This window comes from Streptomyces sp. NPDC021020 (genome assembly GCF_044333285.1).
Classification (GTDB): domain Bacteria; phylum Actinomycetota; class Actinomycetes; order Streptomycetales; family Streptomycetaceae; genus Actinacidiphila.
The window spans coordinates 285,991-341,317 of sequence record NZ_JBIRQQ010000002.1 but is presented as its reverse complement, the minus strand read 5'-3'; the positions used below and the strand labels follow the sequence as shown (position 1 = coordinate 341,317).

Annotated in this window: 48 protein-coding genes (1 of these 48 cut by a window edge); 19 read left to right on the top strand and 29 right to left on the bottom strand. The window is 74.7% G+C overall.

Annotated elements, in window-relative coordinates; translation table 11 throughout:
* Window positions 1-474: 474 nt before the first annotated feature.
* On the bottom strand, window positions 475-1,776 hold the full coding sequence (locus ACH4SL_RS05880) for a hypothetical protein (protein WP_398442172.1): 1,302 nt from the start codon (window positions 1,774-1,776) through the stop codon (window positions 475-477).
* A gap of 745 nt (window positions 1,777-2,521) precedes the next feature.
* On the opposite strand from ACH4SL_RS05880, the gene ACH4SL_RS05875 reads away from it, so the two are divergent.
* The 3 genes from ACH4SL_RS05875 (at window position 2,522) to ACH4SL_RS05865 (ending at window position 4,403) form a co-directional block, all read left to right on the top strand.
* The gene (locus tag ACH4SL_RS05875; protein ID WP_398442171.1) at window positions 2,522-2,986 is read left to right on the top strand and encodes a MarR family winged helix-turn-helix transcriptional regulator; all 465 of its coding nucleotides are present in this window, start codon (window positions 2,522-2,524) and stop codon (window positions 2,984-2,986) included.
* Complete coding sequence (locus ACH4SL_RS05870) at window positions 2,983-3,540, top strand: isochorismatase family protein (protein WP_398442170.1); 558 nt, start codon at window positions 2,983-2,985, stop codon at window positions 3,538-3,540. The genes ACH4SL_RS05875 and ACH4SL_RS05870 overlap by 4 nt, the downstream gene beginning before the upstream one ends.
* Window positions 3,541-3,617: 77 nt before the next feature.
* On the top strand, window positions 3,618-4,403 hold the full coding sequence (locus ACH4SL_RS05865; RefSeq protein ID WP_398442169.1) for a hypothetical protein: 786 nt from the start codon (window positions 3,618-3,620) through the stop codon (window positions 4,401-4,403).
* On the opposite strand, the gene ACH4SL_RS05860 is transcribed toward ACH4SL_RS05865, so the two are convergent.
* The 18 genes from ACH4SL_RS05860 to ACH4SL_RS05775 all read right to left on the bottom strand — a co-directional run bounded on the left by ACH4SL_RS05860 (window position 4,372) and on the right by ACH4SL_RS05775 (window position 21,428).
* A complete protein-coding gene (locus ACH4SL_RS05860; protein ID WP_398442168.1) occupies window positions 4,372-5,124 on the bottom strand; it encodes a ZIP family metal transporter in 753 nt (250 codons plus the stop codon). The two genes, ACH4SL_RS05865 and ACH4SL_RS05860, sit on opposite strands and share 32 nt — an antisense overlap.
* Window positions 5,125-5,187: 63 nt before the next feature.
* Window positions 5,188-6,177 (bottom strand): SGNH/GDSL hydrolase family protein, encoded by a 990-nt coding sequence (locus tag ACH4SL_RS05855; RefSeq protein ID WP_398442167.1) that lies wholly within the window; start codon window positions 6,175-6,177, stop codon window positions 5,188-5,190.
* Between the two features lie 135 nt (window positions 6,178-6,312).
* On the bottom strand, window positions 6,313-8,181 hold the full coding sequence (locus tag ACH4SL_RS05850) for a transketolase (RefSeq protein ID WP_398442166.1): 1,869 nt from the start codon (window positions 8,179-8,181) through the stop codon (window positions 6,313-6,315).
* A 129-nt stretch (window positions 8,182-8,310) separates the two neighbouring features.
* A complete protein-coding gene (locus ACH4SL_RS05845; protein WP_398442165.1) occupies window positions 8,311-9,162 on the bottom strand; it encodes an amino acid ABC transporter permease in 852 nt (283 codons plus the stop codon).
* A complete protein-coding gene (locus ACH4SL_RS05840; protein WP_398442164.1) occupies window positions 9,159-9,803 on the bottom strand; it encodes an amino acid ABC transporter permease in 645 nt (214 codons plus the stop codon). The genes ACH4SL_RS05845 and ACH4SL_RS05840 overlap by 4 nt, the downstream gene beginning before the upstream one ends.
* A complete protein-coding gene (locus ACH4SL_RS05835; RefSeq protein ID WP_398442163.1) occupies window positions 9,803-10,750 on the bottom strand; it encodes a glutamate ABC transporter substrate-binding protein in 948 nt (315 codons plus the stop codon). The genes ACH4SL_RS05840 and ACH4SL_RS05835 overlap by 1 nt, the downstream gene beginning before the upstream one ends.
* 51 nt (window positions 10,751-10,801) lie before the next feature.
* Complete coding sequence (locus ACH4SL_RS05830; RefSeq protein WP_398442162.1) at window positions 10,802-11,545, bottom strand: amino acid ABC transporter ATP-binding protein; 744 nt, start codon at window positions 11,543-11,545, stop codon at window positions 10,802-10,804.
* A gap of 9 nt (window positions 11,546-11,554) precedes the next feature.
* Window positions 11,555-11,806 (bottom strand): TfoX/Sxy family DNA transformation protein, encoded by a 252-nt coding sequence (locus ACH4SL_RS05825; RefSeq protein ID WP_031515493.1) that lies wholly within the window; start codon window positions 11,804-11,806, stop codon window positions 11,555-11,557.
* Between the two features lie 204 nt (window positions 11,807-12,010).
* Window positions 12,011-12,706: an MBL fold metallo-hydrolase gene (locus ACH4SL_RS05820; protein WP_398442161.1), complete on the bottom strand. Its 696-nt coding sequence runs from the start codon at window positions 12,704-12,706 to the stop codon at window positions 12,011-12,013.
* Window positions 12,707-12,790: 84 nt separating this feature from the next.
* Window positions 12,791-13,573, bottom strand: a complete 783-nt coding sequence (locus ACH4SL_RS05815) for an exodeoxyribonuclease III (RefSeq protein WP_398442160.1) — start codon at window positions 13,571-13,573, stop codon at window positions 12,791-12,793.
* A gap of 35 nt (window positions 13,574-13,608) precedes the next feature.
* Window positions 13,609-14,250: an MBL fold metallo-hydrolase gene (locus tag ACH4SL_RS05810; protein ID WP_398442159.1), complete on the bottom strand. Its 642-nt coding sequence runs from the start codon at window positions 14,248-14,250 to the stop codon at window positions 13,609-13,611.
* 125 nt (window positions 14,251-14,375) lie between these two features.
* Complete coding sequence (locus tag ACH4SL_RS05805; RefSeq protein ID WP_398442689.1) at window positions 14,376-15,620, bottom strand: alpha/beta fold hydrolase; 1,245 nt, start codon at window positions 15,618-15,620, stop codon at window positions 14,376-14,378.
* A 124-nt stretch (window positions 15,621-15,744) separates the two neighbouring features.
* Window positions 15,745-16,452 (bottom strand): hypothetical protein, encoded by a 708-nt coding sequence (locus ACH4SL_RS05800; RefSeq protein ID WP_398442158.1) that lies wholly within the window; start codon window positions 16,450-16,452, stop codon window positions 15,745-15,747.
* Window positions 16,449-17,597, bottom strand: coding sequence for an ROK family glucokinase (locus tag ACH4SL_RS05795; protein WP_398442157.1), 1,149 nt, complete (start codon window positions 17,595-17,597; stop codon window positions 16,449-16,451). The genes ACH4SL_RS05800 and ACH4SL_RS05795 overlap by 4 nt, the downstream gene beginning before the upstream one ends.
* Window positions 17,594-18,445 (bottom strand): ATP-binding cassette domain-containing protein, encoded by an 852-nt coding sequence (locus tag ACH4SL_RS05790; RefSeq protein ID WP_398442156.1) that lies wholly within the window; start codon window positions 18,443-18,445, stop codon window positions 17,594-17,596. The genes ACH4SL_RS05795 and ACH4SL_RS05790 overlap by 4 nt, the downstream gene beginning before the upstream one ends.
* The gene (locus ACH4SL_RS05785) at window positions 18,442-19,479 is read right to left on the bottom strand and encodes an ABC transporter permease (protein ID WP_398442155.1); all 1,038 of its coding nucleotides are present in this window, start codon (window positions 19,477-19,479) and stop codon (window positions 18,442-18,444) included. Before ACH4SL_RS05785 ends, ACH4SL_RS05790 begins: the two co-directional genes overlap by 4 nt.
* Entirely contained in the window at window positions 19,476-20,459 is a 984-nt protein-coding gene (locus ACH4SL_RS05780) for a substrate-binding domain-containing protein (RefSeq protein WP_398442688.1), read from the bottom strand. Before ACH4SL_RS05780 ends, ACH4SL_RS05785 begins: the two co-directional genes overlap by 4 nt.
* Window positions 20,460-20,648: 189 nt before the next feature.
* Window positions 20,649-21,428 (bottom strand): GntR family transcriptional regulator, encoded by a 780-nt coding sequence (locus ACH4SL_RS05775; RefSeq protein ID WP_398442687.1) that lies wholly within the window; start codon window positions 21,426-21,428, stop codon window positions 20,649-20,651.
* Window positions 21,429-21,544: 116 nt separating this feature from the next.
* On the opposite strand from ACH4SL_RS05775, the gene ACH4SL_RS05770 reads away from it, so the two are divergent.
* The 5 genes from ACH4SL_RS05770 to iolD all read left to right on the top strand — a co-directional run bounded on the left by ACH4SL_RS05770 (window position 21,545) and on the right by iolD (window position 27,291).
* Window positions 21,545-22,606, top strand: coding sequence for a Gfo/Idh/MocA family oxidoreductase (locus ACH4SL_RS05770; protein WP_398442154.1), 1,062 nt, complete (start codon window positions 21,545-21,547; stop codon window positions 22,604-22,606).
* Window positions 22,603-23,463: a TIM barrel protein gene (locus ACH4SL_RS05765; RefSeq protein ID WP_398442153.1), complete on the top strand. Its 861-nt coding sequence runs from the start codon at window positions 22,603-22,605 to the stop codon at window positions 23,461-23,463. Before ACH4SL_RS05770 ends, ACH4SL_RS05765 begins: the two co-directional genes overlap by 4 nt.
* 143 nt (window positions 23,464-23,606) lie before the next feature.
* Window positions 23,607-24,587, top strand: a complete 981-nt coding sequence (gene iolC, locus ACH4SL_RS05760) for a 5-dehydro-2-deoxygluconokinase (protein ID WP_398442152.1) — start codon at window positions 23,607-23,609, stop codon at window positions 24,585-24,587.
* A complete protein-coding gene (gene iolB, locus ACH4SL_RS05755; RefSeq protein WP_398442151.1) occupies window positions 24,584-25,447 on the top strand; it encodes a 5-deoxy-glucuronate isomerase in 864 nt (287 codons plus the stop codon). The genes iolC and iolB overlap by 4 nt, the downstream gene beginning before the upstream one ends.
* Complete coding sequence (gene iolD, locus ACH4SL_RS05750) at window positions 25,444-27,291, top strand: 3D-(3,5/4)-trihydroxycyclohexane-1,2-dione acylhydrolase (decyclizing) (protein ID WP_398442150.1); 1,848 nt, start codon at window positions 25,444-25,446, stop codon at window positions 27,289-27,291. Before iolB ends, iolD begins: the two co-directional genes overlap by 4 nt.
* A gap of 420 nt (window positions 27,292-27,711) precedes the next feature.
* Here iolD and ACH4SL_RS05745 read toward each other — a convergent pair whose 3' ends face one another.
* The 3 genes from ACH4SL_RS05745 to ACH4SL_RS05735 all read right to left on the bottom strand — a co-directional run bounded on the left by ACH4SL_RS05745 (window position 27,712) and on the right by ACH4SL_RS05735 (window position 30,650).
* Window positions 27,712-29,154: a hypothetical protein gene (locus ACH4SL_RS05745; protein ID WP_398442149.1), complete on the bottom strand. Its 1,443-nt coding sequence runs from the start codon at window positions 29,152-29,154 to the stop codon at window positions 27,712-27,714.
* Window positions 29,155-29,291: 137 nt separating this feature from the next.
* Complete coding sequence (locus ACH4SL_RS05740) at window positions 29,292-29,855, bottom strand: isochorismatase family protein (protein WP_398442148.1); 564 nt, start codon at window positions 29,853-29,855, stop codon at window positions 29,292-29,294.
* 162 nt (window positions 29,856-30,017) lie between these two features.
* Window positions 30,018-30,650 carry an LUD domain-containing protein gene (locus ACH4SL_RS05735; RefSeq protein ID WP_398442147.1) on the bottom strand — a complete coding sequence of 211 codons (633 nt, stop codon included), beginning with the start codon at window positions 30,648-30,650 and terminating at the stop codon, window positions 30,018-30,020.
* 210 nt (window positions 30,651-30,860) lie between these two features.
* Here ACH4SL_RS05735 and sigJ point away from each other — a divergent pair, with 210 nt between their 5' ends.
* From sigJ to ACH4SL_RS05700, 7 genes are all read left to right on the top strand, one after another.
* A complete protein-coding gene (gene sigJ, locus ACH4SL_RS05730) occupies window positions 30,861-31,805 on the top strand; it encodes an RNA polymerase sigma factor SigJ (RefSeq protein ID WP_398442146.1) in 945 nt (314 codons plus the stop codon).
* 87 nt (window positions 31,806-31,892) lie between these two features.
* Complete coding sequence (gene pip, locus ACH4SL_RS05725; RefSeq protein WP_398442145.1) at window positions 31,893-32,867, top strand: prolyl aminopeptidase; 975 nt, start codon at window positions 31,893-31,895, stop codon at window positions 32,865-32,867.
* 162 nt (window positions 32,868-33,029) lie between these two features.
* Window positions 33,030-34,868: a protein kinase family protein gene (locus tag ACH4SL_RS05720; protein ID WP_398442144.1), complete on the top strand. Its 1,839-nt coding sequence runs from the start codon at window positions 33,030-33,032 to the stop codon at window positions 34,866-34,868.
* 67 nt (window positions 34,869-34,935) lie between these two features.
* Window positions 34,936-35,817 carry an alpha/beta fold hydrolase gene (locus ACH4SL_RS05715; RefSeq protein ID WP_398442143.1) on the top strand — a complete coding sequence of 294 codons (882 nt, stop codon included), beginning with the start codon at window positions 34,936-34,938 and terminating at the stop codon, window positions 35,815-35,817.
* A gap of 100 nt (window positions 35,818-35,917) precedes the next feature.
* Window positions 35,918-36,913 (top strand): hypothetical protein, encoded by a 996-nt coding sequence (locus tag ACH4SL_RS05710; RefSeq protein WP_398442142.1) that lies wholly within the window; start codon window positions 35,918-35,920, stop codon window positions 36,911-36,913.
* Between the two features lie 103 nt (window positions 36,914-37,016).
* Window positions 37,017-38,855 carry an HSP90 family protein gene (locus ACH4SL_RS05705; RefSeq protein ID WP_398442141.1) on the top strand — a complete coding sequence of 613 codons (1,839 nt, stop codon included), beginning with the start codon at window positions 37,017-37,019 and terminating at the stop codon, window positions 38,853-38,855.
* 2 nt (window positions 38,856-38,857) lie between these two features.
* Window positions 38,858-41,821, top strand: coding sequence for a hypothetical protein (locus tag ACH4SL_RS05700; RefSeq protein ID WP_398442140.1), 2,964 nt, complete (start codon window positions 38,858-38,860; stop codon window positions 41,819-41,821).
* Window positions 41,822-41,869: 48 nt separating this feature from the next.
* On the opposite strand, the gene ACH4SL_RS05695 is transcribed toward ACH4SL_RS05700, so the two are convergent.
* The 7 genes from ACH4SL_RS05695 to ACH4SL_RS05665 all read right to left on the bottom strand — a co-directional run bounded on the left by ACH4SL_RS05695 (window position 41,870) and on the right by ACH4SL_RS05665 (window position 50,043).
* Window positions 41,870-42,442: a hypothetical protein gene (locus ACH4SL_RS05695; protein WP_398442139.1), complete on the bottom strand. Its 573-nt coding sequence runs from the start codon at window positions 42,440-42,442 to the stop codon at window positions 41,870-41,872.
* Window positions 42,443-42,496: 54 nt separating this feature from the next.
* Entirely contained in the window at window positions 42,497-43,471 is a 975-nt protein-coding gene (locus tag ACH4SL_RS05690) for a GNAT family N-acetyltransferase (RefSeq protein WP_398442138.1), read from the bottom strand.
* Between the two features lie 78 nt (window positions 43,472-43,549).
* Complete coding sequence (locus ACH4SL_RS05685; protein ID WP_398442137.1) at window positions 43,550-45,799, bottom strand: peptidase C14; 2,250 nt, start codon at window positions 45,797-45,799, stop codon at window positions 43,550-43,552.
* Window positions 45,796-46,662: an SDR family NAD(P)-dependent oxidoreductase gene (locus ACH4SL_RS05680; protein WP_398442136.1), complete on the bottom strand. Its 867-nt coding sequence runs from the start codon at window positions 46,660-46,662 to the stop codon at window positions 45,796-45,798. Before ACH4SL_RS05680 ends, ACH4SL_RS05685 begins: the two co-directional genes overlap by 4 nt.
* The gene (locus tag ACH4SL_RS05675; RefSeq protein ID WP_398442135.1) at window positions 46,659-47,507 is read right to left on the bottom strand and encodes an amidohydrolase family protein; all 849 of its coding nucleotides are present in this window, start codon (window positions 47,505-47,507) and stop codon (window positions 46,659-46,661) included. The genes ACH4SL_RS05680 and ACH4SL_RS05675 overlap by 4 nt, the downstream gene beginning before the upstream one ends.
* On the bottom strand, window positions 47,504-48,691 hold the full coding sequence (locus ACH4SL_RS05670) for a mandelate racemase/muconate lactonizing enzyme family protein (protein WP_398442134.1): 1,188 nt from the start codon (window positions 48,689-48,691) through the stop codon (window positions 47,504-47,506). Before ACH4SL_RS05670 ends, ACH4SL_RS05675 begins: the two co-directional genes overlap by 4 nt.
* Window positions 48,691-50,043 carry an aspartate aminotransferase family protein gene (locus ACH4SL_RS05665; protein WP_398442133.1) on the bottom strand — a complete coding sequence of 451 codons (1,353 nt, stop codon included), beginning with the start codon at window positions 50,041-50,043 and terminating at the stop codon, window positions 48,691-48,693. Before ACH4SL_RS05665 ends, ACH4SL_RS05670 begins: the two co-directional genes overlap by 1 nt.
* 223 nt (window positions 50,044-50,266) lie before the next feature.
* On the opposite strand from ACH4SL_RS05665, the gene ACH4SL_RS05660 reads away from it, so the two are divergent.
* The 4 genes from ACH4SL_RS05660 to ACH4SL_RS05645 all read left to right on the top strand — a co-directional run.
* Window positions 50,267-51,136: an IclR family transcriptional regulator gene (locus tag ACH4SL_RS05660; RefSeq protein ID WP_398442132.1), complete on the top strand. Its 870-nt coding sequence runs from the start codon at window positions 50,267-50,269 to the stop codon at window positions 51,134-51,136.
* A gap of 497 nt (window positions 51,137-51,633) precedes the next feature.
* Window positions 51,634-53,571: a peptidase C14 gene (locus ACH4SL_RS05655; protein WP_398442686.1), complete on the top strand. Its 1,938-nt coding sequence runs from the start codon at window positions 51,634-51,636 to the stop codon at window positions 53,569-53,571.
* Window positions 53,572-53,666: 95 nt separating this feature from the next.
* A complete protein-coding gene (locus ACH4SL_RS05650) occupies window positions 53,667-54,962 on the top strand; it encodes a Gfo/Idh/MocA family protein (RefSeq protein ID WP_398442131.1) in 1,296 nt (431 codons plus the stop codon).
* Between the two features lie 55 nt (window positions 54,963-55,017).
* On the top strand, window positions 55,018-55,327 hold the start of the coding sequence (locus tag ACH4SL_RS05645) for an extracellular solute-binding protein (protein ID WP_398442130.1). 944 nt of this gene lie beyond the right edge of the window; only the first 310 of its 1,254 coding nucleotides appear in the window; the start codon lies at window positions 55,018-55,020; its stop codon lies off the right edge, out of view.

The window sequence follows — 55,327 nt, the reverse complement described above, 5'->3', positions numbered from 1 at the left end:
GTTCCCCGCGCCCCTTACACCCCGGGGTGCCACTTACGGCGATCCGCGCGACCAACGCCGAGTGGGCGGCTGAGCGCGCAGTTCCCCGCGCCCCTTGCACCCCGGGGTGCCACTTACGGCGATCCGCGTGACCAACGCCGGGTGGTGGGCCGGTCGCGCAGTTCCCCGCGCCCCTTGCACCCCGGGGTGCCACTTGCGGTGATCCGCGTGACCAACGCCGGGTGGTGGGCCGGTCGCGCAGTTCCCCGCGCCCCTGGGGGGCACCGCCCTGCGCTCGCACGGGCCGGGGGTTGCGTGCGGAGGGTGGGCGTTTTTGGGGGCGCGGGGAACTGCGCGCTCAGCCCCCACGCGCGGAAGATCGCGTAAAGCACCTCACGGGGCACCCCGGGGTGCAACAAGGCGCGGGGTAGTGCGCGCGTGACCCACCGCCGGCAGCAAGCTCCCGCCGGCGGGGAAAGCTCGGGCCCCGAGGGGTCAGCCGCGGAGGAGGGCCGCGGCGAGGTCGCGGCGGCAGGGTGGGGCCACGCGGGCGGCGGCGGCGAGGAGGAGGGACGTCAGGGCGGGGCGGGCCCGGGCGACGTCCGCGGCGGCGTCCGCGGGACGGGCGCGGGCGACCGTTTCGAGGAGCTCCGCCGCCTCGCCGGTGTGCCCGGCGGAGTGCAGGAGGTCGGCGACCACCGCGACCTCGGCGGCGGGCCGGGCGGCCGTCTGGTGCAGCAGCGTACGGGCGTGCTCGTCCCGCCCGTCGGCGGCGAGAGCCGCCACCGCGTCGGCGACCGCGGCGGGCGGCAGGGCCGCGACCTCCCACAGGAGGGTCCCGGCGTCGGCGGCGAGCCCCGTGCGCTCCAGGGCCCGTACGACGTACGGGAGGCGTTCGGCTGGCCCCTGCGCGGCAGCGCTGAGGGCGAGGTAGGCGGCCCCGCTGTCACCGGCGGCCCGCAGCCGCAGGAGCCGGGCGGCTTCCGCGCGGGCCTCCGCCGTCCAGCGGGGGTCGGGCGCGGGCGGCCCGGAGCGTACGGCCTCCTTCGGCGCCCCCGCGAACCGCGCGCCCCGCGGCGCGGGTGCGGGCTCCGCCGTGGGGCGGGCCGCACCCCCGTCAGCGGTGGCTCCCGCGAACCGGGCGCCCCGAGGCACGGCCTCCTGCGCGGGTGCCCCCGCGAAGCGGGCCCCGCGCGGCGTGGCGTCACGCGCCGGTGCGGCTTCCTCCACCGGCGCGGCGGCCGCCGCCTCGTACGCCCCGGCGAACCGGGCGCCCCGCGGCCGCCCCGTCGGGCCGGGCTCGGCCGGGCCCTTCTCTCCCGCGGCCGGGAGCACTGCGCCCAGCCTGCTCTGGAGGGCGGCCCGGCGGGCGGCGGCCCGCTCCAGGTCGTCCTGGCTCCAGGCCAGGAATCCCGCGCGGGAGGCGCTCGGCCTGCGCGCGTGCGCACGGGCCGCGTCCCGCGCGCGGGAGGCGGCCGCCTCGTGCGCGCGCTCGGCGGCGGCGAGCCGGGCGTACAGCCGCGCACCGGCGCCGGGACGGGCGTCCTCGGCGGCGACGGCGGCGGCGTGCAGGCCGTGGACCCTCCCGACGTCCGCGGGACCGGCGTCGGAGGCCCCGGCGTTGCGGGCGAGGTCGCGCAGGACCGTGCGGACGACGTCCCAGGGCGGCACCTCGTGCCCGGTCACATGCGCGCGGGCCGCGTCGGCGTCGCGCCGGGCGTACTCCGCGTACCACCCGGGCCGGTCGCCCAGCGCGGTGAGCAGGGAGCGGAAGCAGTGCAGGAATTCCGGTGTCAACAGCTCCTCCGTCGGCCGCCGCCGGGCAATCGGACGCGGCCGGATGCCATGGGGCGTGTTCGGCCCCGGCACCCGGCGCGCACGTCGGACACGGCATTGGACACCCGCCGCGTTACGGCGCTGCTACGTACCGTTTTCGAGCGCCGACCGATCCCCCACTCACCCGTCCGGCGGCCCCGCCCGGCCCACCCCACCCGCACCACCCGTGCCCGGCCGACCCACCCCCCGCGCACCACCCGTGCCCGATCACCCCGCCGCTCCCCTGCCAACCGGCAACCCGACCGCCTCGGCAACCCGGCAACCCCGGCCACCTCCAACCACCCGGCCGCCCCGGCAAGCTCCGGCCGCCCAACCGTCCGACCACTCGGCCGCCTCCGGCCACTCGACCACCCCGGTCAGCTCCAACCGCCCTGACCACCCTGACCACCCCGGCCGCCCCGGCCGCCCCGACCAGTTCCGGCCACCTCCAGCCACTCGACCGCTCTGGGCCGCCCCCGGTCACCCGACCAGCCCCGGCCACTCGACCACCTCGGCCAGCTCCGGCCGGACCACCCGGCCACCCCGGCCGCCTCCAACCGCCCTGACCACCCCAGCCGCCTCCCCCGCCCGGGCCGGGCCCCAGCCACAGCCCCCCTGCCCCCCGGCGGCCGGGCCGGGCCAAGCCGCCCTCCCGCGACCGCACACACCCACCCCCTTTCGACAGCCAAACTTGCAAGTTTCCCTGCCCCGCTCCTACCGTGGCGGCGTGAGCAGCCAAGGCGCCGGGACGGCGGACGAGCTGGCCACCGTCATCGCGCGGCTGTCGCGGCGGATGCGGGCGGCCTCCGCGGAGGCCGAGCTGACGCCGTCGCAGCAGTCGGTGATGGCGTGGCTGGCCCGCGAGGGGCCGACGGCCACCGCCGCGCTGGCGCGCGGCGAGTTGGTGCGGCCGCAGTCGATGCGGATGACGCTCGCCGCGCTGGAGGAGCGCGGGCTCGTCGCCCGCGCCCCGCATCCCACCGACGGGCGGCAGGTCGTCTTCTCGCTGACGGCGAGCGGCAGCGCCCTGCTCGGGTCGGGCCGCGCGGCCCGGCGCGGGTGGCTGGCCGACGCGATCGACGGCCGGCTCACCCCGCAGGAGCACCGCACGCTCGCCGCGGCGCTCCCCCTGCTCCGCCGTCTGGCGGAGTCCCCGCACGACAGCAACCCCTCAGGAGATGTCCCGCAATGACCGCGACCACCCTCGACCCGCGTACCGCCCTGGTCGTCATCGACCTGCAGAGCGGCATCGTCGGGCTGCCGACCGCCCACCCGGCGGACGGCGTCGTCGCCCGCAGTGCCCGGCTCGCGGCCGGCTTCCGGAAGGCCGGGCTGCCGGTCGTCCTGGTGAACGTCACGGGCGTCGCGCCCGGCCGTACCGACGGCGGCCCGGCGACCGTCACGTCCTTCCCCGCGGAGTGGACGGAGCTGGTGCCCGAGCTGGACCGGCAGCCGGAGGACATCACCGTCTCCAAGCGCCAGTGGGGCGCCTTCTACGGCACCGGCCTGGACATGGAGCTGCGCCGCCGCGGCGTGACGCAGATCGTGCTGTGCGGCATATCGACCAGCATCGGCGTGGAGTCCACCGCGCGGGACGCGTACGAGCACGGCTACCACGTCACGGTGGCGACCGACTCGGTCACCGACACCGACCTCGCCGCGCACGAGCGCTCGGTCGGGACGATCTTCCCGCGGCTGGGCGAGACCGGCACCGCCGACGAGATCCTGGCGCTGCTGCCCGCCTGACCCGCGCCACCGCAGCCGGCTACGGCCCGGTCCGGGCCGTAGTCGGTACCGCTCGAACAACGCTACGATGCCGCGCCATGAGCGACGACCTCCGGAATCTGGTCCTGGGCCTGCTCGCCGCCGCCGTGTGCGTGGCGGCCGGCTGGTACGCCCGCAGCTATCTGTGGCAGCGCAGGCTGCGGCGCAAGCAGCGCTTCTTCGGGCTGCCGACGGATTCCGAGTGCCTGCTCGTGGTGCCGCGCGACCCGGGCTCGCGCAGCTGGAGCCTGGCGCGGCACGACGCCTTCGCGCTGCTGGAGCTGGCCGCCGTGATCAAGGAGTGCGGGGCGCACACGGAGGTGCTGGCGCACGACACGTCCTGGCAGGGCTTCGGCGCGCGCACCGAGTTCTGCGTCGGCGGCCCGGTGGAGAATTCCCGGCTGGCCGCGCACGTGCGCTCGATGCTGCCCGGTGTGGAGGTCAACACCGACCCCGCCCCCGGCCCCCTGCAGGGCGCGATCACCATCGGCGGCAGCGCGTACGAGATGGAGAAGGGCGCGGTCGAGTACGTGCTCCTGGCGCGGCTCGCGGCGGCCGGCGACACCGGCAACGACCGCCCGGTCTTCCTCTTCTCGGGCCAGCGCGGCATCGCCACCCAGGCGGCGGCGCGCTACCTGGCCCGGCACCATGTGCGGCTGGCCCGCAAACACGGGGTGGACGGCACGTTCTGCCTGCTGCTCAAGGTGGTGAATTCCCAGTCCTACGGCTCGGACGTCGTGGAGCTGGTGGCGGACGTGACCAAGCAGGCCGCGGTGACCTCCCGGTCCGCCGCCCGCGCGGCGGCCAAGAAGCTCAGTCAGCGAGACCAATCACCAACCACATGATGCCGGTCCCGGCGACCGTGCACAGCAGCGTGGAGCTGGAGGGGTGCGGGCTGTGGGCCTCGGGCAGGATGTCCGAGGTCGCCAGGTAGAGCAGGAAGCCGGCGAAGAAGCCCAGGTAGAGGCCGAGCGCCCCGGACGGGATGGTGAAGGCCAGCGTGACCGCGGCGCCCGCCACGGGGGCGAGCGCGTCCGCGCCGAGCAGCATCTGCGCACGGCGCTGCCCGTTCCCGTACATGCGGGTGATGGTGTACGTGTTGAAGCCGTCCGCGAAGTCGTGCGCGACGACGGCGATGGCCACGACGATGCCGACGGTGCTGCCCGCCTGGAAGGCGGCGCCGATCGCGAAGCCGTCCATGACGCTGTGGCCGACCAGGGCCGCGGCGGCGGTGATGCCGATGCCCTTGACGGGGTCGTGGGCGTGCCCGTGGCCGTGCGCGTGCGGGGCGTACTCGCCCTCGTGGGCGCGGTGGATGGCGACCGAGCGCTCGATGATGTGGAGCGCGAGGAAGCCCGCGACGAACATCAGCAGCGCCGCGGGCACCCCGAAGACCACCCTCGGCTGGGTCTCCAGCGCCTCGGGCAGCAGATCGAAACCGACGACACCGAGCATCAGCCCGGCGGCGAGTCCGAGGACGAGGTGGCGGCGGTCTCCGATGCGGTGGGCGACGATTCCGCCGATGAGTGTCATGGCGAAGGCGCACGCGGCTATCAGGACCGGCATGGATCGATGATCCATGACGCCGCGCGCGCCCGCGACTCAGGGTCGCCTAACCCGCGGTCCAGCTCAGCGGCGGTGCCCGCGGCCCTCCAGGGTGTCCGTCAGCGCGGCGGCCATCGCCCGCTCGCCGGCCGCGTTCGGGTGCGCGGCAGCGGCGGGCGGGGCGGGGGTGAGCTGCTCGATCCAGCGGTCGGCGGGCGCCTGGCACATGTCGTGGCCGACGGTCGGGCCGTAGGTGTCGGTGTACGACGCGCCGCCGAGCAGCGCCTCGACCCGGAGCATGGCGTTGAGCTTCTTCTCGGTGGAGCGCAGGTAGGGGACGTCGCCCGCGGCGAAGGGCACGGCGGGGAAGCAGCCGGGGCCCTGGTCGGGCAGCAGGTCGGGGTAGCCGACCACGACGACCTTCGCGTGCGGGGCCTGCCGGTGGACGGCACGCAAGACCTTGGCGATCTTGGGGGCGGTCTGCAGGACGTTGACGGTGAGCTGGTCGGTGCCGCTCGCGCCGTAGTGGTCCTTGCAGGGGCTGCCGGTGGGGGCGGTGACGCTCAGGCCCGCGCAGGTGGCGATGATCGAGCCGAAGCCGACGTCGTTGCCGCCGATCTGCAGGGTGACCAGGTCGGTGTCGCGGGTGACGGCGGTGAGCTGGGCGGGGTTGGTGCCCTGGGCCTGCCACATCTGGACGGTCGTGGCGCCGCCGCAGCTGACGTCGGTGAAGCCGCGGTAGTGCTGGGCGGCGGCGACGAGCGAGGGGTAGTTGTGGTCGGACCGCACGCAGTTCGCGTCGACCTGGGCGGGCACACCGGGGGCCGAAGTGTAGGAGTCGCCGAGCGCGACGTAGTCGACCGCGGGCCTGGTGTGGGCGGGCGGCCTGCCGTGGTGGCCGCCGCTGTGCGGGCCGGTGTGCGCGGCCGCGGGGCTGACGGCCGCGGCGGTGAGGGCGAGCGCCCCGCCGATCGCCGCGGCCCCGAGGGCCGCCGCCCGCCGCCCGGCGCGCCCGGGGGGCTGCTCCGCCACCGTGCCCGCGCTGCCCCTGCCCGTACCGGATATCGCCGCCATGCGGCCCCTCCCCTGCATCGACTGACGTCGAGCAAGGCTTCAGCCGCGCGCGGTGCGCTGTCAATGGGCAGGACGCACTTGCGCCACGCGGGCGTCACCCGGCGTTGGTGTACGCCCCCGGACCGGGGTACGCGCTCAGGTCGCGACGAGCTTGCGGGCCGCGGCGGCGATGGAGGCGGCGTGGATGCCCGCGGCGTCGAGCTGCTCGGCGGGGGTCGCCGAGCCCGGCATGGTGAAGACGCCGAGCCGGGTGTGCCGGGGAGTGGGGAAGCCGTTGCCGAAGGACTCCATGACGGCGTCGGCGAGGCCGCCCTCGGGGTGGTGGTCCTCGGCGATGACGAAGCGCCCGGTGGCCTCGGCGGCGGTGCGCAGCGCCTGGGTGTCGACGGGCTTGACCGAGTAGAGGTCCAGCACCCGGGCCCGGATGCCGTCGGCGACGAGCTGGTCGGCGGCGGCCAGCGCCTCGTGCACGGTGACGCCCGCGCCGATCAGGGTGACCTGGTCGTCGGGGTGGGAGCGCAGCACCTTGCTGCCGCCGACCGGGAAGGCGTCGTCGGGGCCGTAGATGACAGGAGTGTCGCCGCGGGTGGCGCGCAGGTAGCTGATGCCGGGGCGGTCGGCCATCGCGGTCATGAGCTGCACGGTCTGGTTGGCGTCGCAGGGGTAGAGCACGGTGCTGCCGTGCAGCGACCGCATCATGGCCAGGTCCTCCAGCGCCATCTGGGAGGGGCCGTCCTCGCCGATCGCGACGCCCGCGTGGGTGCCGACGACGTTGATCCTCGACCGGCTGACCGCGGCCATCCGCAGGAAGTCGTGGGCGCGGGTGAGGAAGGCGGCGAAGGTGGAGGCGAAGGGCGTCCAGCCGCACACCCCGAAGCCGACGGCGGCGCCGATGAGCTGCTGCTCCGCGATGTAGCACTCGATGTACCGCTCGGGGTGGTCGGCGGCGAAGAGCTGGGCCTTGGTCGAGTCGCCGACCTCGCCGTCCAGCACCACGATGTCGTCGTGCAGCGAGCCCAGCGCGGCCAGCGTCTCGCCGAAGGCGGTGCGGGTGGCGACGGGCGAGCCGCCGGTGGGGTAGCGCGGCAGCGCGGTGTGCGGGTCCCCGCCGCCGCGCTCGGGCGCCGCGGCGTCCGGCGGGGACTGGACCTCGACCCGCAGGTCGCGGCGGCCGCCGAGTTCGGCTATGGCCTCGTCGGCGTCGGGCACCGGCTTGCCGTGCTTGCCCTCCTGGTTCTCGACCGCGGCCACGCCGCGGCCCTTGCGGGTGCGGGCGATGATCGCGGTGGGGGCGCCGCGGGTCTCGCGGGCCTTCGTCATGGCCTGGTCGATGGCGCCGATGTCGTGGCCGTCGATCTCGACGGTGTGCCAGCCAAAGGCGCGGATCCGCCGGGCGTACGCGTCGAGGTCCCAGCCGTGCCGGGTGGGGCCGCGCTGGCCGAGCCGGTTGACGTCGACGATCAGGGTCAGGTTGTCCAGACCCTCCATGCCGGCGGCCTCCATCGCCTCCCACACCGAGCCCTCGGCCATCTCGCTGTCCCCGCACAGCACCCAGGTGCGGTACGGCAGCTTGTCCAGGCGCGCGCCGGCGAGCGCGACGCCGACGCCGATGGGCAGGCCCTGGCCGAGCGAGCCGGTGGCCACGTCGACCCAGGGCAGCCGGGGGGTGGGGTGGCCCTCCATGCGGCTGCCGCGCTTGCGGAAGGTCAGCAGCTCGTCGTCGGTGATGGCGCCGACCGCCTTGTAGGCGGAGTAGAGCAGTGGAGAGGCGTGGCCCTTGGAGAGGATCAGATGGTCGTTGCCGGGGCGGTCCGGCTCGGCGAAGTCGTAGTGCAGGTGCCGGGCGAGCAGTACGGCCATGAGGTCGGCGGCCGACATCGACGAGGTGGGGTGCCCGGACCCGGCGGCCGCGGCGGCCCTGACCGAGTCGACGCGCAGCTGCTGCCCCAGCTCGGCGAGGTCGGTGTCGCTGGTGACCGGGGTGTGGGTGATGGTGTCGTTCATGGCGCCGTCGTCCTCCTCGCGGGGTCGGTCCGTCCCTGGGGTGCGGCTGCCCGGGACAGGCCAGGGCAAACCGGGAACGCGTACCGTGCGGGGGCGGCGACCGCGGGTGACCGTGCCGGGTCCCCGGCGTCAGATCTCCGGCGGCAGGTCGGTCCGCACGGGCACGGCCTCGGCCTTGGGGCTGCGCCGCTCGTGCCGGGCGAGCCGGTTGGCGCACCACGACAGCAGCATGCACATGCCGATGTAGATGGGCGCGATCACCATCACCACCGGGATGAAGGGCAGGTCGTAGTCGAGGTTGGTGGCGATGAGCTTCCCGGAGTAGAGGAACTCCTGGTAGGTGATCAGATAGCCGAGCGAGGTGTCCTTGAGGGCCACCACCAGCTGGCTGACGATCGCCGGCAGCATCGCCCGGGCCGCCTGCGGCACGAGCACGTACGCCATGACCTGCGTCTTGCGCATGCCCAGCGCGTAGGCCGCCTCGCGCTGGCCGCGCGGCACCGCGTTGACGCCGGAGCGGAAGACCTCGGCGAGCACCGAGCCGTTGTAGAGGGTCAGGCCGATGATCAGCGCGATCATCGGGTCGAACTTCAGGGCGATGAAGATGAAGAAGATCATCACCAGCAGCGGCATGGCCCGGAAGAACTCCACGACCAGCGCGCTCACCCAGCGCACCACCCGGTGGTCGGACAGCCGCCCGGCGGCGAAGACCACCCCGAAGACGAGCGAGGCCAGCGCCGCCCAGCCGAAGGCCTTGAGGGTGTTCTTCAGCCCCGTGAGCAGCAGCCGCTGGATGCCCGCGTAGGTGAAAGGCCGCCACTTCACCGCCGAGAACTGCCCGGTGTCGACCAGCTTGTACACGACGAAGCCGACGAGCGCGGCCAGCAGCGCCGTGGTGATCCAGGCGTAGAGCCGGTGCCGGGCCAGGGCGCGCGGGCCGGGGATGTCGTAGAGTGCGCTGCTCTCGGACGCGGCGGTCACCTGGCCACCCCGAACTTCCGCTCCAGCAGGGCGAACAGGCCCGCCAGCGCGAGCGTGACGACGAGGTAGCCGACCGCGATCCACACGAAGGTCCACACGATGCTGTAGCCCAGTTCGTTGAGCGGTTTGTAGGTGCCGAGCAGCTCCGTGACGGAGAAGGACCCGGCGATCGCGGAGTTCTTGGCCAGCGCGATCAGGGTGGAGCCGATCGGCGAGATCACCGAGCGGGCCGCCTGCGGCAGCACGACCACCGCGAGCGTCTGCGTGAAGGTCATGCCGAGGCTGCGGGCCGCCTCGCCCTGGCCGAGCGGGACGGTGTTGATCCCGGACCGCACCGCCTCGCAGATGAAGGCCGAGGTGTACGCGCCGAGCGCCAGGATCGCGAAGACCTGGAAGGGCAGCACCACCCCGAACCGCGGGAGCCCCAGCAGCACCGCGAAGAACAGCAGCGTGAGCGGGGTGTTGCGCAGCACCGTCACCCACACCGTGCCGAACACCCGCAGCGCCTTGACCGGCGAGACCCGGCAGCCCGCGACGATCACCCCCACCACGAGTGACAGCGCCCCGGCGAGCAGCGTGAGCTGCACGGTGCCCCACAGGCCCTTGCCGTAGAGCGAGAAGTTGTCGGTCAGGACGTCCATCAGCCGCTCCCCGGGTAGCGGTCCACCGGCGGCGGTTCCGGCGCGGGCACGCCGGACAGGCCGAGCGTGGCGTCGTAGGCCCGCTTCCAGTCGCCGTTGCGCTCGTGCGCCACGATCGCGTCGTCCAGCGCGAGGCGCAGCGCGGTGTCGGACCTGCTCACGCCGATCCCGTAGGGCTCCTTGGAGAAGGGCCTGCCGACGACCTTCATCTCCTTGGGCGCCTTGGCCGCGTAGCCCACCAGGATCGCGTCGTCGGTGGTCACGGCGTCGACCTGGAAGGTGAGCAGGTTGTCCACGCACACCGAGTAGGTGTCGTACGTGACGGCGGTCGCGTCCGGGTAGTCGGACTGGATGCGCTGGATGGAGCTGGAACCGGCCGCGGAGCAGACCTTCTTGCCCTTGAGGTCCTGCGGCCCGTGGATGTCGTTCTCGTCCGCGCGCACCAGCAGGCTCTGCCCGGCCATGTAGTAGGGCCCGGCGAAGCCCACCTGCCGCTTGCGCAGGGGGTTGATGGTGTAGGTGCCGACGTACATGTCGATCTGGCCGTTGCTCAGGGAGGTCTCCCGGTTCGCGGACGCGATGGCCTTGTAGGTGATGCGGCTGGCCGGGAAGCCCAGGGAGGCGGCCGTCATCCGGGCGATCTCGATGTCGAAGCCCGAGTAGACGCCGGTGGCGGGGTCCTTCTCGCCCAGGTAGGGCTGGTCGTCCTTGACGCCGACGACGAGCCGGCCGCGGCTGTGGGCCCGCCTCCAGGTGGGCGAGGCGGGCAGCGAGAAGGAGCTGTCGACGCGGTAGGTGGGCAGGTCGCCGGGCTTGGGGCCCTTGACGGGCGGGCTGCCGGAGCGTCCGCAGCCGGCCGCCGGCGCGAGGGCGGCGAGCGCGATCAGGACCAGCAGCAGCGGGACGGCGGCCCGGGGGGTACGGGTACGGCGTGGCGTGGCGGTCACGTGAGAGGGGTCCCGGCGGGTCGGCGGCACAGGGGTGTCGGCAGGTGGGGGTCAGTGGTGGAGGATCTTGGACAGGAAGTCGCGGGCCCGGTCGCTGCGCGGGTCGGTGAAGAACTCCTCCGGCACCCGGTCCTCGACGATCCGCCCGTCGGCCATGAAGACCACCCGGTCCGCCGCCGACCGCGCGAAGCCCATCTCGTGGGTGACGACGACCATCGTCATGCCCTCCTCGGCGAGCTGCTGCATGACCTCCAGCACCTCGTTGATCATCTCCGGGTCGAGGGCGGAGGTCGGCTCGTCGAAGAGCATCGCCTTGGGCTCCATCGCGAGCGCCCGGGCGATCGCGACGCGCTGCTGCTGCCCGCCGGAGAGCTGCGCGGGCAGCTTGTCCGCGTGGGCCAGCAGGCCGACGCGGTCGAGGAGTTCGCGGCCGCGGCGCACCGCGTCAGCCTTGGCGCGGCGGCGCACCTTGAGCGGTGCGAGCGTCACGTTGTCCAGGACGGTGCGGTGCGCGAAGAGGTTGAAGGACTGGAAGACCATGCCGACGTCGGCCCGCAGCCGGGCGAGCGCGCGGCCCTCGGCGGGCAGCGGGCTGCCGTCGACGGTGATGGTGCCGGACTGCACCGGCTCCAGCCGGTTGATCGCGCGGCACAGCGTGGACTTGCCCGAGCCGGAAGGGCCGACGACCACCACGACCTCGCCGCGCGCCACGGTCAGGTCGATGTCCTTGAGCACATGGAGCTGCCCGAAGTGCTTGTTGACGCCGTCGAGGACGATCAGCGGCTCTGCCGGCATACCGCGGGATCAGCCGAGCACGCGGTGGACGAGCGTGTCGCGCTCGGTCTGCGGGATCGCGGTCCACCGCATCCCGCGCAATGCGCCTTCGAGGGCCAGCAGGGTGTGGGTGCAGGCGTCTTCGGGCAGTTCCGGGCGGATCTTCTCGAAGGCCCGCCCGGAGCCCAGCCGGCGCAGTTCGCCCGCGTCGTCGACGCCCGCGCGGCGCAGGCGTTCGGCGAGCACCGCCCCGATGTTCGGCAGCTGCTGTAGGGAGTCCACGTGGTGCCTCCGGTTGCACGGCTGTGAGGTGGGTGTGGAGGAGGGTCGGATCAGGGAACGTGTGCCGCCATCATGCACATATGCCGTGCCGCAGCCGGTCGATCACGCCCTTGACACGCCCTGCCCGTCCCCCGCCACGCCGTGCACGCCACCGTTTCGAGTGACACCGCGCTCACCGGGTGGACGCCGGGCGGCCGCGTGCGGTCAGCCGTCCGCGCCGGGTGCGGCGGCCGCGCGCAGCGCCTCGCAGCCGCCGTGGAGGAGCGGCTCGCCGTGGCCGAAGCAGACCACTCCGGCGTCGAGCGCGGCGAGCCGCCGGTAGGAGGCGAGGGCGCGGTCGGGGTCGGTGTGGAAGACGCCGGGCATGACCTGGCCGACGTTGGCGGCGGTGTCGCCGGTGAACAGCACACCGGGGCCGGGCAGGTGGACGGCGATGCTGCCGTCGGTGTGGCCCGGTGTCCACAGCACCTCGGCGCCGCCGCCGAAGTCCAGCGTGTCGCCCTCCTCCAGCTCGCGGTCCACGGTGACGGGCGGGGCGGGCGGCAGCGCGGGGATTCCCGCGCGGATCGGCACCTCCCACTCCCGCAGGACCGGGGGCGGGCCGGGAGCGGCGCCGGTGACCACCGGCGCCTCCAGCCGGTGGGCGAGGACGGCGGCGCCGGTCGCCGCGCGCAGTTCCGCGGCGCCGCCGGTGTGGTCCTCGTGGAAGTGGGTGAGCACGATGTGCCGGATGTCGGCGGGGTCGCGGCCCATGTCCCGGACGGCCGCGGCGATGTCGCCCGCGGAGCCCGCGGTACCGCTGTCGATGAGTGTCAACGCGTCGTCGTCGGACCACAGATAGGCGGAACCCACCGGGAACCGCAGCATGTGCAGGGTGGGGAGCAGCTCGATCGTCTCCATGGCCGGGACCGTAGCCGCGCCGCCGCACCGGTTGGGGGCCGTTTCGCCCAGGGCGCACGGCCGGTACGGGCCCGGCCCGGCGGCTCAGACGTCGAGGTCGACCACGACCGGGGCGTGGTCGGAGGCGCCCTTGCCCTTGCGCTCCTCGCGGTCGACGTACGCGTCCGAGACGGCCTTGGCGAAGGGCGCGTTGCCGTAGACCAGGTCGATGCGCATGCCGCGGTTCTTCGGGAAGGCCAGCTGGCGGTAGTCCCAGTACGTGTACGGGTGGTCGTACTTGAGCGGGCGCGGCATCACGTCGGTCAGGCCGGTGCCGCGCAGGGCGGCGAGCGCCTCGCGCTCGGGGGCCGTGACGTGCGTCTGGCCCTCGAAGGGGGCGGTGTCCCAGACGTCCTCGTCGGTGGGCGCCACGTTGTAGTCGCCGAGCACCGCGAAGGGCAGGTCGCCCGTGGCGCTGTCGGCCACGGCCGCGCGGAGCGCCTCGAACCACTCCAGCTTGTACGCGTAGTGCGCGTGGCCGATCTCGCGGCCGTTGGGCACGTAGACCGACCACACGCGGACCGAGCCGCCGCACGTCGCCGACACCGCGCGGGGCTCCTGCACCCCGTCGTAACCCGGGCCGCCGGGCAGGCCCTTGACCACGTCGGCCAGGCCCACCCGGGAGATGACCGCCACTCCGTTCCACCGCCCGTCGGCGTTGACGGCCGCCTCGTACCCCAGCTCGCGCAGCTCGTCGTAGGGGAACTGCGCGTCCGAGCACTTGGTCTCCTGGACGCACAGGACGTCCGTGCCGCTGCTCTCCAGCCAGCCGAGCAGGCGCGGCAGGCGGGCGGTGATCGAGTTGATGTTCCAGGTCGCGATGCGCATGTCCCCAACCTAGCGGCTGGGTGTGACAGCCGGTCTCAGGCGCCGGTGTCCTCGCCGGACGCCAGGCGCAGGTGGTCGGCGCCGCTCAGGTTGCCGAGCTGCATGTCGTACATCGGCCGGGCCAGGTCGGCGAGCAGCGCGTCGTGCACGTCGACCGTGCGGCGCGGCTTGACCTCGCGGACGTAGTCCACGATTTCGGAGAGCTTGTTCCAGGGCGCCATGACCGGCAGCAGCAGCGTGTCCACCGGGTGCCCGGGGACGGTGAGCGCGTCGCCGGGGTGGAAGACCGCGCCGTCCACGAGGTAGCCGACGTTGGTGATGCGCGGGATGTCCGGGTGGATCACGGCGTGCAGCTCGCCGTGCACCTGGACGTCGAACCCGGCGGCGGTGAAGGTGTCGCCGTGGCCGACGGTGTGCACGCGCCCCGGGAAGGCCGCGGAGAGCTGGTCGGCGACGCTCGCGAGCGTCCACAGCTCGGCCGCCGGGTTGGCCTCCAGGGCGGCGCGCAGCTTCGCGGGGTCGAAGTGGTCGGGGTGCTCGTGGGTGACGAGGATGACGTCGGCGGCCGCCGCTGAGTCGTCCTCGCTGAAGACGCCGGGGTCGACGACGAGCGTCTGCCCGTCCTTGACCAGCCGGACGCAGGCATGCCGCTTCTTGGTCAGCTTCACGAATTCCATCCTTGCCAGGACGTCGGCGGGACCTGCCGGTCCCTCGGATTCCCCCGCCCGGTGCGGGCCGGGGTCGAACCGGCGGGGCCGCGCACGGCGGCGCCCGCTCTCCCTGCGGCGTACGGGTCCGCGGCCTACGGATGCCCGCCGGTCTCCTCCTCGACGACCGTGCGGGCGGCACTGATCGCGGCGCGCGCGGCGGGCAGCCCGCAGTAGACCGAGGCGTGCACGAGCACCTCCTCGATCTCGGCGGGGCTCAGCCCGATCCGCAGCGCGCCCCGTACGTGGTCGGCCAGCTCGCCGAGCTGGCCGGTCGCGGTCAGCGCGGTGAGCGTGACGCACGCCCGGGTACGGCGGTCCAGGCCCGGCCTGGCCCATATCTCGCCCCACGCGTAACGGGTGGCGAAGGCGTCGAAGCCGCTGCCGAAGCCGTCGGGGGCGGCGGGCGGCCGGTCGGTGGCCGCGCTGCCGCCGATGATCTCGCCGCGCATCCGCATCCCCGCCGCGAGCTGGTCGGGGGCGGGGGCCGCCACCCGGGGCGCGGGCAGCGGCGGGACGGGCGGCGGGGGCTGCGGCACCGCGGCGGCCGGGTCCTGCCAGGCGGTGGCGAAGTGCGTCGCGAGCAGCTCGCCGACCGCGCCGGGCTCCTCGACGGGCGCGAGGTGGCCGGTGGCGGGCACGACGGCGAGCCGCGCGTCGGGGATGCCGGCGACGAGCGCGCGGGCGTCGGCGGGCGGCGTCTCGGTGTCGTCGGCGCCCGCCACGACCAGGGTCGGCACGCTGATGCTGCCGAGCGCGTCGCGGATGTCGAAGGCGGCGAGCGCCTCGCACGCGGCGACGTAGCAGGCCTGGTCGGTGGTGGCGACCATCCGCACCGCCCACTCGGTGATCGCCGGCTGGGTGGCGAGGAAGGCCTCGGTGAACCAGCGCTGGAGGTTGGCCTGCGCGGTGCGCTCCAGGCCGTTGGCGCGCACCACGACACCGCGCTGCCGCCACATGTCGGCGGTGTTGAAGCGCGGCGACGCCGACACCAGGGCGAGGGCCGCGACCCGGTCGGGGCGCAGCAGGGCCAGCCGGGCGCCGATGGCGGCGCCGAGCGCGCAGCCCGCGTAGCCGAAGGTGTCGATGCCCTCGTCGTCCAGGACGGCGAGCAGCCGCCGGGCCAGGTCGTCGACGGACGACGCGGGCTCGGCGGGCGCGCCGCCGTGACCGGGCAGCTCGTAGCGCAGCACCCGCCAGGTGGTGCTGAGCGCCGGCAGCTGCCGGTCCCACATGTGCCAGGTGGCGCCCAGGGCCGGCCCGAGGACGAGCACGGGTCCGGTCTCGGGGCCGTCGAAGCGGTACTGCAACGGCGGGGCGTCCTCGTACAGGTCGTCCATCTCGTCGTCCGCGGGCACCACCTCGGCCGGCAGGCCGCCCGCGTAGTCGGCTGCCGCGCCCACGGGCGCCTCGGTCGTCAGCTCGCTCATCGCTTCACGCTACCTACTCCGCCGCGCGCCGGAATCACCCGCCCCCGAAGCCGTGCTGGAAGTTGACGGTGGACACCACGTAGACCTTGGGCGCGTCGGCGTCCGTGAGGTCCACGGTGATGTCGTGGTCGGGCTTGTCGCCGACCTGGTGGGTGGACATCCCGGCCCAGTAGTGGCCCGGCACGTGGAAATTCCAGCCGACCCGGGCGGCGTCCTTGTCGGAGACGGACACCTTGCCGTCGTGCAGGGCGGCCCGGCTGGTGCCCAGCTGGGCGAGAAAGGTGTCCAGGCCGCCCGCGGTGGTGGTGAACTGGCAGAAGAACTGGCTGGTGTCCCAGGAGTTGGTCTCCAGGTAGCCGTCGTGCACGGTGCCGTCGGGGATCGGCACCTGGTAGATGCGGCGCTGGAGCTCGCTGGGGACGACCCAGGTCAGATGGCGGGCGGCGGCCTGCGTCTGGGAGTCGACGCCCGCACCGCGGCTCTGCGCGGCGGAGATCAGGACGTAGCCGAGCGGCAGCAGGATCAGCAGCGGGACGACCGTCCAGCGCATCCAGCGCGGGATCTCGCGCAGCGGCAGCGCGCTGCTGCCGCTGCCGGAGGCGCCCGCGCCACCCCGGCCACCGGAACCGCGGTCGCCGGAGCCGCCCGGGCCGCGGTCGCCGTGGCCCGCTCCGGGGCCGTCGCCGGGGAGCCCTTCCGGGGCGCTGTCGGGGCCGGCCGCGCGCTCGGGGGTCGTGGTCACTGGTCGGCCTCCTGGCGGCCGTAGATCCGCCCGTAGCGCTCGTAGCGCTCCACGCGGCGGCGGTTGGTGCGGCGGAAGCGGCGGGCGACCAGCCGGGCGAGGTCGGCGGCGCCGACCATGCCGGCCTCCGGGCCCAGCTCGGCCTTGGCGATGCGCGCCTCGGGACGGTAGCCGCGGCCGGTGAGGGTGCGCCGGAAGGCGTCCCTCGCGGGGGTGATGAGCAGGTCGTCCGCGGCGCTGACGCCGCCGCCGATGACGAAGCAGGACGGGTCGAGCGCGGCGGCGAGGTTGGCGATGCCGACGCCCAGCCACTGGCCGATGTCCTGGAAGAGCTCGACGCACATCGGGTCGCCGGCCCGGGCCAGCTCGGTGATCAGCGGGCCGGTGATGTCGGCGACGGAGCCGCCGACCCGGTCGATGATCCCGTACGCCACGGGCGAGTCCGCGGCGGCCAGCTCGCGGGCCTCGCGCACCAGCGCGTTGCCGGAGCTGTACTGCTCCCAGCAGCCGCGGTTGCCGCACGGGCAGCGGTGCCCGCCGGGCACCACCTGCATGTGCCCGAACTCCCCCGCGACGCCGAAGCGGCCCCGCTTGACCTGGCCGTTCTCCAGGATCGCGCCGCCGATGCCGGTGCCCAGCGTGATCATGACGAGGTCGGCCTCGCCGCGGCCGGCACCGAAGCGCCACTCGGCCCAGGCGGCGGCGTTGGCGTCGTTGTCGACCATGACCGGGACCAGCAGCCGGTCGGCGAGCCGCTCGCGCAGCGGCTCGTCGCGCCAGGACAGGTGCGGCGCGAAGAGGATGCGCGAGCGGTCGGCGTCGACCCAGCCGGCGGCGCCGATGCCGACGGCGTGCACGTCGTGCCGCTCGGACAGGTCCAGCACCAGTTCGACGATGGTGTCCTCGACGACCTTGGGGCTCTTGGACTTGTCGGGGGTCTCGGTGCGCACCTGCTCCAGGATCGTGCCGTCGGCGTCGACGACACCGGCCATCACCTTGGTGCCGCCGATGTCGATGCCGACGGTCGGCACCCGCGGCGCGCTCAGGTGGCTGCGGCGCTCGCGGCGCTCCGCGCCGCTGACATTGCGCCACACGGTCGCTCTGGCGGCGCTGCCGCGGTACACACGTTCACGGTTGGCACTCAAGCGTCGGTCTCCGGGTCGGTGGCGTCCACCGGCCCCGGGGCCGCCGGTGCACGGCTCAGCTCATGCGTCAGCTCGTCCAGCTCGCTGCCCCCGGCCATCTCGCGGGTCAGCGCGTCCAGGGTAATCGCCCGCTTGAGGTGGCTGCCGGACATCGCCCCGCGCTTGAGCAGGACGAAACGGTCTCCGACCAGGTAGGCGTGGTGCGGATTGTGTGTGATGAGCACCACCCCGAGGCCCGCGTCGCGCGCGGCGGCGACGTAGCGCAGCACCATCCCGGACTGCTTGACACCGAGCGCCGCGGTCGGTTCGTCCAGGACGAGCACCTTCGCCCCGAAATGCACCGCGCGGGCGATGGCCACGCACTGCCGTTCGCCACCCGACAGGGTGCCGATGGACTGGTCCACGTCGCGCAGGTCGATGCCGAAGCGCAGCAGGGCCGCCCGGGTGGTGGTGCGCATCGCGGCGGCGTCGAGGCGGCGCAGCGGGCCGCGGCCCCTGGTGGGCTCGGAGCCGAGGAAGAAATTCCGCCACACGGGCATCAGCGGCACCACGGCGAGGTCCTGGTAGACGGTCGCGATGCCGCGGTCCAGCGCCTGCCGCGGCGAGGTGTGCCGGACCGGCTCGCCCTCGATCGCGTACGTCCCCGAGTCGTGCGGGTGCAGCCCGGCGATGATCTTGATGAGGGTGGACTTGCCGGCTCCGTTGTCGCCCAGGACACAGGTGATCTCGCCGGCGTGCACCTCCAGCGAGACGTCCCGCAGCGCGCGCACGTTGCCGTAGGACTTGGACACGCCGGAGAGCGAGACCAGCGGCGCGGCGCCGCCCTCCTTCGTCGGGGTGGTGGTCATGCGGTGGCCTCCGCCCGCCTGCGGACCCAGGCGTTGAGCAGGGTGGCGAGCAGCAGCATCGCCCCGAGGAAGAACTTGAACCAGTCCGGGTTCCACTGGGCGTAGACGATGCCCTTGCTCGTCATGCCGAAGATGAACGCGCCGACCGCGGAGCCCACGGCGCTGCCGTAGCCGCCGGTCATCAGGCAGCCGCCGATCACGGCCGCGATGATGTACAGGAACTCGTTGCCGACGCCCTCGCCGGACTGCACCACGTCGAAAGAGAACAGCAGGTGCTGGCCGGAGATCCAGGCGCAGAAGGCGACGGCCATGTAGAGGCCGATCTTGGTGCGGGCCACCGGCACGCCGACCGCGCGGGCCGCGTCGGCGTTGCCGCCCGCCGCGAAGATCCAGTTCCCGGCGCGGGTGCGCAGCAGGATCCAGGTGGCGACCGCGACCAGCCCGAGCCACCACAGGATCGTCACCTGGAGGTCGACACCGCCGACCGTCCAGTGCGAGGCGAAGACGTCCTGTGCGGCCGGGAAGCCCTCCATGTCGCCGATCGGCTTGGTGGCCACGGTTCCGCTGATCAGCTTGGTCAGGCCCAGGTTCAGGCCGGTGAGCATGAGGAAGGTGCCGAGCGTGATGATGAAGCTGGGCAGCTTGGTGCGCACCAGCATGATCCCGTTGAAGGCCCCGAAGGCGAGTGTGACCAGCAGCGAGACGCCTATGCCGACCCAGGTGTTGGCGGTCATCTGGTAGCTGAACATCGACGAGACCAGCGCGGAGCTGGTGACCATCACACCGGCCGACAGGTCGAACTCGCCGCCGATCATCAGCAGCGCGACCGGCACCGCCATGATGCCGATCGTCGACGAGGCGTAGAGCACGGTGCCCAGGCTCGACCAGCGCAGGAAGGGGTCGGCCGCGAGCGCGAAGAAGACGAAGACGGCGACGGCCCCGACGACCGCGCCCAGCTCCGGCCTCCCCAGCAGCCGCCGGGCCACCGACCGCGGCGCCAGCCGCTCGTCGGAGGCGAGCGCGAGATCACTCATCGCGTCCCCCGCTTGGCATACGTCAGCAGCGCGTCCGCGTCGTCCTTGGTGACGATCTGCGGGCCGGTCAGGACCGGCTGGCCGCCGCCGAGGGTGTCGTTGTTGTAGCGGTAGAGCCACAGCAGGTCGATCGCCTCGTAGCCCTGGAGGTAGGGCTGCTGGTCGACGGCGAAGCCGATGGTGCCGTCCTTGAGGGAGGCCGCGACCTGCGCGTTGAGGTCGAAGGTGTCGATCTCGGCCTTCGAGCCGGACTGCTGCCTGGCCTTGGCGGCGGTGGCGGCGAAGGGGGCGCCGAGCGTCACGACGGAGTCGATGGACGTGTCGGACTCCAGCTTGGCCTGGATCGCGGAGAGCACGTCGGGCATGTTGGTGCCGTTGACGTACAGGTTGTCCATCGTGCCGTGGAAGGTGGACTTCGCGCCCGCGCAGCGCTGCTCCAGGCCGACGTTGCCCTGCTCGTGCAGGACGCACAGCGCGTGCTTCTTGCCGCGGCTGTTGAGGGCGTCGCCGACCGCGTTGCCGGCGATCTCCTCGTCCTGGCCGATGTGCGTGAGCGCGCCGAACTGCTTCGACTCGGTCGCCCCGGAGTTGATGGTGATCACCGGGATGCCGGCCTTGACCGCCTTGGCGACGGCCGCCTTCATCGCGTCGGGCTTGGCGAGGGTGACGACCAGGCCGTCCACGTGGCTGTCGATCGCGGCCTGCACGAGCTGGGCCTGCTGGTCGCCCTGGTCGCTGTTGGAGTAGACGAACTTGATGTTGTCCTTCGCGGCGGCCTGCTTCGCCCCGCTCTGCACGATGTCCCAGAAGGTGTCGCCCGCCCCGGAGTGGGTGACCATGGCGAAGGTCCAGTGCGGGGTGTTCACGGCCGAGCCGTTCGCCGCCAGCTTCTTGGCCCGGTCCTCCGCGCGCTTGCCGCCGGTGCTGCTGCACCCGGCCAGGCCCGCCGCGCCGAGCGCCACCGCGAGGAGTACGCCCAGCGCTTTCGTTCCTGCCCTTGCCATCGCCACGAGGCCCTGCCTTTCCCTGCTGTCCGTGGTGCAGCCGTGATGGAAGTGCTGCCCATCGTCTTGAGCGACGACCATCCCGGCGGCCCCAGTATCCGTCAAGAGGTGCGGTGACCCCGCCTCCGGGAGGCGGCAGCGGGCTCCGGGCCTGCGAGATGGGGCTCAGCCGCGCACCAGCAGGCGGAATTCGAAGGCGTAGCGCGAGGCACGGTAGACATGGGTGCCGTACTCGACGGGGCGCCCGCGGTCGTCGTAGCTGATCCGCCGGACGGTGAGCAGCGCCGCCCCCGGCGGCTCGCCGAGGACCCCGCACTCCTCCGGGGTGCCGGTGCGGGCGCCGACCCGCTGCTGGGCGCTGTGCAGGGTGATGCCGCGGGCCCGCAGCAGGGCGTACAGGCCGCCGCTCTCCAGCTCGCCGGTGGACGGCTCCAGCACGTCGCCGGACAGGTAGTTGCACAGGTACGCGACCGGCTCGCCGCAGCTGAGCCGCAGCCGGCGCAGGACGGCGACCCGCGCGGACTCCGGCAGCCCGAGCGCGGCGGCGACCTCGGGGGGCGGCGGGCCCGCGGTGTTGAGCAGCACCCGGGTCGCGGGCTCCAGGCCCGCGGCGGCCAGGTCGTCGTACAGGCTGCTCAGCTCCAGCGGGCGGTTCACGCCGGTGTGCACGACCTGGGTGCCGACCCCGCGGCGGCGCACCAGCAGGCCCTTGTCGACGAGCGAGCCGATCGCCTGCCGCACGGTGGGCCGGGACAGGCCGAGCCGGGCGGCCAGCTCCACCTCGTTGCCGAGCAGGGTGCCCGGGGTGAGCGCGCCGTCCTCGATGGCCGTCTCCAGCTGGCGGGCCAGCTGGAAGTACAGCGGTACGTGACTCGCCCGGTCCACGGCGAGCCGCAGCTGTGCGGGCTCGTGCTTGGGCACGCTGGGAGCGTAGCGGGACGGCATGGTCACGGGAAGTCCGTATGTCCGGACATAGCGTTGACACAGGCCGCGGTGGCGAGGGAGGTTGGGACGGCGCGCACAGCCGTCACGTCTCCTCTTCGGAAGGGGCAGGAGCAGGTATGCGGATCGGACTCATCGGCGCGGGGCGGATCGGGGCTTTCCACGCCGCGACGCTCGCGGCGCACCCGGGCGTCGGCGAGCTGCTGGTCGCCGACGCCGAAGCGGCCCGCGCCCGGCAGGTCGCGCTCCGCGCGGGCGCCCGCGCGCTGCCGGTGGACGCGCTCTTCGCGGCCCGGCCCGACGCGCTGGTGATCACCTCCGCGACGGCCGCGCACGCCGCGCTGGTCACCCGGGCCGCGCACGCCGGCATCCCGGCCTTCTGCGAGAAGCCGGTCGCGGTGGACCTCGCGGGCACGGTCGCCGCGCTCGCGGAGGTCGCGGCGGCGGGCGCGGTGCTGCAGGTCGGCTTCCAGCGCCGCTTCGACGCCGGTTACGCCGCGGCGCGGGCCGCGGTGGCCGCCGGGCGGCTCGGCCGGCTGCACACCGTCCGCACCGTCAGCTCCGACGCGGCGCCGCCGCCCGCGGGGTACGTGCCGCTGTCCGGCGGGCTCTACCGGGACTGCCTGATCCACGACTTCGACATACTGCGCTGGGTCACCGGCCGGGAGATCACCGAGGTGTACGCCGCGGGCGAGAACGTCGGCGCGGACTTCTTCCGCGCCGCGGGCGACGCGGACACCGCCGCGGTGCTGCTCACCCTGGAGGGCGGGCTGCTCGCCACCGCGACCGCGACCCGCTACCACGCGGCCGGCTACGACGTGCGGATGGAGCTGGCCGGGACGGACGACCAGCTCGCGGTCGGCGTCACCGCCCGCGCCCCGCTGACCTCCGTGGAGCCTGGCGCGGCGGCCGCCCCGCGGGATCCGTGGACCGGCTTCCTGGACCGCTTCGGCTCGGCCTACCGGGCCGAGATGGACGCCTTCCTGCGCGTCGCGCGGGGCGCCGCCGCCAATCCCTGCGAGGGTCGGGAGGCGCTGCGGGCGCTGCTGGTCGCCGAGGCCTGCGAGATCTCCCGGCGGGAGCGGCGCCCGGTGCGGATCGCGGAGGTGGCCGCCGCGGCGCGGGCCGTGGAAGCGGTGGAGGCGGGCAGCGCCGAGGGAGCCAAGGGAGCGGTGGCGTGAGGCGGGAGCAGATCGCGGCGGCGCCGATCTCCTGGGGGGTGTGCGAGGTCCCCGGCTGGGGGCACCAGCTCACCCCCGAGCGGGTGCTCGCCGAGATGGCCGGGCTCGGGATCGGCGCGAGCGAGTTCGGGCCCGACGGATTCCTGCCCGGGCCGCTGCTGGCCGCGCACGGCGTCACCGCGGTCGGCGGCTTCGTCCCCGCGGTGCTGCACGACCCGGACCGCGACCCGCTGCCGGACGTACGGGCCGCCCTCGACCGCTTCACCACCGCCGGGGCCCGCACGCTGGTGCTCGCCGCCGCGACCGGGCGGGACGGCTACGACGACCGCCCGCCGCTGGACGCCGCGGGCTGGCGGACGCTGCTGGCCCGGCTGGACGGGATCGCGGCGCTCGCGGAGTCGCTGGGCGTGACGGCGGCGCTGCACCCGCACGTCGGCACGCTCGTGGAGGGGCCGGACGAGATCGGCCGGGTGCTGGAGGGCAGCGGCGTCGGGCTGTGCCTCGACACCGGCCACGTCCTGGTCGGCGGCGGCGACCCGGTCGAGCTGGCCCGGCGCGCCGCGGACCGCGTCACGCACGTCCACCTCAAGGACGTCGACGCGGGCGCGGCCGCCGCGGTCCGCGCCGGCCGCACCTCCTACGGGGCCGCGGTCGAGGCGGGCCTCTACCGCCCGCTGGGCAGGGGCGACCTGGACCTTCCGGTGCTGCTCGCCGCGCTGGACGCCGCGGGCTACGCGGGCTGGTACGTGATGGAGCAGGACACCGTCCTGACCGCCGAGCCCCCGCCGGGCGAGGGCCCACTCGCGGACGTGGCGGCGTCCCTGGACTGGCTGCTGGAGTGGGCGTCCGAGTCATGAGGGCCCCTGCGGAGGGGGCTGCGGGGGCGGGTACGGGCGCGGCCGCGGGGCCCGGTTCCGGGGAGGAGGCTGCCGGGGCGGGCGCGGATACAGGGCCCGGCGTCGGGGAGGCCGGAGGTGGCGCCGGGCCGGGGGCGTACGACGTGGTCACGTTCGGGCGGGTCGGGGTGGACCTGTATCCCGAGCAGAGCGGCGTGGGGCTCGCCGAGGTGCGCAGCTTCGCGAAATACCTGGGCGGGACCGCCGCGAACGTCGCGGTCGCGGGGGCCCGGCTGGGGCTGCGGACGGCGCTGCTCAGCGGGGTCGGCCCCGACCCCTTCGGCGGGTACGTGCGCACGGCGCTCGACGCGTTCGGGGTCGGCACCGGGCTGCTGGCGACCGTGCCGGACACCCAGACGCCCGTCGTCTTCTGCGAGCTCTTCCCGCCCGACGACTTCCCGCTCCACTTCTACCGCCGCCCGGTCGCGCCCGACCAGTGCCTGACCCCGGGCATGCTCGCCGAGCCCGCGGCCGCGGCGGCCGTCCGCGGGGCACGGGCCCTGTGGATCACCGGCTCCGCGCTGGCCGTCGAGCCGACCCGCTCGGCCGTCTTCGCGGCGCTGGAGCTGCGGGCCGGCCGTGAGGTGTGGTTCGACCTCGACTGGCGGCCCGGTTTCTGGGCCGACCCCGCGCAGGCCCCGGCGCTCTACGCCCGCGCGCTGGCGTACGCGACCCTCGCGGTGGGCAACCGGGAGGAGGTGGAGGTCGCGGTGGGCAGCACGGACCCGGAGACGGCGGCGGGGCTGCTGCTGGAGCGCGGAGTACGCACCGCGGTCGTCAAGCAGGGCCCGGCGGGCGCGCTGGCCCGCACCCGCGGCGGCGAGCTGTGCGTGGCCCCGCCGGTGGCGGTGAAGGTGGTCAACGGCCTGGGCGCGGGCGACGCGTTCGGCGGCGCGCTGTGCGCGGGCCTCCTCGCGGGCGACCCGCTGCCGGACGTGCTACGCGCGGCGAACACGGCGGGCGCGCTCGTCGCCTCCCGGCTGGCCTGCGCGGACGCGATGCCGACGCGGGCGGAGATCGCGGCGGCGCTGCGCGAGCAGGCCGGCCGCGGCCCCGCGGGGCACGACACGGGAGGTGCGGCATGACACATGTGGCGGCCGGGCGGGCGGCGCGGGACGGGTGGGACGTCTGCCTCGCGCCCGAGGACGCCGGCTGGACGTACTCCGGCCTGCGGGTGCTGAGCCTGGAGCCGGGCGGGCGGCGGGAGTTCGCGACGGGCGACAGCGAGTGGGTGCTGCTGCCGCTGGCCGGGGCGTGCGACGTACGGGTCGACGGGCGGGAGTTCGCGCTGCACGGCCGGGAAAGCGTCTTCGCGGGCGTCAGCGACTTCGCCTACCTGCCGCGGGAATCCGACGCGCTGGTCACCTCTGCCGGGGGCGGCCGCTTCGCGCTCGCCGGGGCGCGCTGCGGGAGGCGGCTCCCGGCGCGCTACGGCCCGGCGTCCGGGGTGCCCGTGGAGCTGCGCGGGGCGGGCGGCACGAGCCGCCAGGTCAACAACTTCGCCGCGGCGGACGTCTTCGACTGCGACCGGCTGATCGCGGTGGAGGTGCTGACGCCCGGCGGCAACTGGTCGTCCTACCCGCCGCACAAGCACGACGAGGCGGGCCCGCACGAATCGCGGCTGGAGGAGATCTACTACTACGAGCTGGCCGGCGGCCCCGCCGCGATCGGCTACCAGCGCGTCTACCCCTCGCCGCGCGGCGGCACCGACCTGCTGGCCGAGGTCCGCTCGGGCGACGCGGTGCTCATCCCGGACGGCTGGCACGGCCCGAGCATGGCCGTACCCGGCTACGACATGTACTACCTCAACGTGATGGCGGGCCCGGACCCCGAGCGCGCCTGGCGCATCAGCGACGACCCCGCGCACGCCTGGGTGCGCGGCACCTGGCCCGACCAGCACCCCGACCCGCGCCTGCCGCTGTACGGCGCCCCGGAGGACGTATGAGGCTCACCGTCGCACAGGCGCTGATCCGCTTCCTGGCCGCGCAGTACACCGAGCGGGACGGCGTACGGCACCGCGCGGTCGCCGGGATGTGGGGCATCTTCGGGCACGGGAACGTCGCCGGGATCGGGCAGGCGCTGCGCGAGGCAGGGCCGGACGTCATGCCCTTCCACCAGGGCCGCAACGAGCAGGCCATGGTGCACGCGGCGGTCGGCCACGCCCGCACCACGCACCGGCTCTCCGCCATGGCCTGCACGACCTCGATCGGCCCCGGCGCGACCAACCTGGTCACCGGCGCGGCGCTCGCCACCGTCAACCGGCTGCCCGTACTGCTGCTGCCCGGCGACGTCTTCGCGACCCGGCCCGCCGACCCGGTGCTCCAGCAGCTCGAAGTGCCCTGGGCGCAGGACGTGTCCGTCAACGACACGCTGCGGCCCGTCTCCCGGCACTTCGACCGGATCTGGCGGCCGGAGATGCTGCCCGCCGCCCTCCTCCAGGCGATGCGCGTGCTGACCGACCCGGCCGAGACCGGCGCGGTGACGCTCGCGCTGCCGCAGGACGTCCAGGCCGAGGCGTACGACTGGCCCGACGCGCTCTTCGGGACGCGCGTCTGGCACGTACGGCGGCCGGTGCCGGACGCGGACGCGCTCGCCGAGGCGGCGGCGCTGCTGCGGACGGCCCGGCGGCCGCTGGTCGTCGCGGGCGGCGGCGTACGGCACGCCGAAGCGGCGCCGCAGCTCGCGGACTTCGCCGCCGCCACCGGCATCCCGGTCGCCGAGACGCAGGCCGGCAAGGGGTCGCTGCGCTGGGACCACCCGCAGGCGCTGGGCGCGGTCGGCCACACCGGCGCGGCCCCCGCCAACGCGGCCGCCCGCGCGGCCGACGTCGTCCTCGGCGTCGGCACCCGCTGGACGGACTTCACCACCGCCTCCGGCTCGCTCTTCGCGCCGGACGCGCGCTTCGTCAACCTCAACATCGCGTCCTTCGACGGCCACAAGATGGCGGGCCTCGCCCTCACCGGCGACGCCCGCGCCGGACTCGCCGCGCTCGCCGACCGGTTGACGGGCCACCGCGCGCCCGCGCACGACCACGGCCTCGCGGACTGGCGGGCCCGCACCGACGCGGTCCTCGGCGTCGGCTCCACGCAATGGCCGCCCTCGCAGGGCGAGCTGATCGGCGCGCTCGGCGCCGCCCTCGCCGAGCGGGACGTGCTCGTCAACGCGGCCGGCTCGCTGCCCGGCGACCTCCACAAGCTGTGGCGGGCCACCGACCCCGACCAATACCACGTCGAATACGGCTACTCCTGCATGGGCTACGAGATCCCCGCCGCGATCGGTGTCCATCTCGCCGCGCCCGACCGGGAGGTCTTCGCGCTCGTCGGCGACGGCACGTACCTGATGCTGCCCACGGAGATCGTCACCGCCGTGCAGGAGGGCATCCCGATCAACCTCGTCATCGTCCAGAACCACGGCTACGCCTCCATCGGCGGGCTTTCCGCGCAGGTCGGTGCGGAGGGGTTCGGCACGGCGTACCGCTTCCCCGGCGCGGGCGGGGACTTCACCGGTGCCCCGCTGCCCGTCGACCTCGCGGCGAACGCGGCGAGCCTCGGCCTGGAGGTCTTCGCGCCGGGCTCGGCGCGGGAGCTGCGCGAAGCGCTTTCCGCCGCGCGGGCCTCGCGCCGGGCGACCGCGGTGTACGTCGAGACCGACCCCGCCCGGCCCGGCCTCCCGCCGGACGCGTGGTGGGACGTCCCCGTCGCGCAGACCTCCACGCTGCCGGCTACGCGCGCGGCGTACGCCGCCTACACCGCGCGGGCCGCCGACGCGGGGCCCCGCCCCCGCCTCTGACGCTGCGCGGCTTTCCCGCCGCGGGGGCCCGCGCCTGACGGCGCGGGTGTTTCCCACCCCCAGCCACCCGTGCGGGAGGTAGCAAAAGTTGCGGTCTTCCTGTGGGGGTGACCCGCCATCGGGGGCGAACCGCAGTCCCTCACACATCCGCCCCCACCGGCAGGCAGCCGCCGACGAGACACCGGGAGGGGGACGATCCGGGGGTGCCCCCGGAGGAATGCGCACGCAGGACCCGCCACCTAGCTCATGAGGTCGGACGCGCATTCCGAGGAGGTACCCCCGGAGTGGCACCCGACCCCACCCCGCACGGGGCGCGCGATGCCCCGCCGGGTACACCGGGGGCGCGGGGAACTGCGCGAGCAACCCACCACCGGCGGCAAGGTCGCGCAACAACCGAACCCCCCGCCCCGGGGCGCACCCTCAGCGCGGCGCCAGCCGCAAGAGCGTTGCCCCGCCCGGCCCGAGCGCGAGCGAAACAGCAGAACCCTCCACCGCGGCGTAAGCCGCAAGCGCCGGGTCGAAGCGGGCCACCGCGTACCCGGGCCGCACCACCAGCCGCGCAGCGGCCTTCGCCGTGAAGGAGCGGTTCGCGACCAGCGCCCAGCGGGCCTCCGCGTCGCCCGGCGACGGGGCCGCGAAGACCCCGAGCACGACGGGGTCGCCGTCGACGGAGGCGAACCGCGCGTCCGGCGCGAAAGCCGCCGCCCCGGCCGGCAGCGGCACATCGTTCGCGTGGACGACGGACTCCGAGACGAGCGGCAGGAGTTCGCGGCCGACCGGCCGCAGCCACCCCACGTTGAGCTGCTTCGCGGCGGCGTAGAGCGGCGTGCGCTCACCCCCCACGGTGACGAGGCCCTGGGCGGGCACGAAGCCGTCCCCACGGCTGGGGTCGGGGGTCCAGTACGTGAAGTACTGGACCCCCTTCGCCCCGTAGGCGAGGCTCGTGTTGACCTGCCACGCCAGCTCCGCCGCGGTCGGCAGCCGGTGCCCGGCGTATTCCAGGGACTGGATGAAGATCCACGTGGGGATGCCCGCGCGCAGCCCCGCCGCGCGCACGAGCGCCCAGTTCTGGTGGTAGCCGGGATCCTCCGCGCCGCCCGCGAGCATCGGGTAGCGGTCGAAGGACAGCAGCGAGGGCGCGATCGTGTCGAGCGCCTCCTGGAGGTAGCGGGTGTAGGTGGGGACGTCCATGCCGGGCGTGCCCCACGGCCCGTACGGCTGGCCCAGGCGGCGGAGGTTGAGGTACGGCAGGCTGCCGGGGGCGAGCTCGCGGGCGGTCGCGGTGAGGGAGCCGAGCGTGCCGAAGCGGTTGGCGGCGGGCTCGTCGGCGAGGGTGAACCCGGCGAAGGCGGGCTCGTCCTGGTAGGCGGCGAAGAGCGCGCGCAGCGACACCTCCGCGTCGCCCGCGGTGATCTTCGGGTGGTAGCCGGTGGGGTCGCCGTCGGCCCAGAAGTTGGCGGTGAGCGCCGAGAGCAGCGGGTCGCCCGCGACGAGCACCTTCAGGCCCGCCTGCCGGGCGATGTCCAGGCCGTAGCGGATGCCGGTCTGGTCCCACAGGTAGTTGCCGTTGTGCACGAAGGTGAAGCCCGCGTCGGCGATCTCCTGGTAGCGCTCGGCCGTGACATGCGTGGGCGGCGGCGGCCAGAAGGCCCCGACGGGGAATTCCGGTCCGCCGACGAGCGGCAGCCCCGCGGTGGGCGGGACGTCCCGCCGGCGGCGCGGCGCCTGCGCGCGGGCCTCGTCGCTCGCGGCGCCCACCGCGAGCATGCTCGCGCCCGGGAGCGCCGCGGCTCCCCCGGCCGCGAGCAGCATCCGGCGGCGGCTCAGCGCCGCACGCGGCGACGCGTTCCGCTGCTCTGCCACGACACCCTCCACCTGGACGTTCGGCACCTTCGGGGTGAAGTGTGCCGTATGCCCCGGGGGCTTCCGGGCGAAAAGCGGGCCGCGCCACGCCGCCCGGTCGCGGCGCGGCTACGGTCCGTCCCGGCCGGGCCTTCCGGTCAGGCGGGCTTGTCCGCGAAGTCGACCTCGGCGGCGGCGAGCGCGAGGGCCTCACGGCCCGGCGCCTGGTGGAATTTCCAGTACAGGTTGGTGTGGGCGATGACCTGCGCGGGCGGCGGGGCGCCGTACGCCGAGAGGTCCTCGGTGGTGTGCGCGTCCGTGACCAACGTCACGTCGTAGCCGCGGACGATGGCGCCGTGCAGCGTGGAGCGCACGCACACGTCCGTCTGCGCGCCGGTCACGACGACGCGGCCGACACCGCGGGCGGCGAGCACGGACTCCAGGTCGGTCTCCTCGAAGGAGTCGCCGTAGGCCTTCTGCACCAGCGGCTCGGACGCGCGCCGCACCAGCTCCGGAACGTAATCCCAGGCTTCCGTCCCCGCGACCAGCTCCGCGTCGTTGTGCTGCACCCACACCACCTCCGTCCCGGCCGCGCGGGCCCGTTCGACGAGGGAGGCGATGGTCGCGACCACCGCGTCGCGGTCGTGGGCGGCGCTCACCGTGCCGTTCTGCACGTCGATCACGAGCAGGGCGGTCTTCGGGCGATTCTCCAGCGTGGTCATGCTGCCTCCCGGGCGTGCGGACATCGTCGTCGTTTCCGAGGCTAGGGGCACCCTCTGACAATCCGTCCGTGCCCGGGCGGGGGCGGCCCCCCTCCGGCCGCCCCCCGCCCCCGGGCCGGGCCCGCCGACGCCTGCCGGCGCCCGGCGGGACCCCGCGGCGCCTCAGAAGCCGACGGCCTCGCGGAGCAGCAGCACGGTGCCGCGCCCCGGCAGGTATTCGGCGTTGAGGACGAGCAGCCGGCTGACGGCGCTGGGCCAGCCGTGCGCCTTCATCGTGCGGGCGGTCTCCAGCGGGAGGCAGTGCTCGTGGACGCGGCGCAGCGCGGTGTCCAGGTCGGGCACCACCTTCTGCGCGCCGACGACCCAGATCGCGCGGCCCGCGCCGCCCGCGTAGCCGGGCAGTTGGCTGCCGCTGCCGGAGGCGATCACCAGCGAGCCCCGCTCGGTGACGGCGTGGACGCTGCCCACGACGACGTCGGGGCTCGCGCCCAACCGCCGGATCTCGTCGCCGCCGGTGGCGCGGTCCAGGGCGAGGATGCGGGGCCGGACGGCGTCGTAGCGCCCGCTGCCGTTGATGTCCTCCTCGATGCCGGACAGCCGCAGTGTCTCGCTGGCGCCGGTGAAGACGCTCGCGCCCTCGGGCAGCAGCTCGGCGACGCGGGTGCGCGCGGCGGCGGTGCCGTCGAGGATCTCCACGGTGAAGCCGTGGGCGGTCAGCGCGGCGGCCGCGCGTTCCAGGCTCGCCGCGGACGCCGGGGCGGTGAAGTCCGCGGCCGGCGTGGGGGTGGTGGTCATGGTGCCTCCGTGCTTGTGTTCGCCGATGGGGCGCGGGACGGTGCGCGGGACCGGCCTGCGGGGAGCGGCCTTCCGCGGGGTGTGCGCGTCCCAGCGGTTCGACCGCGCAGCGGCGGGGAATGTGAGCCGGCGCGCCGGCACCTCACATCCGGGGGTGCTGCCTTGTCGGAGGGACGAGAGGTTTCGTCGAGCGAGGGGGCCGTCCGCAGCATGACCACCACCACCCGGTCCGGGCCGGGGCACGGCAGGCCCGATCCGGGCCTCGACGCGCTCATGGGCGAGCGGCCGCACCTCGTCGGTGTCGCCTACCGGCTGCTGGGCTCGGCGGCCGAGGCGGAGGACGCCGTGCAGGAGGCGTACGCCCGCTGGTACGCGATGCCGCCGCGCGAGCGGGCCGCGATCGTCTCGCCCGGTGCGTGGCTCACCACCGTCGCCAGCCGGATCTGCCTCAATGTGCTGGGCTCCGCCCGGGTCCGGCGCGAGACGTACGTGGGCACGTGGCTGCCCGAGCCGCTGCCCGACGTCGCGGAGTGGGTCGGGGGGCGGCAGGGCGCGGCCGACGCCGACCCGGCCGAGCGGGTCGCGCTGGACGAGTCGGTGGACCTGGCCTTCCTGGTCGTGCTGGAGTCGATGACGCCCGCCGAGCGGGTCGCGTTCGTGCTGCACGACGTCTTCTGCCACTCCTTCGCCGAGGTCGCCGAGATCGTCGGCCGCAGCCCGGCGGCCTGCCGCCAGCTGGCGTCCTCCGCCCGCCGCCGGGTCCGGGCGGCGCGGCCCCCGGCGCCCGCGGACGCCGGACGGGCCCGCGTGGTGCGGGACTTCAAGCGGGCGTGGGAGGCGAAGGACATCGAGGCCCTCGTCGGCCTGCTCGACCCGCACGCGGTGGCGACCGCCGACGGCGGGGGCCTCGCCACGACCTTCGCGCAGCCCATCCGGGGCGGCGGGCAGGTCGCCCGCGCCTGGGCGGAGCTGGCCCGCCGCAGGCCCCCCGCCGTGGCCTTCGCGGAGCACCGGGTCAACGGCCGTCCGGGGCTGGTGGCCAGGGAGGACGGCGCCGTCGTCTCGGTGTTCGCGTTCGACGTCGCGGGCGGCCGGATCACCCGGATCTGGGTGATCCGCAACCCGCAGAAGCTGGCCCGCTGGGCGGTGTGCTGACGGGTCCGCCGTACGGCGGGAGGTGGCGCGCACGCTGCTAATGTCACAGCACTGTCATATTCTCCCGGCGCGGAAGGTACGTCCCGCATGCCCCAGCTCTACCCGCCCGCCGAGCCGTACGCGCAGGGCATGCTGGATGTCGGCGACGGCAACCGCGTGCACTGGCAGACGTACGGCAACCCCGACGGCAGGCCCGCGGTCGTCCTGCACGGCGGGCCCGGCTCGGGCGCGGGGCCGCACTGGGCGCGGCTGTTCGACCCGGCGGCCTACCGCGTCGTCCTGCTCGACCAGCGCGGCTGCGGGCGCAGCACGCCGGACGCCGCCGACCCGGACACCTCCCTCGCCGCCAACACCACGCGGCATCTGATCGCCGACCTCGACCTGCTGCGCCGCCACCTGGGCGTCGACGCCTGGCTCGTGCTGGGCGGCTCCTGGGGCACGACCCTCGCCCTCGCGTACGCCGAGGCGCACCCCGGCAGCGTCAGCGCCATGGTGCTCTTCAGCGTCACGAACACCACCCGGCGCGAAGTGGAGTGGGTGACACGGGACATGGGCCGGGTCTTCCCCGCGCAGTGGGCCGCCTTCCGCGACACCCTGCCCGAGGGCGAGCGCGACGGGAATCTCGCCGACGCCTACGCCCGGATGCTCGCCGACCCGGATCCGGACGTACGGGACCGGGCCGCGCGGGCGTGGTGCCGCTGGGAGGACGTGCACGTCTCGACGTACGCGGGCCACCACCCCGACCCGCGCTACGACGACCCGCGCTTCCGGATGCGCTTCGCCCGCCTCGTCACGCACTACTGGCGGCACGCCGGCTTCCTGCCGGACGGGTCCCTGCTGCGCGACGCGGGGCGGCTCGCGGGCATCCCCGGCGTCCTCGTCCACGGCCGGCTCGACATCAGCGGCCCGCCGGACGTCGCCTGGCACCTCGCGCGGGCCTGGCCGGACGCCGAGCTGCTGCTCGTCGGCGGCGAGGGCCACGGCCTGTCCGGCACGACCACGACCGGGGCCGTGGTCGCCGCGACCGACCGCTTCCGTACGCCGCCCGCCCCACCGGCCTGACCGCATCGGCCGCCTCACCGCGCCGGACGCCGCCCGCGCCGGGCGCTGAACTCCCGGGCCCGGCACCGGAATCGTCCCGTCACGGTCACGGGTGCGCACCGGACCCCCCGGTGCGGGGCGGGGCGTGCGTACGCTGCTCGGGGGGCCGTGAAGGGGGACGGGATGACGGACGCAGCGCAGCGGCACGTGCTCGGCGGCAGGTACCGCCTGGGCGGCAGGCTGGGGGCGGGGCCGGGGGGCAACGCGTGGCGCGCCCACGACGAGTGGCTGCGCGTCGACGTGGCCGTCAAACGCGTGCTGCCGCCGCCCGCGCGGGACGGCGACGGCACGGACGCGGCGGAGGCGCGGGCGCGGGCCGCCCGCCGGGCGGGAGCGGCGGCGCGGCTGCGCGGGCACCCGCACGTGGTCACGCTCCTCGACGTCGTCGTGGACGGCGGCGGCACCGCGTGGGCGGTGACGCACCTGGTGGAGGGCCGCTCGCTGGCCGACCACCTGGACGCGCACGGCCCGCTGTCCGCGCCCCGCGCCGCGGACGTCGCCCGCGCGCTGCTCACGGCGCTGGCGGCCGCCTACGCCGCCGACCTCGGCGACCTCGGCGTCAAGGCGGCCAACGTGCTGCTCGCCGCGGACGGCGGGATCCTGCTCACGGACCTGTGCGCGTCCGGCCGCGCGCCGGACCCGGTGCTCGCGCGCCTCGGTGTGCCCGGCGGCACGCCGGGGCATGTGGCCCCGGAGCGTCTCACGGCCGCGAACGGCGACGGCGCGGCGGACGGCGCCGCCGCCGACCTCTTCGCGCTCGGGGTGACCCTCTACCAGGCGGTCGAGGGCCGCCTGCCCTTCGACCCGGCGGACCCTTACGCGACCGCCTCCGGCGAACTCCCCCCGCCGGTCCGCGCGGGCCGGCTGGCGCCGCTGCTCACCGCGCTGCTGGCCCGGGACCCCGCGCGCCGCCCGGCCGCCCGCGAGGCGCTCGCGCTGGTGCCGGCGCAGACGCCGTACGACACGCCGCCGCCCGCGCCCGAGCCCGTACCGGCGGCGGCGCCGACGCCGGGGCCGGGTCCGGCCGTCCGGTACGCCGCGGCGACGACCCGGCTGCCGGGTCCGTTCACGTTGAACGCGACAAGCGAGATCCACGACCTGGCCTTCAGCCCGGACGGCACCTTCCTGGTGGGCGTGGGCGACGAGAAGCCGGTCCGGATGTGGGACCTCACGTCCGGCCAGGGCATCTGCACGGAGCTGATCGGCCAGGCCAAGTGGGGCCGGGCGGTGGCGTTCAGCCCGGACGGCACGATCCTCGCGACCGGCGGGTACGAGCGGGCGGTACGGCTGTGGGACCCGGCGACGGGCCGCAGCACGGCGACGCTGGACGGCCACACCGACTGGGTCCGCTCCCTCGTCTTCAGCCCGGACGGCCGCACGCTCGCCAGCGCGGGCGACGACAAGGCCGTGCGGCTGTGGGACACGGTCACGGGCGCGGCCACGGCCACGCTGCCCGGCCACCCGGGCTGGGTGCAGTCGATCGCCTTCGGCCCGGACGGCCGCACCCTGCTGGCGGCCGGCGGCAAGCAGGTGCGGGTCTGGGACCTGGCGACCGCCGCGCGGACCGGTGCCCCGCTCCGCCCGGGGCGCAAGGTCCGGGCGGTGGCGTTCAGCCCCGACGGCACACTCCTCGCGGTGGGCGGCAGGAAGTTCGGCCTCACGGTCCTGGACGCCGTCTCGTACGCCCCGCTCCCCGCCTGGTCCGGCACCGGCGGCCGCTCCGACGCGCTCGCGTTCAGCCCCGACGGGACCCTGATCGCCTCGCGCGGTCCGTCCCGCACGATCACCTTGTGGGACGTGCGGACGGCGAAGGCGGTGACGTCCATGACCGGGGACCCGATGTCCCCGATCCACGCGATGGCCTTCAGCCCGGACGGGACGGTCCTCGCGGTCGCCAACGGCTCGCGGGTCCGCATGTGGCGCGTCCCGCCCGCGCAGTACACCGACGCCGCCCCGGCCTGACCGGCCTTCCGTCCGGGAAGCGGGAATCCGGGTGCGGTCCCACCCCACGACCTGCGACGATCCGGGCATGCCGATTGCCGACGTGCCGCCCGACGTACGCCTCGCCTACGACACCTTCGGGGACCCCGCCGATCCCCCGGTGCTGCTCGTGATGGGCTTCGGGGCGCAACTGCTCGCCTGGGACGAGGGCTTCTGCCGGGCGCTCGCCGACCGGGGGCGGTACGTCGTCCGGTACGACAACCGGGACTGCGGACTGTCCACCCGGTTCGACGACCGGCCCGTCGACCTGGCGCGCTTCGTCGCGGCGGTCAGTTCGGGGGACATCCCCGGGGCACTCGCCATGGTCCCGTACACGCTGGCGGACATGGCCGACGACGGCCTCGGGCTGCTCACCGCGCTGGGCATCGAGCGGGCGCACGTCGTCGGCGCGTCGATGGGCGGCATGATCGCGCAGGTCATGGCCATCGCGCACCCGGAGCGGGTGCTGACCCTGACCTCGATGATGTCCTCGACCGGCGAGCCGGAGTACGGGCAGTCGACACCCGAGGCGCAGGCGGTGCTCTTCCGGGGCCGGCCCGCCGACCGGGAGGGCCACATCGCCGCGGCGGAGCGGGACATGGTGTGGGCGTCGCGCCGCTACGGCGACCCGGCGGTGCTGCGGGCCCTCGCCGCCGCCTCCTACGACCGCGCGTACTACCCGGCGGGGATCGGGCGGCAGCTCGGCGCGATGGTGCTCGGCGGCTCCCGGGCTGACGCGCTGCGGGAGCTGACCGTGCCGACGCTGGTGATCCACGGGCTGGACGACACGCTCATCGCCCCCAGCGGCGGCGAGCGCACGGCGGAGCTGGTGCCGGACGCGAAACTGCTGCTCGTCCCGGACATGGGCCACGACCGGCCGCGCGAGCTGTGGCCCGAGCTGGTCGGGGCGCTGGCGGCGCACACCGCATAGGGCGTGTCCGGTGCACGCGCGGTGAAAACCCTGTGGAGGGCGTGTCGGTGGGACCCCCTATCCTGCACCCGTAATCACGCGGACCAGGGGAGGGCGCGGCATGTTCGGCAAGCTGTTCACCAGGGGTGCGGGGGGCCAGGCGGCGGATGCGCCCGCCCGGCCGGCCGGGCGCCGTCCGAAGCGGGGGGTGCACGAGGTCCAGGGGCTGGACGACGAGCGGGTGCTCGCGCTCACCGCGGCGGCCGGCGCCGGTGACTGGGCGGCGGTCCGGCAGGCCGCGGCCCCCTTCGACCTGGACCGCGACCACTGGGTCCTGAGCGAGATCGCGGACACCGAGGGCGTCGAGGACTGGATCGGCCGCGCCGTCGAGCAGAGCGCCGAAGACGCCGGCGAGCGGGCGACCGCGCTGCTCGTCTCCGGCGCGCGGTACATCAACTGGGGCTGGCAGGCCCGCACCACCGCCAGGGCCTCGCAGGTGTCGCAGGAGCAGTGGAGGACCTTCCACGAGCGGCTGACGATCGCCGAGGAGCAGCTGCTCCAGGCCGCCGAGCTGCGGCCGGACTGGGTCGCCCCGTGGCGGCGGCTGCTGACGTCCGGGCGCGGCATGTCGCTGGGCCGGGCGGTGGGCGAGGCGCGGCGGGATGCCGCGCTGCGCCGCGACCCGCTGGATCTGGAAACGCATGTCGAGTGGGTGTCGCAGTTGCAGACCCGGTGGGGCGGCGAGCCCGGCGAGGCGCTGGCCTTCGCGCGGGACGCGTTCGCGCGCGCCCCGCTCGGGCAGCGGCTGGGCGGCGTCATCGCCTACGCCCACATCGAGGACTGGTTCGAGGCGGAGGGCACCGACCGCCTCGACCGCCCCGCCGTGCGCGACGAGCTGCGCGAGGCGGCCGAGCACAGCATCCTGCACCCCGGCTACGAGCGCCGCCCGGGGTGGCAGTACGAGTTCAACCTCTTCGCGATGGCGCTGTCGCTGGCCGGTGAGGGTGCGACGGCCCGCCGGGTCTTCCGCGAGCTGGGCGGCGCGTACACCCGGCGGCCGTGGAACTACCTCCCGGACCCGGCCAAGCAGTTCGCCCGCTACCAGAGCCGCGCCTGAGGACGTACCGCCGTATGCGCACCGCAACCGCGACCGCCGTCCCGGCGCCGCCGCTCCCCCGGCTCCTTCCGCCTTTCCCGCTCCCTGACTTCCGGACTGCCCGATGACCCAGCACGACACCGCGAACGCCGGCGCCGCCGACCGCACCTTCCAGGTCGACCTGCGCGGCCTGGTCGACCTCCTGTCCCACCACCTCTACTCCAGCCCCCGGGTCTACCTGCGCGAACTGCTGCAGAACGCGGTGGACGCGCTGACCGCCCGGCGCGCCCTCGCACCCGACGCGCCCGCGGACGCGTTCGGCATCCGGCTGTACGCGGACGGCTCGGTGGTCCGCGTCGAGGACGACGGCGTCGGCCTCACCGAGGCGGACGTGCACACCTTCCTCGCCACGATCGGCCGCAGCAGCAAGCGGGCCGAGCGGATCGCCGAGCAGCGGGCCGACTTCATCGGCCAGTTCGGCATCGGCCTGCTGTCCTGCTTCCTGGTCGCCGACGAGATCCTGGTCGTCAGCCGCTCCGCCCGGACGCCCGACGCGCCCGCCGTGGAGTGGCGCGGCCACGGCGACGGCAGCTACTCGGTGCGCACCCTGCCCGCGTCCGCCCGCCCGCAGCCGGGCACCACCGTGTCGCTGACGCCGCGCGCCGACGCCACGGAGTGGACCAAGCCCGCCCAGGTCCGCTCGCTGGCCCGGCACTTCGGCTCGCTGCTGCGGCACCCGGTGACCTTCTCGGACGGCGGGGCGCCCGCGCCCGTCAACCCCGAGCCGGCGCCCTGGGCGCGGACCTACCCCACGCCGGGGGCCCGGCAGCGCGCGCTGGCCGCGTACGGCGCGGACGTCTTCGGCTTCACCCCGCTGGACACGATCGAGCTGGACCTCCCGGCGGTGGGCCTGAAGGGCATCGCCTGCGTGCTGCCCGAGGCGGTGCCCGCCGGGCGCCGGCACGGCCACCGGGTGCACGTCAAGGGCATGCTGCTGTCGGAGCAGGCCGAGGAGATCCTCCCGGAGTGGGCCTTCTTCGTCCGCTGCGTCGTGGACGCCGAGAGCCTGCGCCCCACCGCGTCGCGCGAGTCGCTGTACGAGGACGACACGCTCGCGGCCGTACGCGACGCGCTCGCCGAGCGGCTGCGCGCGTGGATGGCGCGGGCGGCGGCGAGCGACCCGGAGCTGCTGGGCCGCTTCCTCCAGGCCCACCACCTGGCGGTGAAGTCGCTCGCGGTGCACGACGACGAGATCCTGCGGATGCTGCTGCCGTGGCTGCCGTTCGAGACCACCGACGGCAACACCACGCTCGACGAGTTCGCCCGCACCCACGCGACCGTGCTCGTGACGTCCAGCGTGGAGGAATTCCGGCAGGTCGCCGCGATCGCCTCGGCGGCCGGCCTCGGCGTCGTCAACGGCGGCTACACGTACGACCGGGCGCTGGTGCACCGGCTGCCGGAGATCCGGCCGGAGGCGAGCGTCGCCGACCTGGACCCGGCGACGCTCACCGCGCATCTGGACCCGGTGGACCGGGAGTCGGAGCTGGCCGCCGCTGCCTACCTGGCGCAGGCCCGCGACGCGCTCGCCGTCTTCGACTGCGACGTGGCGCTGCGCACCTTCCAGCCGGCCTCCGCGCCCGCGCTGCTGCTCGACAGCCGCGAGGCGCGGCACGAGCGCACCCGCTCCCAGCTCGCCCGCGAGCAGGACGGCGGCCTGTGGGGCGACATCCTCGGCGCGCTGCGCCAGGAGGCGCCCAAGGCGCAGCTGATCCTCAACCAGCTCAACCCGCTGGTGCGCGCCGCGGTCGCCATCGCGGAGCCGGAGCTGGCCCGCACCAGCGCCGAAGCGCTCTACGGGCAGGCCGCGCTGCTGTCCCGGCGCCCGCTCAGGCCCGCCGAGTCGAGCCTGATCAACCGCTCCTTCCTTGACCTCCTCGCCCACGCCCTCCGCAAGGACAGCTGACGATGCCGACCGCACCCCAGACCACCGACGAGCTGTACGCGGCGCTGCAGGAGAACGACGAGCGCCCCTACGGCCGTGCCCGTACCGTCGTCGCCGAGGAACTGGTCGACGCCGCCGAGCAGTTCGCCGAGCCCGCCGCGCTGGTGGACGCGCTGCTGGAGCTCCAGGAGGCGTACACGTACGGCTCCGAGCCGCGCAAGTCGCCCGTCGTCTTCGCCCGGCTGCTCCAGCTCTTCGACGAGCAGCCGGACGTCTTCGACGAGCGACTGCGGCACCACATGTACTGGCGCTTCAAGTGGGTGGCGAGCGCCCTGCTCTCGGTGCCCGAGATGCCGCTGACGGCCCTGCGCCAGTGGCTGGCGGAGATGCGCGACCGGTACGAGAAGGCCGGGCTGGGCCTCCAGCCGTACTACGGGCAGGCCTACCACCTGGCCGCGCACCTCGGCGAGAGCGCCGAGGCCACCGCGGTCGCCTACGAGCTGTGGGCCGGACGCGCGCGCACGCAGTACAGCGACTGCGAGGCCTGCGAGATCCGCGGCCGCGCCCTCTACCACCTCACCGCGGGCGACGACGAGCGCGCGCTCGACATCTGGCAGCCGGTGCTGGCGGGCAAGGAGTCCTGCCAGGAGGAGCCCGCGACCTCGATCTCGTACGCCCTGCTGCCGCTGGTGCGCACCGGCCGGACGGACGACGCCCGCCAGGCGCACCTGTTCGGCTACCGCGGCTGCCGCCGCAACCCGTCGATGGCCCCGGACGTCGGCCGGCACCTGGAGTTCTGCGCGCTCACCGGCAACGAGGCGCGCGGCCTGGAACTGCTCGCCGAGAACCGCACCCTCTTCGCCGAGGTGGATTCGCCGAGCGACATGCTGACCTTCCTCACCGGCGTGGAGGTGCTGCTCCAGCGGGTCGAGTCGCTCGGCCACGGCGGGCTGCCCGCCGCCGGTTTCCCCGGCCGGACGTGGACGGTCGCCACGCTGCGCGCCGAGGTGGCCGAGCGCGCCGGGGACCTGGCCGCCCGCTTCGACGCCCGCAACGGCACGACCGCGCACACCGACCGGCGCGGGGTCCGGCTGGACCGCGCCCCGCTGCTGGACACCCTGGAGCTGACACTCCGGCCGCGCGCCCTGGACGACGTGGCCCCGGCGACCGCCCCCGCCGCCCCGCCGCGCGCCGCGGCCGCCGCGCTGCCCGAGTCGGTCGCCGAACTCGTCCTGCGCGCCCGGGAGCTGGACGAGGAGGGCCACCCGGACGCGGAGGCGTGCTGGACCCGGCTGGCGGCGCTCGTCGACGAGCCCGGTTACGTCCACCCCGACGACCCGGCCGTGGGCCCGCTCGCCCGGCTGCGCGCGGACCTGCTGGACGAGGAGGGCGCCGAGGCGCGCGAGCGCAGCGACCTGGCCGGGGCCGCCGCGCGGTACGCGGAGTCCGCCGACCTCTACACGGAGGCCGGGCTGCCCGGGTACGCCGCCGTGGCCCGCGGCTGCGCGCTGCTCGCGGCCGCGGAGGTGCCGGGGGCGGAGCCGGCCGAGCCCCCGTCCGACGAGGCCAGGGCCGAGGCGAAGGCCGCCGCGATGACCGCGGCCCACACCGCGCTGACCCGCCTTCAGGAGGAGGCGGCCGGCCTCGCCCCGTTCCAGGAGGCCCGGCTGCTGCGGCTGCGCTCGACCGCGCTGGGGATGCGTCTGGAGGCGCAGCCGACCCCGGAGCACACCGCGGCGGCCTTCGCCGAGGTCGAGCTGCTGCACGGCTTCGCCACCGCGCACGACCTGCCCGGCCAGGTGTGCCGGGCGCTGCTGCTGCGCGCCAGCACGCACGCGATCGGCGGCGACCTGGCCGCCGCGAAGGGCGAGCTGGACGGGCTGCTGGCCCGGCTGCGGGCGGACGGACCCGGCTGGCACCTGCCGCACGCGCTGGGCCTGCGCGGCCGTATCCACCTGGGCCTGCGGGACGCGGACGCGGCGTACGCCGACCTGTCCGAGGCGCTGCGGGAGGCCGGCAAGTGGCCCGCGTACGCCGCCTACGCCGGGACGCTGCACGGCGAGCTGGCGCGGGCCTGCCTGGGCCTGGGCCGGCACGACGAGGCGCTGCGCCATCTGACGCGCTCGGCGGAGGTGGACATGCGGCACGGCAGCCGGGTGGACGCGTTCTGCACGTACAGCAACGCGGCCCGGCTCGGCCTGGACCTGGGACGCGTCGAGGACTGCATCGCGCTGCTGGACTCGCTGCTGGCCGAACCCGACGTGACCTCCCGGGAGCTGGACGACCGGCTGGTCGCGCAGCTGCGGCTGACCCGCGCGCGGGCGCTGCGGGCCGGGGACGACGTCAAGGCCGCGCTGGCCGAATTCCTGGAGCTGGCCGCGGAGTCGGCCGGTTGGGCGGACGACCCGGGCTCGCACGCGATGATCGCGGCGGAGACGGCCGTACTCCTCGCCGAGACCGGCGAGTTCGCCCGCGCCCGCGAGGCCGTCGACCAGGCGCTCGCCACGCACGCGTCGGCGCCGCGCTTCGAGCAGCTGAGCAGCTGCCTGCGGGAGGTCGCCCGGCTCCAGGCCCAGCAGCAGGGCCCGGACGGCCTCGACGACGCCCGCGCCTTCCTCGCCGACGCGGCCCGGCTCGCCGACGACGCCCGCGCGGAGGGCTACGAGGCCGAGGGCCGCCCGCTGCACGCGGCGCTGGCGTACGAGCACGGCCGCGTCAACGCCTACGCCGGGGAGTACGAGGAGTCGCTCACCGCCCTGGAGGAGACGCTGTCCCTGCTCGGCGCGCCGGGTGAGGACGCGGGCCAGGCCGGGGAGTGGGCCGAGGCCGCCCGGCTCAGGGGCGTCGTGGAGGGCGCGTACCTCAAGCGCCCGGAGCAGGCCCTGCGCGCGCTCGACTCGGCGGTGGCCCGGCTGACGGAGCTGGGCCACGAGGAGGCGGCCGCGCCGCTGAAGTCCCTGGCGTCGAGCCTGCGCGACGGGAGCTGAGGCGGCCGTGCGGGTGCCGGGCGGTCCGCCGCCCGGCACCCGCGCGACTCACAGGTGCGCCAGGACCACGCCCAGGACGACGGCGACCGAGAGGACCAGGCCGATGACCAGCCCGAGGACCTGCGGTGAGACCCGGTGCCGCAGCTTCGGCGGCGGCCGGAAGCGCTCGGCGGGGTCGGTGCTCGCCTCCCACCACTGCACGACGCGCGCGAAGTCGTGGTGGAAGTCGGGGTTGGGGTAGACGCTGCTGCTCGCGAGGCCCGTGAGGGAGCGGTGCCGCCCGTCCGTGAGGATCATCCGCACCGTGGACGCCGATCCGAGCCCGGCGTCCTGCTGCCACACGTACAGCCAGCGGATGTCGTGCCAGTGGTACGTACGCCCCTGCCCGAGGCCCCAGCCGACGGTTATCCCGTCCGCGCCGACGGTGGTCACGGACCGCCTGGCCAGGGCGGCACAGGCGGCGACGACCACCAGGGTGCCGCCGAACAGCCAGCAGAACCAGCCGAATCCCATCCGGAAGAGGGTGAAGGCCGCTTCCACGACCAGCCCCGCTCCCACGGCCGCGACCCCGCCCCACGACACCCGGTACCGATCTTTCCCCCGGAAGCTCAGTTCGTTCACAGCGTGGACACTACAACGGCCCGGTCCGGCAGTTGCGGGCCAGGTCAGCCGGGGTCAGAAGGAGTCGCCGTACCAGTGGACGGCCCCCGGCGCGGTGACCGTCGCCGTCACCTCGGCCGCGGGGGCGAGCAGCGGGCGGGCCATGCCGTATGCGGTGGTGCCCGCCGTGGCGCGGGCGAGCAGCCGCGGCAGCGCCGCCGTGACGGCCGGGTCCGCGGGCAGGTGGACGGTCGCGGCCGTCGCGCCCGCCGCCCGCGCGTGGCCGGCGGCGGCCCGCAGCAGAGCCGCGGCGGCTTCCCGTTCCCGGCCGCGGGCCAGGGCAATCTCGGCGACGGCGGCCTCGTGCGGGCCGGTCGGGCGCACCGCGACGAAGCCCAGCGGTGCGGCCTCCCCGGCGCGTGCGGACTCCCCAGCGCGTACGGTTTCCTCGGCCAGCAGGATCGCGGCCGGGGGGCCGTACCAGACCGGGATCCGGCGCCGCCAGTCCGCCGGGCTGCGGACCGTGGTGAGCGGCCGGGCGGTGTCGTAGGCGTCCCGCAGCGCCCGCAGCGCGGGTATGTCGGCGGAGGTGGCGCGCCGTACGGCCACGCCGGGGTCCGCGCGGCCGGGGGCGGCGAGCGGGCCGGACAGGACCGGGGCGGTGAAGGGCTGCCAGCCCGCGCCGCGGTAGACGTCCGGGGTGCCGGTGAAGAGCAGCGACCAGGCGCACTCGTCCGCCGTCATCGCCTCGGTCACCGCGGCGAGCAGGCGGCGCACATGGCCGCGGCCGCGCGCGTCGGGGTGGGTGGCGACGCTGCCGAGGCAGCCGACGCGCTGCGGGCGGCCGGTGGCCGAGCGGATCGGGCGCGGCTGGTAGTGGAGCACGGACACCGGCCGCCCGCCGTCCTCGGCGAGGAAGGTGCGGGCGTGCCGGCCGGGGTCCCGGCCCCACAGCAGCGCGACGGTGCCGGCGCTGTCGGGGAAGGCCGCCGCCCACAGGGCGTGCAGGGCCGGTTCGTCCGCCGGGGTGGCGGTGCGGTAGCGCGGCATGCGGCGGCCTTCCCCTTTTCTCTTCTCCACGGTGCTGCTCTGCGGTTCTTCTGTGCGGCTGGTGGCGGAACGGGCGGCTCAGAGCACCAGGTTGCCGTTTGTGGCACTGACCCGCGGGCCGTCCGGCGGCAGTCCCTCGCGGGTGACGTCCTCCTCGGTGCAGGAGGTGTGCAGCAGGGAGGAGGCGCCGGTGAAGGCCGCGGCGGCGAGGGCCAGTCGGCCGCCGGTGAGGCGGGCGCCGACCGCGGTGTAGCGGTTGGTGCCGTCGGGGACGCGGACGTGCGCGGTGCCGTCGCCGGACGCGGTGCTGCGCAGGGCGCCGAGGTCCCAGGTGACGGTGGCGGTGGTGCCGGCGGCCCGGGAGAGCAGCGCGCCCGCGGAGTTGGTGCCGGTCAGGACGGCGTCGCCGCCGACCGCGAGCCGCTGGTCGCGTACGGCGCTGAGCGCGATACCGGTGTCCGTGAGGCGGCCGCCGTCGACCACGACCTCCGCCGCGCCGACCGACACAGGGGCGGCTTTCGGGTCGCCGACGAGCGTGCAGTCGGTGAAGCGGACCGGGCCGCTGCCGCGCAGCACCGCGCCGTCAAGACCGGTGAAGGTGGTGCGCACGAAGTGCACGGGCGCGGTGACCGGGGTCTGCACGAGCACCTGCCCGGCGGGCAGGTCGAAGGCGCAGTCGGTGACGGTCGTCGGCCGGGCGGAGCGCGCGGACCGCTGGGCGACGGCGAACAACGAGGCGGTGCAGCCGCGCAGTTGGGCGCCGTCGGCGTTGATCACCAGCGTCCCGGACGGGTCGAAGGTGGGCCGCGGGACGACGTGCACGTTCTCCAGCGTCAGGTCGGTGATGAGGGTGTTGGCCGTGAACCACGAGCAGACGTGGTTGCGTACCGTGATGCGCTTGGCCGCGTTGCCCCACTGGGCACCGGAGTTGGCGATGTCCATGAGCCCGGAATTGCCGTCGAAGAGCAGGTCGTGCTCGTACTGGCCGTGCGTGGTGAAGGGGTTGCCGCCCTCGTCGTCGCCGTCGCCGTGGCAGTTGACGACCTGGCAGTAGGCGGAAGCCGTCAGGTCGTTGAGGTGCCGGACGTTGCTGGTGGTGCAGTCGGCGACGTGGCCGTACAGGCAGTAGATCTGCTGCGTGAGGTAGCCGGCGCCGCCGTACATGACCGTGGGCGGGTTCTTCAGGCCGCAGCCGATCGTGCGGTAGCGGGTGCACCAGCGGCGCATGATCACCGGCCAGAAGGTGCCGGTGGCCTGGATGCCGGAGACGTGGCAGTCGACGGCGTACTCGTACGCCACCGGGTGCGAGCCGGTGTATTCGTCGTCGACCGCCCCGGTGTCCTGGCCCGCGCCGAGGAAGACCAGGTTGTGCACCTCGGCGCCGACGACGGGCTCGACCCGGCGCCAGGTGACGGTGCGGCCTGCGGCGAGCGGCCAGCCGTTGAGGTAGCCGACGCGGATGTGCGTGCCGTCGACGATCTCGGTGACCTCGACCATCTTCTGCAGCTCGCGCTCGTCGCTGCCGCCGCCGGCGACCTCGTCGCTCTGCACCGCCCACCACTGGCCGACCCGGAAGGCCCCGGAGTCGGGCACCGGGAAGGCGTCGGTGCGCTCGATGACCTCGGCGGGGAGCTTGTGGCTGACGGTGTCGGAGGTGACGGTGCCCTGGAAGAAGAGCACCGCGCCGAACGGGTTGTCGTGGGTGTTGCGCTCGATGCCGCCGGTGTGGACGGTGTGCCCGCCGAAGTCGAGGACCAGGTGCGAGCGGTGGTAGGTGTGGCGGCGCCGGAAGAGCAGGTCGGTGTGGGCCTCTATCCGGTGCACGGACGGGTCGTTCACCATCGCGTCGAGCGCGTCGTCGGCGGGGGCGGAGGCGTCGAAGTGGCCGAAGCCGCGGAAGTCCAGGACGCCGTCGTGCACGCGCAGCCAGCGCCCGCGCGCGGGGCGGTCGGCGGGCCGCAGCACGGTGCCGCCGTTGGCCGCGGCCGTCGACCGGGCGTCCCAGCGGGCGAGCATTCCGCCGCCGTCGCCGGGGGCACGGTAGCCGGCGACGACGGCGAGGGCGCCGTCGCGCAGCGGCTTGGAGCCGAGCGCGAGCAGGGCGGCGACGGTGGACAGGGCGAGCGGCGCGGAAGTGCCCTTGCCGCCCTGGGCGTTGCCGCTCTGGTCGCTGCCGCCGTGGTCCTTGCTGTCGGCGGCGGCCGGGGTCGCGGCCAGCGTGCCGCCGGCGAGGACCGCGGCGCTCAGGCCGCCGGCCCGCAGCAGGTGTCTGCGGCTGGTGGGGCCCGCGGCGGCGGGCGCTTCGGTGGAGCCGTCCGATGACGTCATGGTGTGGTGCCGTCCTTCGTCGGAGGCCGCAGCGAGCTGCGGTAAGGGGGCATGAAGGCCGTGCGGGGCATCTGGTCGGCGAGCACTCCGCCGTCCACCACGATCCGGCTCCCGGTCAGGTAGGCGCCCTCGTCGCTCGCGAGCAGCAGCAGCGCGCCGGTGCACTCCTCGGGGCTCGCGTAGCGGCCGAGCGGGATGCGCGCCCGGTAGGCGGCCTCGAACGCCTCGCGGTCGAAGGGGAATTCGCCGTCGATGGGGGTCTCGACCATGCCGGGCGCGAGGCTGTTGACGGTGATGCCGTGCGGGGCGAGTTCGATCGCGAGGGTCTGGGTGAGCAGGTCCACGGCCGCCTTGGAGGCGTTGTAGTGGGCCAGGCCCGCCTCCGCGACCAGGGCGTTCTTGGAGGTGACGGACACGATCCGGCCGGGCACACCGTCGGCGATCATGTGCTCGGCGACGCGCTGGGTCAGGAAGAAGACCGCGTCGAGGTTGACCCGCATGACGCGGTGCCAGCTCTCGGGCGTGATCTCGTTGAAGCGCTCCAGGGCCGCGGTGCCCGCGTTGTTGACGAGGATGTGCAGGGGACCTGCCGCAGCCCGCACCCGGTCGGCGAAGGCGTGCAGCGCCGCGGTGTCGGCGAGGTCCTGCTCCTCGGCGCGCGCGGTGCGGCCGAGGCCGCGTACCAGCTCCGCGGTCTCCCCCAGCCCGGCCGCGCCCGGCAGGTCGGTGACCACCAGGTCGGCGCCGGCCTGCGCGAGCGCGACCGCGAAGGCCCGGCCGAGCCCGCCGGCGGCGCCGGTGACCAGCGCGGTGCGGCCGGTGAGGTCGAACCGGCCCCGTCCGCCCGCGGGTCGGGTGCTCATCCCTGCTCCAGCCCGAGGAGTTCCAGCGACGGGCGGTGGATCAGCGCCTCCACCGCGTCCTGGTCCAGCGGGTCCAGGCCCGGGATGCCGGGGATGCGGGCGATCCTGCGCAGGCCCTCGACCGAGTCGTCGACGGTCGTGAAGGGGTAGTCGCTGCCGAACAGCAGCTTGTCCCACACCCCGTAGTCCTGCACCAGCCGCAGGCTGTGCCACAGCTGGAAGGGCCGGTAGTGCAGGGCGCTGATGTCGGCGTAGACGTGCCGGTGCTTGCGGATGACGGCGATGCACTCGCCCTCGAAGGGGTGGCTGAGGTGCGCGAGCACCATCCGCAGCTCGGGGTGGCGCATGGCCACCCAGTCCAGGTGCCGCGGCATGGCGTATTCCAGCGGCGCCTGGGAGACGAAGGTGGTGCCGGTGTGCACCAGCAGCGGCAGGCCGTGCCGTTCGGCGTAGGCGTACAGCTCGTCGTAGGCCTCGTCGGCGGGCGCGAACCCGGCGTACATCGGCATGAGTTTGATGCCGCGCAGGCCCAGCTCCTGGTGCCCGTACCGCATCTCGTCCTGCCAGCCGGGCTGCGTCGGGTCGAGCGCGAGGTAGCCGACGAGCCGGTCGGGGTGCTGCGCCACGTACGCCGCGACGGCCGCGTCGTCGACCCACAGGCCGCTGCGGCGCGCCTTGCCGCCGACGACGATCGTGCGGGTGCCCTCGGGGGCGGTCGCCGCGTAGTCCTCGTATCGCACGGTGAGGTCGACCTCGCCCGCGTGGGCGCGGGCGGACTCGGCGCGGAAGGTGGCGTCGAAGTCGTGGCTGTGCCGGAAGAGATGGGAGTGCACGTCGGTGATCATGTGCGGTTCCTCTTCTCCCAGCCGTCCGCGAACATGTTCCAGAAGCGGTGGCTCGGCGGGTGCTCCTCGAAGACCTCGTCCGCCAGCTCGACGCCCAGCCCCGGCGCGGTCGGCAGCGGCACGTACCCGTCCTCGACAGGCAGCACACCGCGCAGCGCGTCGAAGACGTAGGGCTCCAGCAGCGCGTCGAAGGTCTCCAGGATCTTCAGGTTGGTCAGGCCGAAGCCTGCGTGCGCCGAAGCGGTGGTGCACAGCGGCGAGTTGGAGTTGTGCGGGGCGACGAGCATGCCGTGCGCGTCGGCCTGCGCGGCGATCTTGCGCAGCTCGGTGAAGCCGCCGGCCATGGACAGGTCCGGCTGCACGATGTCCACCGCCTCGGTGGCGAAGAGCTGCTTGTACTCGTAGCGGTTGTGGAAGTGCTCGCCGCCGGAGATCGGGAAGGTCGCGATGCGGCGCAGCTCGGCGTAGCGCTCGATGTGCGTCCAGGGCATCGGCTCCTCGAACCAGCCGATGTCGTACGGCGCGAGCTCGTGCACCAGCCGCCGCGCGGTCGCGGTGCCGAAGCGGGCGTGGCCCTCGATGAAGAGGTCGACGTCGGGCCCGACTGCCTCGCGCACCGCCTCGACGAGCGCGAGCGAGCGCTTCAGCTCGGGGCGCTCCAGCTCGTGCAGGCCCGCGCCGAAGGGGTCGAACTTCAGCGCGGAGAAGCCTCGTCCGACCGCCTCCTTCGCCTTCGCGGCGAATTCCTCCGGGACGCGCTCGCCGGTGTACCAGCCGTTGGCGTAGACCCGGACCCGGTCGCGGACGGCGCCGCCGGTCAGCCGGTAGACGGGCACGCCGAGCGCCTTGCCCATGATGTCGTGGAGGGCCTGGTCGACGCCGGAGACGACGACGCCGCCGATGTCGCCGCCGCGCAGGAAGTCGCCCTGGTACATCCGCAGCCAGATCTCCTCGACGTCGAACGGGTCGGCGCCGAGCAGATGGCGGTGGGCCATGGCCTCGGTGAGCCGGCACGTCTCGTCCACCCGGTAGGGGTGGGTGATCTCGCCGATACCGCTCAGGCCCTCGTCCGTGTGGATCCGGACGTAGCCGAAGTCGCGCCAGGCGGTGCCCAGTTGCAGCGTCTCGACGCGGCTGATGCGGCCCGCGGGCCCGGCCGGGCGGGTGGTGTTGACCGTCAGCATCAGCGCGCCGCCTTCCGGGTGGCCGCGCCGCCCATGGTGCTGGTGTGGGCGAGGTCGGCCGGGCCGCCCTCGCGCAGGGTGCGGGTGACGGCCGCCTCGGTCGCGGCGAGCAGCCGGTCCACGTCGTCGTCGGTGTGGGCGTAGGAGATGTGGCTGCGCTTGAGGTTGAGCGGCAGTTCGAAGATGCCGTGGTCGACGAGGTTGCGGCGGTAGCCGACGAAGAGGGCGGTGTCGTTGGCGAGCAGGTCGTCGTACGTCAGCGGCGCGGGGCCGGGCATGAAGTAGCTCACGAAGACCGAGCCGTAGCCGGTGACGACCGCGGGCACGCCCAACCGCCGGTAGAGCGCGTCCAGTTCGGTGCGCACCCGGTCGCCGAGCCGGAAGACGTGCTCGTGCACGGGCTCCTCGCGCAGCTTGCGCAGGGTCGCGAGGGCGGCGCCCACGGTGGCCGGGTGGCCGTTGTAGGTGCCGGCGAAGAAGACGGGGCCGCCGGGGCGGCTGCTGAAGTGCTGCATGAGGTCGGCCCGGCCGCCCAGCGCGCCGAGCGGGGCGCCGTTGGCGATGGCCTTGCCGAGGGTGGTGAGGTCGGGGGTGACGCCGGCGATCGACTGGTAGCCGCCGAGGGCGTGCCGGAAGCCGGTGATGACCTCGTCGAAGACCAGGACGCTGCCGGCGCGGGTGCACTCCTCGCGCAGGGTGCGCAGGAACTCGTCGGTGGGCAGCAGCGCCCCGACGTTGTGCGGGACGGGCTCGACGATGACCGCGGCGATGTCGGCGCCGTGCTCGGCGAACGCCTGCCGCACGCCCGCCGGGTCGTTGAAGCGCAGCACCAGCGTGGCGTCCAGCACCTCGGGCAGGATCCCGGTGGACGTCGGGTCGTGCCGTCCGACCCGGTCGGGCGCGGAGATGACGTTGAGGCTGACCGCGTCGTGCCAACCGTGGTAGCAGCCCTGGAACTTGACCACCAGCCGCCGCCCGGTCACCGCGCGGGCGAGCCGCAGCGCGTGGAAGGTGGCCTCGCTGCCGGTGCTGGTGAGCAGCACCTGCTCCACGGAGGGGATGAGCTCCACGAGCTGCTCGGCGAGCAGGACCTCGCCCTCGGTCACCGCGACACCGGTCAGACCCAGGCTGCGGCCGGCCTCGGCGGTCGCCGCGGCGACGTCCGGGTCGTTGTGGCCGAGCAGCGGCGGCCCGAAGGCGGCGTGGTAGTCGGTGAACTCCCGGCCTTCGGCGTCCCAGAACCGGGAGCCCTCGGTGCGGGTGATGACCAGTCCGGTGAGGCCGGGAATGCTGCGCTGGCCGCTGTTGACCCCGCCCGGTATCACCTGGCGGGCCCGCTCGGCGAGCGTCATGTGGTGCTCCTCGCGTCGATGCTGTGGGTGACGGTCTGGACCCTGCCCGGCCCGGACCGCGGGGCCATCCGCCCGGCAAGTCGTCGCAGGAATCGTTCGCTGCGGTGCTGAGACGATGCAGAAACGATTTTCAAGAACACTGTTCCGAATATCAGAACAGTCCGGATCCTAGGTCGGCGAAACCGCGCCGGTCAAGGGGTGCCCAGTGGTAAAGTGTTTTGATATGCAGAACAGTGGTGCGAACGTGCCCGACAGCAGCCCCGGCAGCACACTGGACGACGGGCTCGCCCGAGGCCCGGAACCGGACCCGAAATACCTGGTCAAGACGGTCGCCCGAGCGGCCGAAGTGCTGGAGGTGCTGGCCGCCGGCGGCCCCGGGGCGGGACTGAGCGTCACCGAGGTCGCCCAGCGGGCGGGGGTCTCCAAGAGCGCCGCCTTCGGACTGCTCCAGACGCTGCGCCACTACGGCCTGGTCGCCGACGAGGGCGAGGGCATGAACCGCCGCTACCGGCTGGGCATGGCCCTGGCCCGGCTCGGCGACCGCGCCCAGGCCCAGATCTCGCTGCGCGACGTCGCCCGCCCGCTGCTGGTCGAACTCACCGCGGCCACCGGCATGGCCTCCCGCGTCGCGATACCGCAGGAGGGCCAGGCCGTCATCATCGACCAGGTCGACACCCGCAGCGGCCTGCGCCTGGACCTGCGGATGGGCGCCCGCGAGCTGCCGCACTGCACCGGCATCGGCAAGGCGCTGCTGGCCGCGATGCCCGAGCCGCAGGCCCGCGAACTGGTCGCCCGCACCGGGCTGCCGCGCCGCACCTCGCGCACCATCACCGACGAGGCCACGCTCTTCCAGCACCTCGCCGACGTCCGCGCCACCGGCTACGCGCTGGACGACGAGGAGGACGCCGACGGGATCTTCTGCATCGGCAGCGTCGTCCGGGACCACCGCGGCGACTGCGCCGGGGCGATCAGCATCACCGGTCTGAAACTCGACCTGCCCGGCTGGCGCTTCCGCGAACTGGGCCTCCAGGTAAGGGATGTGGCCGACCACATCAGCCGCAGCCTCGGCTTCGGCGCCCCCGCCGGAGCATGATCCGGCACGGCAGGGGCTTGACCGGAGCGCGCAAGCAGGCCTAACGTCTCCGCTCATCGACCGGTGCCGCGCTCGCACCCTGCCCCTGGTCAGCGCTTTTACCCCGCACCCGGCCGATACGGCCATCCGTCCGACCACAAGCGTCACGGGATTCGTCCTCGCCCTTAGGCCCACCGAAGGCGGAGGCACCCCCCGTGAACCACACTCCTGGCTCCGTGCCGGGCAGCGACAGCTCGACCCGCACCACTCCCGACCCGCGCCCCGACTCCTCCCGCCGCAGCCTGCTGCGCGCCGGCGGCATCGGCGGCCTGCTGGTCGCCGCGACCGGCACCGCGGTCGCCGCCGGCTCCGGCACCGCGTACGCCGACAGCGCCCCGAAGAGCGCCCCGCTCACCGCGGGCACCGTCGCCGCGCTGCTCGCCCTCGACCCGAAGAAGCTCGCCGACGGCGTGCTCGCCCTGGTCGCCGGCTACCGCACGCCCGGCGACGGCGGCGGCATGCTCGTCCGCTGGGACGCCGCCGCGACCGCCGACGCCAACGGCGGCACGGTCCTGGCCCCGGGGAAGCCGAAGAAGGCGGCCAAGGGCCGCTGGCGCATGGTCCACGACGGTGTCCTGGACTTCCGCCAGTTCGGCCTCTTCGACGGCTCCGCCCCGGCCGACGCGGCGCTGGACGCCATGATGGGCGACCCGTCCGTGCACCGGATCGAGGCGCACACGGACCTGAACTTCACCAAGCGCCACACCTTCTCCCGCTCCCGGATCGAGCTGGACTTCGGCGGCAACCGGGTCACCACCACGGGGATCGAGAAGAACGCCTACAACAACCCCTTCGGCGCCGTCCTGTACTTCCTGGGCAAGGTCACCGACACCACCGTGAAGTCGAAGCTGTCGGCCGCGATGCCCGACCTCGCGGACATCTTCGAGGTGCCGGACTCCAAGGCCTTCGCCCTGGGCCAGTGGTGGAGCGTGGAGATCGACGCCGCCGCGGGCACGGGACTGTACGAGAAGGAGGTGCAAAAGCTCGTCCAGGTCACCGAGATCGTGGACGGCACGCACATCCGGGTCAACTACAAGATCGGCTGGGACCTGGCCGCCGGGCGCACCTTCACCTGGACCCGTGTCGAGCCGGTCGAGCGCGTGCACGTGCGCAACATGGTCTTCGAGGGCGTGCCCGACGTCGCCGACAACGACACCGAGACCGGCTCGCACCCGATCGCGTACGAGTATGCCGTCTCCTGCGACGTGTCCGGCATCGACGCCACCGGCACGTTCTGGCCGGTCGTGATGCGCCGCTGGTGCACGTACTTTCGCACCTCGGAATGCCAGCTGAAGAACCCGGCCTCCGTCACGTACGGCGGCGCCGGCTACCTCACGCAGCAGATCTACTGCCTGTACGGGCACGTCGAGGACTGCCACGTCGCCAACGCCCGGCACCTCAACGACTGGACGGCCTCGGCGTACGGCTACGTCACCAACTGCCACGGCGACGGCGACGACCAGGGCCCCTTCGTCACGCACGGGCAGTTCGAGCACGACCTCACCTTCACCGGCAACTCCGGCCTGATGACCTTCGCCAACTCCGGCGCGGCCTGGGGCGGCGCGGCCAAGCGCGTCACCGTGCGGCGGCACGCCTGCTCGTGGTTCGTGGCCCGGACGAACATCACCGACCTGACGCTGGAGGACATGCTCGTCATCGGCAACGCCCAGCCCGGCTCCGGGATGATCTGGGTCAACGCCGACGGCGCGCAGCTGCGCGGCTGCGTCGCGTCCGGACCGCTGGTCGTGTCGCAGTCCTCGCACCGCTCGCAGCGGCCCACCGTGATCGCCGACTCGGCCTTCACGCAGGGCAAGGCGTCCGAGGTCACCGCGGCCAACGTCAGTTCGGACGTGCACCTGCTGCGCGTCACGCTGGAGGGCCTGGACGGCGCGCAGTTCAACGGCACCGGCGGCCTCGTCCTGGACCACTGCACCTTCAACGGCGCGGGGGACGGGGCGGCGCCCAGCACGGTCGCGCACGCCGACACCGCCGTGCACGGCGGCACCTTCACCGGCACCGGCCTGCGGCTGAACTCGGCCAAGGACCAGCGGCTGTGGATCGACGGCGGCGCCCGCTTCACCGGCGGCAACAGCGCCGCGGCCTACCTGGCGCGGGACACCGCGGGGCGCACCGTCACCTGGCAGCTCGACGGCGCCGACTTCCGCGCCCCGGACGCGAAGACGGCGCACATCCTGCTGACCGACGGCGTCAACCGCTACCGGGCGACGGGCACCGCCTTCACCGGCGGCAGCCTGCGGCTCGCGCCGGGCGCCTTCGCGGGCGCGAGCCACCTGCTGCAGACCGGCTGCACCGAGGACGGCGTGGCGCGTACGGCCATGCCGGACGAGAGCGACCGCGTCAAGCACACCGCGGGCAATCTGCTGCTGCCGGCCTGAGGGTCACGAGCGCTGACCGTCAGCCGCGCTGACGGTCAGCCGCCCCCGCGGCACCGCCGCACCACCACCCGCCCACCGCCCACCGTGAGGGAGACATGGCCACCGACCAGAGCAGCAGCGCCGCAGGGGACCGGCCCGTGCGGATCGCCCTCGTGGGCGCCGGCAACCGCGGGCTGACCTACGCCGCGTGGATCCGCGACCACCCCGAACGCGCCCGCCTCACCGCCGTCGCCGACCCGCGGCCCGAGGCGCGCGCCCTCGTCCCCGGCGCCACCGGGTACGACGGCTGGCGCGAGCTGCTCGCCGCCACCGCGGCGAACGGCGGACCGCTGGCCGACGGCGTGATCGTGGCCACCCAGGACCGCGACCACGCCGAGCCGGTGCTCGCCCTCGCCGAGGCCGGCTACGCGATCATGACCGAGAAGCCGCTCGCCCCGACCGAGGCCGAGTGCCGGGCCATCGTCGAGGGCGTCGAGGCGACGGGCGTGCCCTTCGCCGTCTGCCACGTCATGCGCTACACGCCCTACACCGACCTGGTCAAGAGCGTCGTGGACAGCGGCGTGCTCGGCACGGTCACCGGCCTGGACCACCTGGAGCCGGTCGGCTGGTGGCACTACGCGCACTCCTACGTCCGCGGGCCGTGGCGCCGCGAGGACCGGTCCTCGCCGATGATCCTCGCCAAGTCCTGCCACGACCTGGACTGGATCGCGTACGTCACCGGCCGCCGGATCGAGACGGTCGCGAGCTTCGGCTCGCTCCAGCACTTCCGGCCCGAGAACGCCCCCGCGGACGCCGGCGACAACTGCCTGTCCTGCGCGGCCGAACCGGGCTGCCCCTACTCCGCCCCCAAGCTCTACTACCCGGCGCTGCGCCGCACCGGCGGCGCCTGGCCCATCGACCACGTCACCTCGGCCGCCACCGGCCCGGACGACGAGGACGTCCTCACCGAGGCGCTGCGCACCGGCCCCTACGGGCGGTGCGTCTACGCCTCCGACAACGACGTGGTGGACAACCAGGTCGTCGCGATGAAGCTGTCCGGCGGCCCCACCGCCGTCTTCACCATGACCGCCTTCACCGAGCAGACCCACCGGCAGACCCGGATCTTCGGCAGCCACGGCTGGCTGCGCGGCGACGGCGAGCGCGTCACCGTCCACGACTTCCGGGACGACTCCACGGTGGTCCGCGACATCGGCGACCTCGGCTCCAACGCCGCGGACGGCCACGGCGGCGGCGACGCCGCCCTCGTCGAGGCCTTCGTCACCGCGCTCGCCACCGGCGACCGCTCCCACATCCGCTCCGGCCCCGCCGACTCCCTCGGCAGCCACCTCGCGGCCTTCGCCGCCGAGCGCTCCCGGCACCACGGCACCGTCGAGAACGTGCCGTCCCGGTGAGCGCACCCTCCAGGACTCGAAACCCGCACCACCTCACCCGAAAGCGAGACACCCCGTGAGACGCCGCACCACCGCCGCCATCGCCACCGCCGCCGCCCTGTGCGCCACCGCCGCCCTCGCCGGTTGCGGCTCCGACAGCGGCTCCGGCTCGTCCTCGAAGAAGACCGTCAGCACCTGGGTCTACCCGGTGATCAACGACCCGAAGGCCAACGACGCCTACTGGGACGGCCTGGTCAAGGGCTTCGAGAAGGCCAACCCCGGCATCACCGTGAAGGTCTCCACCTACCCCTGGGCCAACCGCGACACCGCCCTGACCACCGCGCTCGCGGCCGGCAAGGGCCCGGACGTGGCGTACCTGATCCCCG

Excerpts from the sequence above, each read along its gene's own strand:
- ACH4SL_RS05870 (WP_398442170.1), top strand. The coding sequence starts at position 2,983 with ATGACCGCGACCACCCTCGACCCGCGTACCGCCCTGGTCGTCATCGAC.
- ACH4SL_RS05865 (WP_398442169.1), top strand. The coding sequence starts at position 3,618 with ATGAGCGACGACCTCCGGAATCTGGTCCTGGGCCTGCTCGCCGCCGCC.
- ACH4SL_RS05860 (WP_398442168.1), bottom strand. The coding sequence starts at position 5,124 with ATGCCGGTCCTGATAGCCGCGTGCGCCTTCGCCATGACACTCATCGGC.
- ACH4SL_RS05855 (WP_398442167.1), bottom strand. The coding sequence starts at position 6,177 with ATGGCGGCGATATCCGGTACGGGCAGGGGCAGCGCGGGCACGGTGGCG.
- ACH4SL_RS05850 (WP_398442166.1), bottom strand. The coding sequence starts at position 8,181 with ATGAACGACACCATCACCCACACCCCGGTCACCAGCGACACCGACCTC.
- ACH4SL_RS05840 (WP_398442164.1), bottom strand. The coding sequence starts at position 9,803 with ATGGACGTCCTGACCGACAACTTCTCGCTCTACGGCAAGGGCCTGTGG.
- ACH4SL_RS05830 (WP_398442162.1), bottom strand. The coding sequence starts at position 11,545 with ATGCCGGCAGAGCCGCTGATCGTCCTCGACGGCGTCAACAAGCACTTC.
- ACH4SL_RS05820 (WP_398442161.1), bottom strand. The coding sequence starts at position 12,706 with ATGGAGACGATCGAGCTGCTCCCCACCCTGCACATGCTGCGGTTCCCG.
- ACH4SL_RS05815 (WP_398442160.1), bottom strand. The coding sequence starts at position 13,573 with ATGCGCATCGCGACCTGGAACATCAACTCGATCACCGCCCGCCTGCCG.
- ACH4SL_RS05810 (WP_398442159.1), bottom strand. The coding sequence starts at position 14,250 with ATGGAATTCGTGAAGCTGACCAAGAAGCGGCATGCCTGCGTCCGGCTG.
- ACH4SL_RS05805 (WP_398442689.1), bottom strand. The coding sequence starts at position 15,620 with ATGGACGACCTGTACGAGGACGCCCCGCCGTTGCAGTACCGCTTCGAC.
- ACH4SL_RS05790 (WP_398442156.1), bottom strand. The coding sequence starts at position 18,445 with ATGACCACCACCCCGACGAAGGAGGGCGGCGCCGCGCCGCTGGTCTCG.
- ACH4SL_RS05785 (WP_398442155.1), bottom strand. The coding sequence starts at position 19,479 with ATGAGTGATCTCGCGCTCGCCTCCGACGAGCGGCTGGCGCCGCGGTCG.
- ACH4SL_RS05775 (WP_398442687.1), bottom strand. The coding sequence starts at position 21,428 with ATGCCGTCCCGCTACGCTCCCAGCGTGCCCAAGCACGAGCCCGCACAG.
- ACH4SL_RS05770 (WP_398442154.1), top strand. The coding sequence starts at position 21,545 with ATGCGGATCGGACTCATCGGCGCGGGGCGGATCGGGGCTTTCCACGCC.
- iolB (WP_398442151.1), top strand. The coding sequence starts at position 24,584 with ATGACACATGTGGCGGCCGGGCGGGCGGCGCGGGACGGGTGGGACGTC.
- iolD (WP_398442150.1), top strand. The coding sequence starts at position 25,444 with ATGAGGCTCACCGTCGCACAGGCGCTGATCCGCTTCCTGGCCGCGCAG.
- ACH4SL_RS05740 (WP_398442148.1), bottom strand. The coding sequence starts at position 29,855 with ATGACCACGCTGGAGAATCGCCCGAAGACCGCCCTGCTCGTGATCGAC.
- ACH4SL_RS05735 (WP_398442147.1), bottom strand. The coding sequence starts at position 30,650 with ATGACCACCACCCCCACGCCGGCCGCGGACTTCACCGCCCCGGCGTCC.
- sigJ (WP_398442146.1), top strand. The coding sequence starts at position 30,861 with ATGACCACCACCACCCGGTCCGGGCCGGGGCACGGCAGGCCCGATCCG.
- pip (WP_398442145.1), top strand. The coding sequence starts at position 31,893 with ATGCCCCAGCTCTACCCGCCCGCCGAGCCGTACGCGCAGGGCATGCTG.
- ACH4SL_RS05720 (WP_398442144.1), top strand. The coding sequence starts at position 33,030 with ATGACGGACGCAGCGCAGCGGCACGTGCTCGGCGGCAGGTACCGCCTG.
- ACH4SL_RS05715 (WP_398442143.1), top strand. The coding sequence starts at position 34,936 with ATGCCGATTGCCGACGTGCCGCCCGACGTACGCCTCGCCTACGACACC.
- ACH4SL_RS05710 (WP_398442142.1), top strand. The coding sequence starts at position 35,918 with ATGTTCGGCAAGCTGTTCACCAGGGGTGCGGGGGGCCAGGCGGCGGAT.
- ACH4SL_RS05705 (WP_398442141.1), top strand. The coding sequence starts at position 37,017 with ATGACCCAGCACGACACCGCGAACGCCGGCGCCGCCGACCGCACCTTC.
- ACH4SL_RS05700 (WP_398442140.1), top strand. The coding sequence starts at position 38,858 with ATGCCGACCGCACCCCAGACCACCGACGAGCTGTACGCGGCGCTGCAG.
- ACH4SL_RS05690 (WP_398442138.1), bottom strand. The coding sequence starts at position 43,471 with ATGCCGCGCTACCGCACCGCCACCCCGGCGGACGAACCGGCCCTGCAC.
- ACH4SL_RS05685 (WP_398442137.1), bottom strand. The coding sequence starts at position 45,799 with ATGACGTCATCGGACGGCTCCACCGAAGCGCCCGCCGCCGCGGGCCCC.
- ACH4SL_RS05680 (WP_398442136.1), bottom strand. The coding sequence starts at position 46,662 with ATGAGCACCCGACCCGCGGGCGGACGGGGCCGGTTCGACCTCACCGGC.
- ACH4SL_RS05675 (WP_398442135.1), bottom strand. The coding sequence starts at position 47,507 with ATGATCACCGACGTGCACTCCCATCTCTTCCGGCACAGCCACGACTTC.
- ACH4SL_RS05670 (WP_398442134.1), bottom strand. The coding sequence starts at position 48,691 with ATGCTGACGGTCAACACCACCCGCCCGGCCGGGCCCGCGGGCCGCATC.
- ACH4SL_RS05665 (WP_398442133.1), bottom strand. The coding sequence starts at position 50,043 with ATGACGCTCGCCGAGCGGGCCCGCCAGGTGATACCGGGCGGGGTCAAC.
- ACH4SL_RS05660 (WP_398442132.1), top strand. The coding sequence starts at position 50,267 with ATGCAGAACAGTGGTGCGAACGTGCCCGACAGCAGCCCCGGCAGCACA.
- ACH4SL_RS05655 (WP_398442686.1), top strand. The coding sequence starts at position 51,634 with ATGCTCGTCCGCTGGGACGCCGCCGCGACCGCCGACGCCAACGGCGGC.
- ACH4SL_RS05650 (WP_398442131.1), top strand. The coding sequence starts at position 53,667 with ATGGCCACCGACCAGAGCAGCAGCGCCGCAGGGGACCGGCCCGTGCGG.